The sequence below is a fragment of the Flavobacterium sp. 40-81 genome, assembly GCF_001898245.1.
GTDB classification, from domain to species: Bacteria; Bacteroidota; Bacteroidia; order Flavobacteriales; family Flavobacteriaceae; genus Flavobacterium; species Flavobacterium inviolabile.
The window spans coordinates 57,672-106,862 of record NZ_MKTM01000022.1 but is presented as its reverse complement, the minus strand read 5'-3'; the positions used below and the strand labels follow the sequence as shown (position 1 = coordinate 106,862).

Annotated in this window: 53 protein-coding genes and 1 pseudogene (1 of these 54 cut by a window edge); 17 read left to right on the top strand and 37 right to left on the bottom strand. The window is 41.1% G+C overall.

Features of this window, described 5'->3' with window-relative positions; genetic code table 11:
• The 3 genes and pseudogenes from BGO42_RS08675 to BGO42_RS08665 form a co-directional block, all read right to left on the bottom strand.
• A pseudogene (locus BGO42_RS08675) lies at positions 1-469 on the bottom strand (T9SS type A sorting domain-containing protein); the annotation flags it as partial.
• A 737-nt stretch (positions 470-1,206) separates the two neighbouring features.
• Positions 1,207-1,665 (bottom strand): GyrI-like domain-containing protein, encoded by a 459-nt coding sequence (locus BGO42_RS08670; RefSeq protein ID WP_177735064.1) that lies wholly within the window; start codon positions 1,663-1,665, stop codon positions 1,207-1,209.
• 56 nt (positions 1,666-1,721) lie between these two features.
• Positions 1,722-2,351 carry a hypothetical protein gene (locus BGO42_RS08665; RefSeq protein ID WP_273245314.1) on the bottom strand — a complete coding sequence of 210 codons (630 nt, stop codon included), beginning with the start codon at positions 2,349-2,351 and terminating at the stop codon, positions 1,722-1,724.
• A gap of 136 nt (positions 2,352-2,487) precedes the next feature.
• Here BGO42_RS08665 and BGO42_RS08660 point away from each other — a divergent pair, with 136 nt between their 5' ends.
• Positions 2,488-3,300: a helix-turn-helix domain-containing protein gene (locus BGO42_RS08660; RefSeq protein ID WP_273245316.1), complete on the top strand. Its 813-nt coding sequence runs from the start codon at positions 2,488-2,490 to the stop codon at positions 3,298-3,300.
• A gap of 64 nt (positions 3,301-3,364) precedes the next feature.
• The gene (locus tag BGO42_RS08655) at positions 3,365-4,285 is read left to right on the top strand and encodes a tetratricopeptide repeat protein (RefSeq protein WP_273245318.1); all 921 of its coding nucleotides are present in this window, start codon (positions 3,365-3,367) and stop codon (positions 4,283-4,285) included.
• Positions 4,286-4,448: 163 nt separating this feature from the next.
• Here BGO42_RS08655 and BGO42_RS08650 read toward each other — a convergent pair whose 3' ends face one another.
• The 3 genes from BGO42_RS08650 to BGO42_RS08640 form a co-directional block, all read right to left on the bottom strand.
• On the bottom strand, positions 4,449-5,321 hold the full coding sequence (locus BGO42_RS08650) for a cation diffusion facilitator family transporter (RefSeq protein WP_273245320.1): 873 nt from the start codon (positions 5,319-5,321) through the stop codon (positions 4,449-4,451).
• A 120-nt stretch (positions 5,322-5,441) separates the two neighbouring features.
• On the bottom strand, positions 5,442-6,254 hold the full coding sequence (locus BGO42_RS08645; protein WP_273245322.1) for an alpha/beta hydrolase: 813 nt from the start codon (positions 6,252-6,254) through the stop codon (positions 5,442-5,444).
• A 97-nt stretch (positions 6,255-6,351) separates the two neighbouring features.
• Positions 6,352-6,843, bottom strand: a complete 492-nt coding sequence (locus tag BGO42_RS08640; protein ID WP_273245324.1) for a DUF2867 domain-containing protein — start codon at positions 6,841-6,843, stop codon at positions 6,352-6,354.
• 74 nt (positions 6,844-6,917) lie between these two features.
• Here BGO42_RS08640 and BGO42_RS08635 point away from each other — a divergent pair, with 74 nt between their 5' ends.
• Positions 6,918-7,538: a TetR/AcrR family transcriptional regulator gene (locus BGO42_RS08635; RefSeq protein WP_177735052.1), complete on the top strand. Its 621-nt coding sequence runs from the start codon at positions 6,918-6,920 to the stop codon at positions 7,536-7,538.
• Between the two features lie 48 nt (positions 7,539-7,586).
• Here the strand turns inward: BGO42_RS08635 and BGO42_RS08630 are convergent, their stop codons facing one another.
• The 10 genes from BGO42_RS08630 to BGO42_RS08585 all read right to left on the bottom strand — a co-directional run bounded on the left by BGO42_RS08630 (position 7,587) and on the right by BGO42_RS08585 (position 14,265).
• A complete protein-coding gene (locus BGO42_RS08630; protein ID WP_273245326.1) occupies positions 7,587-7,958 on the bottom strand; it encodes a nuclear transport factor 2 family protein in 372 nt (123 codons plus the stop codon).
• A gap of 78 nt (positions 7,959-8,036) precedes the next feature.
• Positions 8,037-8,474, bottom strand: a complete 438-nt coding sequence (locus BGO42_RS08625; RefSeq protein WP_273245328.1) for an SRPBCC family protein — start codon at positions 8,472-8,474, stop codon at positions 8,037-8,039.
• Positions 8,475-8,615: 141 nt separating this feature from the next.
• Positions 8,616-8,744: a hypothetical protein gene (locus BGO42_RS08620; protein WP_262888425.1), complete on the bottom strand. Its 129-nt coding sequence runs from the start codon at positions 8,742-8,744 to the stop codon at positions 8,616-8,618.
• 116 nt (positions 8,745-8,860) lie between these two features.
• Positions 8,861-9,319: an SRPBCC family protein gene (locus tag BGO42_RS08615; protein ID WP_177735045.1), complete on the bottom strand. Its 459-nt coding sequence runs from the start codon at positions 9,317-9,319 to the stop codon at positions 8,861-8,863.
• Between the two features lie 18 nt (positions 9,320-9,337).
• Positions 9,338-10,201 (bottom strand): alpha/beta hydrolase, encoded by an 864-nt coding sequence (locus tag BGO42_RS08610; protein WP_273245332.1) that lies wholly within the window; start codon positions 10,199-10,201, stop codon positions 9,338-9,340.
• A 33-nt stretch (positions 10,202-10,234) separates the two neighbouring features.
• Entirely contained in the window at positions 10,235-10,717 is a 483-nt protein-coding gene (locus BGO42_RS08605) for a VOC family protein (RefSeq protein WP_218618730.1), read from the bottom strand.
• Between the two features lie 198 nt (positions 10,718-10,915).
• Positions 10,916-11,428, bottom strand: coding sequence for a VOC family protein (locus BGO42_RS08600; RefSeq protein WP_273245334.1), 513 nt, complete (start codon positions 11,426-11,428; stop codon positions 10,916-10,918).
• 76 nt (positions 11,429-11,504) lie between these two features.
• Positions 11,505-12,434 carry a helix-turn-helix domain-containing protein gene (locus BGO42_RS08595; protein WP_177735041.1) on the bottom strand — a complete coding sequence of 310 codons (930 nt, stop codon included), beginning with the start codon at positions 12,432-12,434 and terminating at the stop codon, positions 11,505-11,507.
• Positions 12,435-12,553: 119 nt separating this feature from the next.
• A complete protein-coding gene (locus BGO42_RS08590) occupies positions 12,554-13,147 on the bottom strand; it encodes a CHAP domain-containing protein (RefSeq protein ID WP_273245335.1) in 594 nt (197 codons plus the stop codon).
• A gap of 176 nt (positions 13,148-13,323) precedes the next feature.
• Entirely contained in the window at positions 13,324-14,265 is a 942-nt protein-coding gene (locus BGO42_RS08585) for an NADP-dependent oxidoreductase (RefSeq protein ID WP_273245337.1), read from the bottom strand.
• A gap of 89 nt (positions 14,266-14,354) precedes the next feature.
• Here BGO42_RS08585 and BGO42_RS08580 point away from each other — a divergent pair, with 89 nt between their 5' ends.
• Positions 14,355-15,194, top strand: a complete 840-nt coding sequence (locus tag BGO42_RS08580) for an AraC family transcriptional regulator (protein ID WP_273245339.1) — start codon at positions 14,355-14,357, stop codon at positions 15,192-15,194.
• Here BGO42_RS08580 and BGO42_RS08575 read toward each other — a convergent pair.
• From BGO42_RS08575 to BGO42_RS08560, 4 genes are all read right to left on the bottom strand, one after another.
• A complete protein-coding gene (locus BGO42_RS08575; RefSeq protein ID WP_273245341.1) occupies positions 15,183-15,764 on the bottom strand; it encodes an AAA family ATPase in 582 nt (193 codons plus the stop codon). The genes BGO42_RS08580 and BGO42_RS08575 overlap by 12 nt on opposite strands.
• A gap of 120 nt (positions 15,765-15,884) precedes the next feature.
• Positions 15,885-16,328 carry a hypothetical protein gene (locus tag BGO42_RS08570; protein ID WP_273245342.1) on the bottom strand — a complete coding sequence of 148 codons (444 nt, stop codon included), beginning with the start codon at positions 16,326-16,328 and terminating at the stop codon, positions 15,885-15,887.
• Positions 16,329-16,607: 279 nt separating this feature from the next.
• The gene (locus BGO42_RS08565) at positions 16,608-19,013 is read right to left on the bottom strand and encodes an alpha-ketoacid dehydrogenase subunit alpha/beta (protein ID WP_177735029.1); all 2,406 of its coding nucleotides are present in this window, start codon (positions 19,011-19,013) and stop codon (positions 16,608-16,610) included.
• A 199-nt stretch (positions 19,014-19,212) separates the two neighbouring features.
• A complete protein-coding gene (locus tag BGO42_RS08560; RefSeq protein WP_246296999.1) occupies positions 19,213-21,993 on the bottom strand; it encodes a gluzincin family metallopeptidase in 2,781 nt (926 codons plus the stop codon).
• A 307-nt stretch (positions 21,994-22,300) separates the two neighbouring features.
• Here BGO42_RS08560 and BGO42_RS08555 point away from each other — a divergent pair, with 307 nt between their 5' ends.
• The gene (locus tag BGO42_RS08555; RefSeq protein ID WP_273245345.1) at positions 22,301-24,265 is read left to right on the top strand and encodes an endonuclease; all 1,965 of its coding nucleotides are present in this window, start codon (positions 22,301-22,303) and stop codon (positions 24,263-24,265) included.
• A 77-nt stretch (positions 24,266-24,342) separates the two neighbouring features.
• Here the strand turns inward: BGO42_RS08555 and BGO42_RS08550 are convergent, their stop codons facing one another.
• Together BGO42_RS08550 and arsC are read right to left on the bottom strand one after the other, a co-directional pair.
• On the bottom strand, positions 24,343-26,820 hold the full coding sequence (locus BGO42_RS08550) for a TonB-dependent receptor (protein ID WP_273245347.1): 2,478 nt from the start codon (positions 26,818-26,820) through the stop codon (positions 24,343-24,345).
• A gap of 96 nt (positions 26,821-26,916) precedes the next feature.
• Positions 26,917-27,258 (bottom strand): arsenate reductase (glutaredoxin), encoded by a 342-nt coding sequence (gene arsC / locus BGO42_RS08545; protein ID WP_177735023.1) that lies wholly within the window; start codon positions 27,256-27,258, stop codon positions 26,917-26,919.
• Between the two features lie 117 nt (positions 27,259-27,375).
• On the opposite strand from arsC, the gene BGO42_RS08540 reads away from it, so the two are divergent.
• Together BGO42_RS08540 and BGO42_RS08535 are read left to right on the top strand one after the other, a co-directional pair.
• Positions 27,376-28,281, top strand: a complete 906-nt coding sequence (locus tag BGO42_RS08540; protein ID WP_273245349.1) for a CPBP family intramembrane glutamic endopeptidase — start codon at positions 27,376-27,378, stop codon at positions 28,279-28,281.
• Positions 28,282-28,292: 11 nt separating this feature from the next.
• Positions 28,293-29,333, top strand: a complete 1,041-nt coding sequence (locus tag BGO42_RS08535; protein ID WP_273245351.1) for an AMP-binding protein — start codon at positions 28,293-28,295, stop codon at positions 29,331-29,333.
• Between the two features lie 90 nt (positions 29,334-29,423).
• On the opposite strand, the gene BGO42_RS08530 is transcribed toward BGO42_RS08535, so the two are convergent.
• The 3 genes from BGO42_RS08530 to BGO42_RS08520 form a co-directional block, all read right to left on the bottom strand.
• Positions 29,424-29,849 carry a DoxX family protein gene (locus BGO42_RS08530; RefSeq protein WP_177735016.1) on the bottom strand — a complete coding sequence of 142 codons (426 nt, stop codon included), beginning with the start codon at positions 29,847-29,849 and terminating at the stop codon, positions 29,424-29,426.
• A gap of 117 nt (positions 29,850-29,966) precedes the next feature.
• Positions 29,967-31,598 carry a M1 family metallopeptidase gene (locus BGO42_RS08525; protein ID WP_273245353.1) on the bottom strand — a complete coding sequence of 544 codons (1,632 nt, stop codon included), beginning with the start codon at positions 31,596-31,598 and terminating at the stop codon, positions 29,967-29,969.
• A 134-nt stretch (positions 31,599-31,732) separates the two neighbouring features.
• The gene (locus BGO42_RS08520) at positions 31,733-33,361 is read right to left on the bottom strand and encodes an acyl-CoA carboxylase subunit beta (RefSeq protein WP_177735012.1); all 1,629 of its coding nucleotides are present in this window, start codon (positions 33,359-33,361) and stop codon (positions 31,733-31,735) included.
• Between the two features lie 181 nt (positions 33,362-33,542).
• On the opposite strand from BGO42_RS08520, the gene BGO42_RS08515 reads away from it, so the two are divergent.
• Both BGO42_RS08515 and BGO42_RS08510 read left to right on the top strand, forming a co-directional pair.
• A complete protein-coding gene (locus BGO42_RS08515) occupies positions 33,543-34,187 on the top strand; it encodes a DUF47 domain-containing protein (protein ID WP_177735010.1) in 645 nt (214 codons plus the stop codon).
• Positions 34,188-34,217: 30 nt separating this feature from the next.
• Entirely contained in the window at positions 34,218-35,285 is a 1,068-nt protein-coding gene (locus BGO42_RS08510) for an inorganic phosphate transporter (RefSeq protein WP_177735008.1), read from the top strand.
• Positions 35,286-35,356: 71 nt separating this feature from the next.
• On the opposite strand, the gene BGO42_RS08505 is transcribed toward BGO42_RS08510, so the two are convergent.
• The gene (locus BGO42_RS08505; RefSeq protein WP_273245357.1) at positions 35,357-35,773 is read right to left on the bottom strand and encodes a hypothetical protein; all 417 of its coding nucleotides are present in this window, start codon (positions 35,771-35,773) and stop codon (positions 35,357-35,359) included.
• 138 nt (positions 35,774-35,911) lie between these two features.
• On the opposite strand from BGO42_RS08505, the gene BGO42_RS08500 reads away from it, so the two are divergent.
• From BGO42_RS08500 to BGO42_RS08490, 3 genes are read left to right on the top strand one after another with little or no spacing between them, the layout of a single operon-like run.
• Positions 35,912-36,928: a DHH family phosphoesterase gene (locus BGO42_RS08500; protein WP_177735004.1), complete on the top strand. Its 1,017-nt coding sequence runs from the start codon at positions 35,912-35,914 to the stop codon at positions 36,926-36,928.
• A 4-nt stretch (positions 36,929-36,932) separates the two neighbouring features.
• Positions 36,933-37,511 (top strand): gliding motility-associated peptidyl-prolyl isomerase GldI, encoded by a 579-nt coding sequence (gene gldI / locus BGO42_RS08495; protein WP_273245360.1) that lies wholly within the window; start codon positions 36,933-36,935, stop codon positions 37,509-37,511.
• 30 nt (positions 37,512-37,541) lie between these two features.
• Positions 37,542-38,642, top strand: coding sequence for a peptidylprolyl isomerase (locus tag BGO42_RS08490; RefSeq protein WP_394353031.1), 1,101 nt, complete (start codon positions 37,542-37,544; stop codon positions 38,640-38,642).
• A 106-nt stretch (positions 38,643-38,748) separates the two neighbouring features.
• Here the strand turns inward: BGO42_RS08490 and creD are convergent, their stop codons facing one another.
• The 4 genes from creD to BGO42_RS08470 are packed head-to-tail and all read right to left on the bottom strand — an operon-like array spanning position 38,749 to position 41,518.
• On the bottom strand, positions 38,749-40,083 hold the full coding sequence (creD, locus tag BGO42_RS08485; RefSeq protein WP_273245363.1) for a cell envelope integrity protein CreD: 1,335 nt from the start codon (positions 40,081-40,083) through the stop codon (positions 38,749-38,751).
• Positions 40,084-40,098: 15 nt separating this feature from the next.
• Entirely contained in the window at positions 40,099-40,554 is a 456-nt protein-coding gene (locus BGO42_RS08480) for a hypothetical protein (protein WP_273245365.1), read from the bottom strand.
• Positions 40,555-40,607: 53 nt separating this feature from the next.
• Positions 40,608-40,904, bottom strand: coding sequence for a winged helix-turn-helix domain-containing protein (locus tag BGO42_RS08475; RefSeq protein ID WP_177734996.1), 297 nt, complete (start codon positions 40,902-40,904; stop codon positions 40,608-40,610).
• A 5-nt stretch (positions 40,905-40,909) separates the two neighbouring features.
• The gene (locus tag BGO42_RS08470; protein ID WP_273245367.1) at positions 40,910-41,518 is read right to left on the bottom strand and encodes a hypothetical protein; all 609 of its coding nucleotides are present in this window, start codon (positions 41,516-41,518) and stop codon (positions 40,910-40,912) included.
• Positions 41,519-41,658: 140 nt separating this feature from the next.
• Between BGO42_RS08470 and BGO42_RS08465 the strand changes: the two genes are divergently transcribed.
• Entirely contained in the window at positions 41,659-41,928 is a 270-nt protein-coding gene (locus BGO42_RS08465) for a hypothetical protein (RefSeq protein ID WP_273245369.1), read from the top strand.
• Entirely contained in the window at positions 41,925-42,278 is a 354-nt protein-coding gene (locus BGO42_RS08460; RefSeq protein ID WP_177734990.1) for a DUF1801 domain-containing protein, read from the top strand. The genes BGO42_RS08465 and BGO42_RS08460 overlap by 4 nt, the downstream gene beginning before the upstream one ends.
• A gap of 49 nt (positions 42,279-42,327) precedes the next feature.
• On the opposite strand, the gene BGO42_RS08455 is transcribed toward BGO42_RS08460, so the two are convergent.
• From BGO42_RS08455 to BGO42_RS08440, 4 genes are all read right to left on the bottom strand, one after another.
• Complete coding sequence (locus BGO42_RS08455; protein WP_177734988.1) at positions 42,328-43,173, bottom strand: hypothetical protein; 846 nt, start codon at positions 43,171-43,173, stop codon at positions 42,328-42,330.
• 15 nt (positions 43,174-43,188) lie between these two features.
• On the bottom strand, positions 43,189-44,007 hold the full coding sequence (gene kdsA / locus BGO42_RS08450; RefSeq protein WP_177734986.1) for a 3-deoxy-8-phosphooctulonate synthase: 819 nt from the start codon (positions 44,005-44,007) through the stop codon (positions 43,189-43,191).
• A gap of 94 nt (positions 44,008-44,101) precedes the next feature.
• Complete coding sequence (locus BGO42_RS08445; RefSeq protein WP_177734984.1) at positions 44,102-44,566, bottom strand: 2-dehydro-3-deoxyphosphooctonate aldolase; 465 nt, start codon at positions 44,564-44,566, stop codon at positions 44,102-44,104.
• 2 nt (positions 44,567-44,568) lie between these two features.
• A complete protein-coding gene (locus tag BGO42_RS08440; protein ID WP_273245372.1) occupies positions 44,569-45,054 on the bottom strand; it encodes a DUF4199 domain-containing protein in 486 nt (161 codons plus the stop codon).
• A 119-nt stretch (positions 45,055-45,173) separates the two neighbouring features.
• Here BGO42_RS08440 and BGO42_RS08435 point away from each other — a divergent pair, with 119 nt between their 5' ends.
• Both BGO42_RS08435 and BGO42_RS08430 read left to right on the top strand, forming a co-directional pair.
• Positions 45,174-45,731, top strand: coding sequence for a YeeE/YedE family protein (locus BGO42_RS08435; RefSeq protein ID WP_177734979.1), 558 nt, complete (start codon positions 45,174-45,176; stop codon positions 45,729-45,731).
• Between the two features lie 9 nt (positions 45,732-45,740).
• On the top strand, positions 45,741-46,154 hold the full coding sequence (locus tag BGO42_RS08430; RefSeq protein ID WP_177734977.1) for a DUF6691 family protein: 414 nt from the start codon (positions 45,741-45,743) through the stop codon (positions 46,152-46,154).
• Between the two features lie 45 nt (positions 46,155-46,199).
• Here BGO42_RS08430 and BGO42_RS08425 read toward each other — a convergent pair whose 3' ends face one another.
• Positions 46,200-46,475 (bottom strand): ATP-dependent Clp protease adaptor ClpS, encoded by a 276-nt coding sequence (locus BGO42_RS08425; RefSeq protein ID WP_177734975.1) that lies wholly within the window; start codon positions 46,473-46,475, stop codon positions 46,200-46,202.
• A 28-nt stretch (positions 46,476-46,503) separates the two neighbouring features.
• Positions 46,504-47,337, bottom strand: coding sequence for a 50S ribosomal protein L11 methyltransferase (gene prmA / locus BGO42_RS08420; protein WP_177734973.1), 834 nt, complete (start codon positions 47,335-47,337; stop codon positions 46,504-46,506).
• A gap of 89 nt (positions 47,338-47,426) precedes the next feature.
• On the opposite strand from prmA, the gene BGO42_RS08415 reads away from it, so the two are divergent.
• Positions 47,427-48,644 (top strand): porin, encoded by a 1,218-nt coding sequence (locus BGO42_RS08415; protein ID WP_273245376.1) that lies wholly within the window; start codon positions 47,427-47,429, stop codon positions 48,642-48,644.
• 42 nt (positions 48,645-48,686) lie between these two features.
• On the opposite strand, the gene BGO42_RS08410 is transcribed toward BGO42_RS08415, so the two are convergent.
• A protein-coding gene (locus BGO42_RS08410) for an NAD(P)H-dependent flavin oxidoreductase (protein WP_273245378.1) crosses the window boundary here: on the bottom strand, positions 48,687-49,191 show its end. The gene runs 557 nt beyond the window's last position; only the last 505 of its 1,062 coding nucleotides appear in the window; the start codon falls outside the window, past its right edge — the gene reads right to left on this strand; its stop codon occupies positions 48,687-48,689.

Here is a 49,191-nt window from a genome sequence, read left to right as displayed (position 1 = left end):
CGCCAATGGTGCGCTGCCATTGCTCATTGCCTTTGGCATCGAGCTTGATGATCCAGTAGTCGTCCTGACCGCGGGAATCTTCTTTTTTATCGCCGCCTTTCGGAGAGCCGGACACTCCGGCCAGGATAAAACCGCCATCGGCTGTGATCCGGGCACTTTGCAGGAAATCCAGTCCGCTGCCGCCAAAGCTTTTTTGCCAGTCGGGACTGCCGTATTCGTCCATTTTCCAGAGCCAGTAATCGAAATTGCCACCGGATGGTGTTTGCTTGTTTCCGTTCTTGTCGGAAAGAGAGCTTCCTGCCAGTAAGAAACCGTAGTCGGGTGTGGGTACGACATTGGTTAAAAACTCGGCATGTTTGCCGCCATACGATTTTTCCCAGATGAGGTCCTGGGACTGGGCCGTATAGGCACAAAGAAGTAAGGGCAACAGGGCATACAGCCTGCTACCGGTGCGGTAATTTTGTGTCATATACTGTCTAATTAATATTACAGGAAAAATTATACAGACAATTTGGTACTGTTTTTTTCAGAGAGACTTCCCTTTGGGTATTCATACTTTGTAATTTAGCCCACATAAGGGACTTATTTTTCAGTAATGCTAAAGGTAGTTTCTTAATAATCGGGCGTATCCCGAAAAAGACGGATACAAAACGCGGGGAGTAAAGCACTCCTGGCTTTTTGACTTTTTGTTGCATGGCGTTTAATTTTAAATTTATGATACAAACAAGTATTTAGAATACTGTTTTATTTCTTTATTCTTCTTGGGGGAGGTATTATATAGGAGGGATATTTTGTAAACCTAAATAAAAAATAATAAAAAAACAATTTTTTATGTGAAAAAAAAATGAAAAAATAATATTTTTATCTTTAAAAGTGCGATATATAAGGTTTTTTTTTGTAAAAATATTTTAGAAGACAATAAGTAATAGCTTGATTATTGCCCGGGATATTGCCTTTTTTATGCAGATAACAGAATAATGTGTAGAGGGATAATGCAAAAAAAGGAATAATCTTATTGGATTGGGAGGAAGGGAGGATATTTTTTGACCTACATACTTGAATGTACAAAGTAAAAAAACGCTACTTCATCCTAATAAACAATAAAACGCACTCAATACCAAACACCATACCTGCTTTATAGCAAAAATAATGCTTCCTGATCCCAAAAGACAACCCCAAACCGGGTTGCCTTTTTTGGATGAGGCCTTATTGTACCGCAATAAAAATGGCTACAATGGCATTTTCGGGATCCTGTGCTCTTTCGTCATAAACCTCAAAGTCGGCCGTATAGGCACGGTCAATATCGGTATTCCATATTTTGACCCAGGCATCGGCAACTGCTCCCTGGAAAATATTCCCTTCGGCAGTAAATTGCTGATAGTGCCCGGCAGGAATTGTTTTTCCGGTCATGCCTTCCGGAATATCGGTTAAACCGGATACGGCACAGCCTAAAATGGCTGTATACGGTTTGGTGTAATCCTTTTCATAATCGGTATAGATACAGTAAATACTGTCCGAAATTTTGTTCGGAATGTTGGCCGCAATTCCTTCCGACATAAATCGCTGCCAGAGTTTGCCGATATCGGTTGCGGCTTGCTGGTTCTCATTGGTCGTTCTGACGGCTATTCCGATAATGTGGAATGCGGCTGTTGGTTCGGTTTTCATCTTTATTGGAATTTAGTTGCGTAGTCTTATTTTCAAAAGTACTGTTTTTAGAAATATTAAGCGATTACGGTCCAGAAATCCAGCGTCATTTTCGTTTCATCGATCATTTCCATAAGCGGAGTACAGCTGTCGTGAATCAGGTAACCGCCGCAGATTTCCTGGGTTTTCTGAAGGTCTTTCCCAAAAGTTACTTCGGCGTAATGATCGTTCGGAAGGGAGCCTATAAAATGCAGCTGGGTGTTTTCAAAAGAATTAAGGTATTCGGTTTCTATAGTGTCGGATATTTTAAGCAAGGTTTCCCGGTCACCGCTTTTTAAGGCAAAAGTGCCAAATTCGATACAGGAAATCGTATCTGGCAGCCGGACTGCCGCTTTTTCGATATCCATATAGTTTACGGTCACCGTTTTTCGGTCAATAGCATTCAGGAAAGTCAAAAAAGGAGCTTCTGCCGCAAGCTGTTCGGCTATGTCTTTCAAGACTGCCGCGTTTTCTGCAAAAAGCACATTGGCATATTCGTCTTTGGAATTCTTAACAAGGCAATGCATGACAATTCCTTTTTGCAAATCCAAGAAACCGGCTTCAAAATCGGCTATGGCTTTTAAAAGTTCCTGTTCGGTTATATGTTCCGCTTTTTTAAAACTGGTAAATTCCATTACTTCCGGATTTACTTTTTTTCCTTTTATCATGTTTTGTAGATTAGAATGAATAACAGGACAAAAATAACAGCGGCAGGTGACAACAGTATGTCAGCTGTGCTTTCAAAATTTTAAAAAACAGGGAAGATTTTTGTACATTAGTTCTAAGAATTTTACGAAGGAAAGAATGGCAGTAATTTTTGAAACATTTAAGCCTAAAAACAAGGTCATCGCTACGTATGTGGATTATTATTATCTGGATATCAAACCCACAAACGATATTGCCGGATTTACCTGTTTCCCCCATTTCAATAATACCATTTCCTTATACCGTTCGCATAACAGAATGCCGGATGGTACTATCGTGTATGATAAAGCCGCAAAGGCATTTCAGATATTCACACCGGTCAGGGAAAAGGCACTGCAGGTAAAACAGGCAGGAGCAGTACACCGTGTTGCCATTGTTTTTAATCCGTTGGGAATACAGCAGTTTTTCCGTGACCGGGATTTTTCCGGTTATATAACCGATTTTGATTTTTTTACCGGCAGCGAACTGGATACACTCTTTGTAACGGACAACGTGAGTACACTGGCCGACCTGCTGGATCAGTTTTTACACAGCAGGTACCGGGAATATAAAAATGAGGCCCTGGAACAGGCCATTGCTTATATTTTCAGGCATTATGATGATTTTTCCATTGAAGATTTAGGGAAGGAACTGCAGTTGAGCCGCAGGCAGCTGGTTCGTATTTTTAAAACACATTTGGGCGTTTCCCCAAAGAAATTCCAGCAGATTGTGCTTTTCAGAAAAACAATGGAGCATAAACTTGCTGCAAACAGCAGCCAGAGTTTTACAACATTGGCATATGAATATAATTTCAGTGACCAGGCGCATCTCAACAAAACGTTTGAAAAGTTTACAGCGCATTCACCGAAGCAGTTTTTCAGCAAAGGAACCGTTTTGGGAAAGGAAGACACTTTCTGGCATTTACAGGAATAATTTTCCATGTCCCATTTTTACAAGTTTGTTATACTGAAAAAAAATACCTTGCCGAAAAAAAACAATGAAAAATCCGACTATTCCAAACAAACTACGCTGTATACAGCCGCAAGCCGGTTTTCTGGCAATCCTCTTATGCTTTTTTTCGTTTCAGACCTTTGCACAAATAAAGGACAACGAAGAACTTCAAAAAATGGCCGATGACGACCAGTCGGAAAGAATGGTCGCTAAAATAGACTGGGCGGTGCTTAATAAAAAAGACAGTCTGAGACGAAGCAGGGTGACCCGGCTTTATGCAGAAGACAAAGTCAAAACGGCTAAAGATTACCTGAATGCCGGAATCGTGTTCCAGCACGGTAACGATACTGTTGCTTCGGCCATGGCAGTAAAAAGTTTTGATAAGGCAATAAAACTGGATTCCACATTAAACAGATGGTGGTATGCGGCAGCGGTTGACAGGGATTTGATGCGAAGAGGAAAACCACAGCTTTACGGCACGCAGTTCATAAAGAACAAAGCTGCTGATGGTAAGTGGGTCAGGTATAAAATTGACACAACAAAAGTTACCGATGAAGAGCGAAAATACTACCGTGTGGAAACCCTGAAGGAACAGGAAGAAAAGGAGCGGACAATGAACCTGAAAACAATTTCGTCGTATTATGCCAATCACAATTCTGCCGGTAAAACGGTCGGCCATATCCGGCAGGAATTCAAAAAAGGAAAAAGCTCGGATTATAATATTAATGAAGAGGCGGTAAACAATTTTGCTTACGAACTGCTGAACAGGAACAAGGATGAAGAAGCGCTGCAGGTTTTTAAACTAAACACCAAACTTTATCCAAAAGCCTTTAACACCTTCGACAGTTATGGCGAAGCACTGATGAAAACCGGGCAAAAGAAAAAGGGGCTTAAAGCCTATAAAAAATCACTGGAACTGAATCCGGCTAACGATAATGCAAAGGAAATATTGAAAAATAACGGCTAATACAAAGGTTACCCCCGATAGTTTATAAAACAAGCGGCGAAATACGATAACATTATCGGGTTTCGTCGTTTTTTATTTCTGTTACCAACGGAGAACGATATTGTTTCCCGTTTTTATATTGAAACCGGCAGCCGGTTATAAGAAAGTATTCGGTTTCCTGACGTTATTCGTCATTGGGTTCTATATGAATCAGGATGTGTCCCAGTTCCGGGATTTTATACTTTAAAGTGTCCTGTAGCCGATGGGAAATCGCATGTCCTTCTTTTACCGAAATGGTAGCGTCTACAATAGCGTGTAAGTCCACATGGTACTTCATGCCGGATTTGCGGATATAACACTTTTCGGTATCGATAACGCCTTCTACGCCTACAGAAACGGTACGGATCTCTTCGATCAGGTCGTCATAAAAATGCTCGTCCATGATTTCGCCCAAAGCCGGTCTGAAAATCAGGTAACTGTTATAGATAATAAAGAAAGAAGCAAATAAAGCAGCCCAGTCGTCAGCCGATTCATAACCTTTACCGAAGATAAGGGCAATGGAAATTCCGATAAAAGCGGCCAATGAGGTAATGGCGTCGCTTCTGTGGTGCCAGGCATCGGCTTTTAAGGAAGAACTGTTGGTTTCGATTCCTTTTTTGTACACCATCCGGAATGAAATTTCTTTCCAGATAATAATGGCGCCTAAAACGATAAGGGTATAGGGTTTTGGAAGGTCGTGCGGTGTCCCGATATTGATGATGCTTTCATAAGCAATAACGGTAGCCGAAGTGATCAGAAAGCCAACCACCAGGAAAGTGATTAACGGTTCTGCGCGTCCGTGTCCGTAAGGATGGTTTTTATCGGCCGGCCGGTTGGCGTATTTTATGCCGAATAAAACCAAAAACGAGGCAAAGATATCGGTAGTCGATTCGATCGCATCGGCAATAAGGGCATAGGAATTACCAAAATAACCGGTAAGTCCTTTTATTAGTGCCAGGCATGTATTTCCAATGATACTGAAGTAAGTGGTTCTTATCGCGGTTTGTTCGTTCGTCATCTTAATACATCCAAATTTGCTTCAAAATTACACAAAATATTTAAGCACTATTGTCGCGTTTCGAAATTAGCAACACGATTTTTTGTCCGGTTCCGTTAACTTTTTGAATAGCAGGAGTCCTTAGTTCCCGTTCAGGAAAGCATCCATTTGCCGGATGTAAAGATCTCCGAATTGTTCTTTGGTCAGTTTGCTAAAACCTTCCAGATGGTTTCCGTCAAATTCAGATAATTTCCTTTTGGGTGCCATCTGAACAAATTTTTTGCTGTCTTCGGCAGTCGTCATTTTGTCCTGTATTCCGGCAAACAACAGGTATTGGCAATCAATTTTAGCCGATAGCTTCTGGATGTCAAACCGGTTGTCGGGCAGTATTATTGTTTTGTTTTTGAGTGCCTTTATTTTTTGAGCAATTACAGCCGGATCATAAACCAGTCCTTCTGCAATAACAAAATCAACTTTTTGGTGCTGCAATGCCATATTGGTCATGATGGTTCCCATTGATAACGCCCAGATCCCGGTTTTTGGGTTTTTGATAGCGGTTTTGGTCCATTGGATCACCGCTTCAAGATCGGTGGCAAACTCGTTATAATACAGATAATCGTTGTTGATGTCAAACGCATCACTATGCCCGAAACCGCGGTAATCGAACAGTACTACCGTATAGCCGCTATTGGACAATACCCATGCCTGGTTGAGCCAGTAGGACATATTGCCGGAATCGCCATAGGTTAAAATGACGGTTGTTTTTTTATCGGCGGTTTTGTCCGGTGCAATAGTCCAGGAAAGCAGGTTCAGTCCGTCTTTGGTGCTTATTTGCTGTTCTTTATAAGACAATTGCAGGTCTTCCGGTTTGGAAATATAATTCTTGTCCGGTTTTAATGCCCAGCAGTTCGTCATGCTGATTAAAAAGAGGAGTAGGACTGTCGTTTTCTTCATAAGAATGGATTGTAAAGCAATTGTACTCCTTAAAATTATCAATTATTCTGAGTTGTACGACATTCCGGTACTTTTTTGTTAAGGGTTAAAGTGCATATTACGGATTTGCCCTGTATGCCTGTCTGACCATGTTTTTTACCACTAAACGGTGAAATGGCTTTATCAGGGCCATATAATACCGGCCTTTATTGTTGTGGTATTGTACTAAGGTTGTCACCTTTATGTTGTATTGCGGTTCCCGCGTATCGGTAATAACAGCCCTGAAATTAAGATGGCTGTCATCGGCTCCCAAAATGATTTCCCGATTTTCGATGGTATAAACCGTAAAAAAGCCGATCGTGCTTCCAGCCCGGACTCCGGCTACCGGTTCTTGGCGGGGAAGCGGCTTTAATCCGATACATTTCACTAAAAACTGACGGATGACAAAAAGGAACTGTACCCATTTGGGTCTGGTTCCAAAAATTATTTTTGCAATTTCCGAAAGGGAGTCTTTATGATTAGTAGTGGAAAATGTATCTTTAAAATCGATTTGAGCCAGACTTTTTTGCGCCAGCTCACTGTTAACAATTTGTTCTTCTCTAACTTTCATTGCTTTAAATTTTAGCTAAGATAGCCATAAAATCTGAATTAGTACATGTGTACTAATTTTTCTATTTTTGTACTATGAATAAAACAAAACGAAAAATACTGGATGCCGGTTTATTGTTGTTCAACGAATATGGGCTTTCCAACGTAAGCCAGCGAAAAATATCCGATTACCTGGGAATCAGCCCCGGAAATCTGACCTATCATTTTAAGAAAAAAGAAGCAATAGAGGAAGCTTTATACTTCGAATTGGTTGTGATGATCAGGGACGAATATAAAAAAATGGAGCTGAACGCCGTGAGTTTATCCAACCTGACGGCTTTTGTACACCGGTTTTTTGCGTTGATTTATGAATACCGTTTTGTTTTCCTGGATATTGTTCATATCATGCGTACCAATGAAATCATTGCGGCACATTACCGGCAATTGATCATTTCCCGTAAAATGCAGTTTCTGGAAACAATAGAACATTTTATTGCTTCCGATTTATTCCGGGCAGCGGAACTGCCGGATGAATATGCATTCTTATATAAAAGAGTTCAGATCATTTTTGATTTTTACCTTTCTTCGATAGAAATTTCAGAAAAAGGCGTGAATAAAACGCATATTGACCGGCACACAACGATTTTCCTGTATGCTGTCTATCCGTATTTGTCGGCTAAAGGGAAGGAACAGTTTTTTGAGCTGCTGCCGAAATAGCAGTCCTAAAAGAGGCATGCTCCGTTTGTTGTCATTGGAGCATTGCTATCAGGAAACGGTAGTAATATGAGGGAAATTACCAATTACGGTCCATTCGTTGTTTTCATCCATTACTAAGGAAATAAAAGAGGTAAAAGACAATTTTGAGCTCTTTAAAAGGGCTTTTACCATAGCAATGGAACCCACATGGTCAAGCTGCACTATTTCCAATGTTCTGGGATTACCGCCAAAGGTTTTTGCTGCCACCAGGGCTATATATTCCTGTTTGTCAAAGATCACGACACCTTTATTTTCGAAAAAACCATGCTGCGTATTTTTAAAATTGGGATGTAATATTCCGGATAATTTTTCGGTATCGCTGTTGTCGCCGGCTTTGATGAATTCGGTTACGGCATTCCGGATTTTTTCATGTTGTTCCATGTCTTGCTTTATTTTGAATATGCTTTAATTGCTAAATGGTTCCTGCATACCGGATCTGCTAATGCAAACGATAGGTTATTATTGCTCTGCCAGTTCCTTTATGATGTTCAGGGCTTTTGGAAAAGTCCGGCTAAAATAATCGGAAAAATCTTCCGTAATATCCAGAGATGCCACTAATTCCGTTGTATTGCCGGTTTCGGTCAGCGTATAGTTTTCGGTATCGCCCGAACATTTTTTAGCTGCTTCGGCTATTGGCTGTTCGACACCGTTTTTAACGTTCCCGATATGGGTAAACGAAATAAACTGCTCCGGAATTAACCGGGTGATGGTGCTGTATATGCCGTTTTTTTCTTCATTCAGGAACAATATTTTACTACCTTCTTTCCAGTCGGAAACCGCATAAGAACCTTCACTAAAAGCAGCGGTCCACAGGCGGTAAGTACTGTCATCCCATAACACAGCCCATACTTTGCTTGCAGGAGCATTGATGCTGACTTTAAATTGTATCGTTTTCATTGGATAGTGTTTTACGGTTACTGATTAGTCTTTCCAGATCCGTTTTTTGCATGTACCGGTAGGGTTTATCATGCCGTTAAAACGGTAAAGGAAAGGTACGGAATATTTGCTAAAGTGTTGCTGTGTATCGCGTTAAGTGGATTATTCTATTTTGACCGATTTTGTACGGGTGACTATATCATCATCCGTTAGTTCGCTGTAACGGATCAGGACATGCCCTTTGTGTTTTTTGTCAATTTCAATCGGAACCACTTCCTCTTCCCATTGCATGCAATGGGTCGAAAACGGTTTTACAGCATAAATCCATTGTCCGGCTTTTTACAGGCAAAAAGCGAACAGCAGAGCAGTAATCCAAAGCAGGTGAGGAAAATATTTCTCATATAATGCTAATCGGGCTGTTGGTTGAAATCCGGGAAACGATCGGCAACCAGCTGTAAGGCAATGTTGTGTTCCAAAAGTGCCTTTAACGCAGCCAGAACCAAAGTAAAACCTTCGGTGGCGTTGCGCACATAGGCTATTTTTTCTTCGGCTGTACCGGCAATACCGGAATCGGTAATGCTCACAAAAGTAGTGTTGTCCTCACGGGCCGTAAATACCCATTCCACAGTGGTTGGCCATTCAATAACAATACGTTTGTCCGGTTCTACCGTCTTGACGGTTATCCTGGCAGCATGGTTATACATTTCCCAGTCCCATTGTATTTGTTTGCCGGCTTCCAGCGGACCACTGCTTTTGGTAAACCAGAATTTAGTGGTAATTTCCGGATTTATAAAGGCTTCAAAAACGTCTGAAACCGGTTTGCGGATCAGCATTTCCGCTTTGGCATGGTATATACTTGTTTCCATGATACCGTTTTTTAGTTGTTATTCCGGCTTAACAGGATTTAGTAACCGGAAGGCATTGTAAACCGCCTGGTGCGTTACCGTGGCGTGGTTTTCTTTCGGAAGAAAATCGAAAAAGACCGTCAGGTTTTTGTTTTTGCCTTTTTTCAGATTTTCCGCCAATTTTTTAGCAGTATCTTCCATCACTAATTTTTCTCTTCCGGGCATAGCGCCTTCTTTGCCGACACCAACATACACTTTTGTATTCGGATCAAAATTCAGGGATGCAATGCCGCCTGTAACAGCACTTTTGTGCAATAAAGAACCGTTATCCCACCATAAACTCGGACTCATAATGATATAGGTATTGAACAGTTTTGGCTTTGTCAGCAGTATTTCGGTTGCCAGTAAGCCGCCCAGTGATTGCCCGATAATGGTTTTAGAAGTGCTCACTTTGTAATTGTTTTCAATATACGGCTGTAATTCTTTTTCGATAAAAGCAATGAACTTGTCCGAACTTCCGGAAGTAGGGGATTCCTTTTTATCAAGCGGAACGGTACTCGGATAGGTAAAATCTCTTCGTCTGTCTACATTGGCAATGCCCACAACAATGGATTTTGGCAATTGGTTGATCCAGGGAAAACTGAAATTGTGTACCAATCCGGTGATGTGGATAAAATCTTCATCGGCCGAACCGTCCAAAAGATAGATTACCGGGTATTTTATAGTATCGTTTGCAGTATAGCCTTCCGGCAAATAAATGTTTAATGTTCTGCTTTCTGAAAGAATGGCGGATTGTACGGCATCGATAGTGCCCAGAATAAACGGTTTACGTTCCTTTTGCTGTGCCATCAGCATTCCGTTGAATCCAAGTATAATTGCCAGTAGTAAGCTTGCTTTTTTCATAAATTATGAGGTTGTTATTTGAATATTTGGCGCTTACGCATCGTAAGCATCCTGCAGGGTTTTAATATCGAGTTTGTCCATTTGAAGCAGCGCCATCATAACGCGATGGGATTTTTCGGCATCACCGGAACTCATTAAGGTTTCAAGCACTGTCGGAACAATCTGCCAGGAAAGCCCGAATTGATCCAGCAGCCAGCCGCATTTTTGTTTTTGGCCGCCTTCGGAAAGTTTATCCCACAGTTCATCAATTTCTTGCTGTGAATGACAGTTAACCACAAAAGAGACTGCCGGAGTAAAGGCAAATTGCGGTCCGCCGTTCAGGGCAATAAATTCCTGACCTTCCAGCTGGAAACTGGCGGTCATTAATGTTCCGGCAGGAGCGGGTCCGCCTTCACTGTAATAGCTGGTTTTCAGTATTTTTGCATTGTTGAAAATGCTGATATAAAAATTCATGGCTTCTTCTGCCTGATTGTCAAACCAAAGAAAAGGGGTGATTTTCCGGATTAGCTTGTCCATGGGGAAGTTTTTTGATTGTTTTCTCAAAATTAAAGAAATTTCCTAAGGAGTAAAAATATTTTTACGCGGTTTAAACGTTAAAAAGTAATCCGGGATAATAATAATAACAAAAAAAGGAGCGCTGCAAAGGCTCCTGATTTTTAGGTATAGTTGCCGGTTCCGGAATAATGATCGTAGAAACAACAACAATATCGGACGTTATTTACCGGATTTAAAAGTACCGTTGTAGAAGATAATGCGCCATTGGTCCGGATCTTCATAGGTCTGGCTTTTTCCTTCCCAATACGGATTTTCGGGCGCAACTGCGGGAACACCGGCCGCGGCCATTTTCTGTACCGCTTTTTCATATTTTTCCGGAGTGTCAAAATAGAAAACCAGCAGGTTCTCTTTGGTAGGTTCCGGTAAGGGTGCCTTATCCGCATGCTGCGTAAATTCAAGATGGTATTTTTCATCCGGAAGCCCCAGCATTACACCGTCATATCCCTGATGTCCGCTGAAAGCGCCCAATTCTTTTAATCCGATAACTTCTTTATAGAATTTTACAACCTTCTGTAAATTGTTGGTAGGTCTTGCTATCCGGAACTGTACGGCTCCGAGGCTTTCGATGGATGGTGTCATAGGTGATTCGGTTTTAGTGTTGCAGGAATGCGTCAGTATAGCCAGCCCGATAAGCAGGGTGGCTTTTGTTTGAAGAATGCTCCTTTTTTTCATAGTGAATATTTTAAAGCAAAATTCGCTTGAAAACAAAAGCCCGTCAATGGCAATATTCCCTATTAAAGAACCAATTTTACGGTAGCAGGCGGTATTCGGACGGGGTGCATTTTTTTTGCGCTTTAAAAAAGCGGCTAAAATGGGAAAGGGTATCAAAAGACAAAGCCGTGGCAATCTCCTTGATGCTTAATTCCGAATAGCGAAGCAGGAATTCCGCTTCCAGTGTTATTTTCTGGTGGATGATGTCGATAGCCGAAAACCCGGTTTGCTGCTTTACACATTCACTTAAATATTTGGGGGAAATGTGCAGTAAATCGGAATACTCCTTAACCGTCCGGAATAGCGCAAAATGCTTGTCGACCAGTTTCCGGAATTTATGCACGATCTGGAACTGCCGGTTCATGCTGGTTGTCGAATTGAGCAGGCAGATTTCGCAAACCCTGTTGTAGTCATATAAGATCTGGATCAGGTACAGGCGGATCATGTCCAGGTAAAACGGACTGGCCTTATAGTATTCGGCTTTGATTTTTTCAAACTTATAACGATTGGATTCAAAAAGAGCGGCATCCAATTCGAAAACAGGCGGGTATTCGGGGTTGATAAAGAGTAACTCTTCTAAAATGCTGCTGTTGACAAAGCCCTTCTTCAGGAAATCCGATTTAAAAACGACCATATAGGCTTTAAAATCGTCTGAAAAGGAGGAGAGTGAATTAATGGATTCTGCCGGAATAATGGAGATATCCTGTGCTTTCAGCGAGTAGTGGTGCTGACCGACAATCATGTCCAGCTGCCCGGAAATGCAAAGCAAAATGGTTGTAAAGCTAAACCGGGTAACGCCTACAGTTTTTGTAGTATTGTCGATTTCAAGCAGGATAAAATCCTCAAGACACAGGTTGTTAACTTCTGTAGCCGCAGTATTTATATAAAGGCTTATAAAAGTTTGAATATCTAAAAGCTGCGTGGTCAGGGATGAGGATGGCCTTATGATACTTCTGTTCGGTTCCAATTAGTTAAGATTAAGTTCGTACTTCATGACAATGAAGGGGGCGTAATGATAGCATAAAGATACGATTTTTTAAATACGGCCTGCCGGAAAATAACAACGATGCGGATTCGTTTTTCCGGTTATTCTTTTCGCAGCCAGCCGATTATTCGTTTGTTGTCAATTACCCACATGTCATTGCGCAACTGTAACGAGAATCTGGCTCTGGAAGCAGCAAACGGTCCGGGATTTTGCTGGATAATCTCAATCTCGTTATCATGAACTTCCGAAACGATGGCCACATGTCCGAAGCGGTTCAGCAATGAACCGGAATACACTAACAGGTCGTTGACCTTGGGTTTGGACTCACTCGGATTATGGTATTGCAGCAAAGCGCGTTTGGTGTTGAACCGGCCGTCCGGGATTTCCGGATCAAAAAAGTCTTTTGCATGGCCGTAACTGTCCGGCATCTTGTGGTCTAAATGTTCGCAATAGTAGCGTTTTACAAATTCCACACATTGGTATTTTAATCCTAAATTATAATTGTCGGCAGTCAGGTTACGCCCGGAAACATTATCCACTCCGCCATTATAATAGACATTGACCCCGTTGAACTGATCAACAACCTGGCCGGTAGTGTAGGAGCTGTTGAAGTTGTAGTTTTTAAGGCAGTATACAGTCCCTATGGTGAGTACTGCAATACATCCGGCGATGGCATAAAGGCGTTTCTTTTTCATGGTTACTGGCAGAGAAATTAAAGTATAAATATAACATAAATTTCAGTCTTTTGCAGCCACAGCCGGATTTATATTCAATACCGGTAATGGCTTCCGATGCGATTTTCCTGTACATAAAAAAATGGATCCTGAGAATACCCAGGATCCGTTTTGGATAGAGCCGGATTCCAAAAAGATTACAGGGTAATTACAATTTTACCCACGGTTCTTCCGGTTTCAATATCGTGATGGGCCTGTGCCATTTGTTCAAACGGATATGTTTTGGAAACATGGGCTTTTATGCTGCCGTTTTCCAATAAGGTAGCCAGGGATTTCATGTCGTCTCCGTTTGAAGCGACCAGCATAAAAGAGCCGTTAATGCTTTTTGAGCGTGCTTTTTCGGTTACCTGTTCGTTCAGACCGGACGGAATACTAATCAGGGTTCCCTGCTTTCTGATGACTTCAAGGGAACGGTCAATGTTATTTCCGCCGATAGTGTCCAAAACAAAGTCAACATCCGAAACGGTTTCTTCAAAACGTTCGGTGTTGTAGTCAAGGTGTCTGTCTGCACCGAGTCCTAACACAAAATCCCTGTTTTTAGCAGATGAGGTTCCAATCACATAAGCACCCAGGTGTTTAGCAATCTGAACAGCAAAATGCCCGACACCACCGGAAGCGGCGTGAATTAAAACAGTATCGTCTGGCTGTACTTTGGCATGGTGTACGATGGCCTGCCAGGCGGTCAATGCCGCTAAAGTTGCCGCAGCGGCTGCTTCAAAAGAAATGTTGGCAGGTTTTAAGGCCAGTTGGTCTTCGGGCGCACTTACATATTCGGCATAGGCTTTTCCGTGTCCCGGGAAATTAACCATACCGAAAACAGCATCCCCTTTTTTAAAAGCCGTTACTTTTTCTCCTACCGCAGTAACAATACCGGAAATATCCCAACCCAGAATTAAAGGCTGTATTTCTTTTAACCTGCCATACATGCCATTTCCGTTTCGGGTTTTGGCATCAACTGGATTAATGCTGATGGCTTTTACCTGTATGAGTACTTCGTTATCGTTATAATCGGGTAGCGGTAAGGTGGTGAGCTGTAGATTTTCCGGAGCTCCTGTATTTTCTAAAATAAATGCTTTCATACTATTATAATTAAAATGTAAAGAAAAATTATACAATATATGGGTTGTTTTTATGGTATAAATTTTCTTTTATTTGGTATTTTTGCGCCATGAAGCGAGAACATTTGTACGAACCGTTTTCAATTAGTTTTGAAACGCTGACGGAATATCCCAAACCGGCACACCAGCACAGCTATTTTGAACTGGTATATGTGCTGGATGGAAACGGGATGCAGTGCATCAATCAGAATAACTTTGCCTACCATCCGGGGTATCTGTTTTTAATTACGCCCCAGGATTGTCATTCTTTTACGATCGATACACCAACGCAGTTTTTCTTTTTGCGCTTTAATGATATCTATATCCGTTCGAATGCTTTACAAACGGATAATATCAAACGGCTGGAATTCATTTTGCAAAATGCCAACCATCAGCCGGGCTGTATTTTAAAAAATCAAACGGATAAAAGCCTGGTACGGCCGATGGTCGAAGCGATCATACGCGAATATGTCAACCGGGACCTGTACAACAAAGAAGTCATTCAACAGATCATCAATACGCTGATCGTGATTGTAGCACGCAATATTGCCAAATATTTACCGGAGCAGGTGACTGAAAAAAGCGATGAGAAATTTTTAGCAATCCTCAATTATATACAGCAGCATATTTATGAGCCGGAAAAGATCCGTACCGAGGTAATGAGTGCGCATTTTGGCATTTCGGAAGGGTATTTAGGGCGGTATTTTAAAAAGCACTGTAACGAAACGATGCAGTCGTATATCACGAATTATAAGATCAGTTTAATCGAGTACCGCCTGAAACACAGTGCAAAACGGATTAACGAAATTGCGGTTGAATTAGGGTTTACCGATGAAAGCCACCTGAATAAGTTTTTCAAAAAGCAGAAGGGAATTGGTCCCAGACAATATCGGAGCAGGCTATTTTCTTAGCAAGTCCGGGATGTGGGACAACAAAAAGGCAAGCCTTGTTTCAATATCCGCTTTCGGAATTTCAATGATCTGATAGTTGTATAACCGGTAAGTTGCCACCATTTTTTCATAAGTACGAACCGCTTCTTCCCAGGTTTGTTTCCGTTCCGTATCCGTTTGGTATATTTCCTGCCAGGGCGGCAACAGGAATACTTTTGAGTTGTAAGTAAACTGCCGGGCGTTAAGATCCATGGCTTCAGATATTCCCAGATTGATTAACTGCGCATAACACAGGGTGTCGGGAATACCCCTGTCGAAAAAAACAGGCTCATTGCCGGGATGTGAATTAAATGTTTCGATATAGCTGTTAACGGAGCGTTCCAGCATCAGCCGGGTGTACAGCGCGGTGTCTTTCCAGGGTAAAGCCGTTCCGCCGGACTGTAGCTGTTCCTGTATGATTTCCCGGGCTGCTTCCGGAATGCAACGATAGTGCTGCCGGGCTAAAGCATTCAGTAAAGTGGTTTTTCCGGCTCCGGGACCGCCAGTAATCACAAAGAAGGTATCGGAATGCCAAGGTTGTTGCAAGGTCATTTTGTTTTAAGGTATGATGTGTTTGGGATCAATAAGTCTGCCGTGAAGCCGGCAATACCGGTTCCTGATAATCGGACCGTATGTGAATCCCGTTTTTATGAAATGCGGGTGTTATCCTTTTTAAATGGATGTTAATTTAAGTAAAACAGGAAAAATAAAGGTAAGCATTAAATGGGTATAAAGCATTTTTTCGAGGCTTGTTTTTTGTAGTAACATCAGGATAAGAAAAAACAACGATTGCGTGATCGTAATACAATACCCGATCATAATGACCTTTTCGCCGGTATTAAACAGCAGAACTGCCATATAGCCGGTTATTATCGCAATCAGGGTTTTTGAGGTCATGTTGAAGATATGGTCAATTTTTGAGGTTCCCTTTTGATAAAAAGACTTCACAATGGAATAGGGATAATAATAAATAGTGATGCCGGTTAATATTGCCGATACGGGATATTGGATAACAGGAATGCCGTTATTGTTGTTGCTGATCAGTATTAAAACCGACAATAGTAATAGTAACAGATTCAGCCAGTATTTTTCTTTTAATTTTATGAAATGGAACATCAGGATAAGTATTATTGGTTAGGTATATTCCATGTGCATGATTGGCTAATGAAGTAAAAATAGCCCAAAAAAGAGTTGCCTGTACAAAAGGGAATTACTCATTTATACTCAAAATTAAATTTTTAAAGGAATAATAAGAAAGAACCTTTTTTACTGTTGAAAACGGAGAAAAAGTAACCCGATTATGGCTGCTGCTTAATAAGTTTTTGATGCTTTTTAGCGGGTGATACTAAAAAAGCCGGACATTGTCCGGCTTTTTTAATGTTATAGATGTGTTTATTAGTATAAACTTGGATATTTGGAAGGATTCGCCTCATTCATAATTTCGTACACTTTTTCGAAAATATCTTCGGCTGAAGGTTTGGAGAAATAATCCCCGTCTGTTCCGTAAGCAGGACGGTGTGCTTTGGAAGCCAGTGTTTGCGGCTGACTGTCTAAATGCATATATCCTTTTTGCTCATCAATGATTTGCTGCAGGATGTAGGCAGAAGCACCACCCGGAACGTCTTCATCAATTACCAGTAAGCGGTTTGTTTTGGCTACGCTTTTCACGATATCGTGATTAATATCGAAAGGCAATAACGACTGGACGTCGATGATTTCGGCATCAATACCCACTTCCAGTAATTCTTTGGCTGCCTGCTCAATTAAACGCAGGGTAGAGCCGTAAGAAACCAAAGTGATATCTGTACCTTCTTTGATGGTTTCCACCACACCGATTGGCGTTTTGAAAGCTCCGATATTGGACGGCATTTTTTCTTTTAAACGGTAACCGTTCAGACATTCCACTACTAAAGCCGGTTCGTCGGTTTCCAGTAACGTATTGTAGAATCCTGCCGCTTTAGTCATGTTTCTCGGTACCAAAACGTGTATTCCACGGATCGCATTCAGGATCATTCCCATTGGCGATCCGGAGTGCCAGATACCTTCCAGTCTGTGGCCGCGTGTTCTGATGATCAGCGGTGCTTTCTGACGTCCGGCAGTTCTATACTGTAAGGTCGCCAAATCGTCACTCATGATCTGGATTGCATATAAAAGATAATCCAGGTACTGGATTTCAGCGATCGGACGTAATCCTCTCATCGCCATTCCGATTCCCTGTCCTAAAATGGTTGCTTCACGAATACCGGCATCGGCAACACGGAAGGCACCATATTTTTCCTGCATACCTTCCAATCCCTGGTTCACATCGCCGATAGTACCGGAATCTTCACCAAAAATTAAGGTTTCAGGATATTTAGCGAAAATAGCATCAAAGTTATCGCGGATGATTAAACGGGCATCTACTTCTTCGGCTGCTGCATCATAAACAGGCAGTACTTCTGCACTGTTCAATACATTTTTATCCGATTGGGAGAACAAATGCGAGCTGAATTTAGGCTGTATTTTAGCTGTATAGCTGGTAATCCAGGTCGCTAACGAACCTTTTCCGTTTTCGTTTACAATCAGGCGCAATACTTTACGCGCAGTCACTAAAATGTCTTTGCGGATCGGTTCTTTAATTGCGGCTAAATCATTTGCATATTTTTCAATGAAAACTTTGTTAGGACTGGAAGCAGCAATACTGTTTAAGAAAGCAGCTAATTCCTGCTGTTCTTCTTTTATCGGGTTCAGGTAAGCGCTCCAGGCTGCTTTTTTGCCTTCCAGCACTTCTTTTTTAGCGGCAGCATCCATTGCTTCAATTTCTTCGGCTGTAGCAATGTTGTTTTCAATCAGCCATTTGCGGAATTGCGCCAGGCAGTCAAATTCTGCTTCCCATGCCAGACGATCGGCATTTTTGTAACGTTCGTGTGAACCGGAAGTAGAGTGTCCCTGCGGCTGGGTTAGTTCTTTAACGTGGATTAATACCGGCACGTGCTCTTCACGGGCAATAGCCGCTGCTTTCTGATAGGTTTCCACCAAAGTAGGGTAATCCCATCCTTTTACCGTGATGATCTCAAAACCATTGTTGTTTTCATCACGCTGGAATCCTTTTAATATTTCGGAGATATTCTCTTTTGTAGTCTGGTAGCGGGCGTGAACGGAAATTCCGTATTCATCATCCCAAACGCTCATCACCATTGGTACCTGAAGTACTCCGGCAGCGTTAATGGTTTCAAAGAACAAACCTTCCGAAGTGGAAGCATTACCGATTGTTCCCCATGCGATCTCGTTTCCGTCAATTGAGAAATTGGTGTTATTTTCAATTCCGGATACATTACGGTATATTTTTGAGGCCTGTGCCAAACCTAATAAACGAGGCATCTGCCCGGCTGTAGGAGAAATATCGGCACTTGAATTTTTCTGAGCAGTAAGGTTTTTCCAGTTTCCGTTTTCGTCAAGGCTGTGTGTGGCAAAATGCCCGCCCATCTGACGTCCGGCACTCATCGGGTCATGAGCCAGATCGGCATGACCGTATAAACCGGCAAAAAACTGTTGAATTGTCATTTGACCTATTGCCATCATGAAAGTCTGATCACGGTAATAACCCGAACGGAAATCGCCGTTTTTAAAAGCCTTTGCCATCGCAAGCTGTGGCACTTCTTTACCATCACCAAAAATCCCGAATTTCGCCTTACCGGTAAGTACTTCACGTCTTCCCAATAAGCTGCATTCTCTGCTGATGGTTGCAATTTTATAATCGTTAAGCACCTCTGTTTTGAAATCTTCAAAAGAAAGAGCTTCTTTAGCGGCCGTTTGATTCATAGTCAAATAATAATGAGATTGGGACAAATTTAATTATTTAGTCAATACAAAACAAAGGATTGTGAAAATAACAATTCAACATTTGGTAAAAAAACTATGGGTTTGTCTTGTTTTGTTGAGGATATTTTATTGAAAATAGTATTTTATCAAAGTTTTTTTAATAAAATAAAATAAAAATGCCTGTTTTTTTATCGTTTATTTAGAACCACTTTCTGGTAAATAGCGAAACCAGGGTTTTGGCACTCAGGGTTACGACAAACCGGATGCGCTGTCCGTAATTAGGATCGTTTACTTCCCAGCCGTTATTGGAATACACCGGGAAATAGAGCTCGAAATAGTCCTGAACCAGATTCAGCCGGATTCCGCTGTCGTAAACAAACTGCGGATTGGAGAAACGGTTTTTAATGATTCCGGCATCGGCATAGGCTTCCACCCAGTTCCAGATACTGAAACTGGCATTGGTGGTGGTCATCCACTGGTTTGCATAGCGGTTTTTTAATTTGGATTTAAAACCACCGTCGGCCATTACAAACTGCTGGCTGAAAAGTCCGGTCGATTCCGAACGGCCAATAAGGTTGTAACCGAAAAGATAATCGGAAGGACGGTCCAGTCCGAAGCTAAAGAAATCGGTTCCGGTTTCGTTATACATAAAGGTACCGGCAAAAAAACGAACGGTGACCTGCCGCCTGTCGTCAAATAATTTCCGGTACTGCATTTCGGCGGAAAGCCTGCTGAAATTGCTGGCAATCTGCAAATCGGTTAAAAAGCTGTACAGTCTTGCGGTTTCTGCTTCCCCTATGGAATAACGGGCATTAAAAACAGAATAGTTTTCTTCTTTTTTGTTTTTAAGCAGCGGTGAATCTTCTTTTTCTACAAAGACATGACGTATCAGGATGGTCTCTTTTCTGTTTTCGCGGTAATCCGGTTCCCGGAAACGGAACTGTACCGAAGGCATGATCTTCGTATAGGAAGCATTCGGCGCATAATGGAGCGTTGAACCGGAAATGGAATAACGGATGTTGTACAAACGTTCGTCCCGGATATTCTGGAAATAGGAGAGTGTCGCACTTCCTACCAGTTCTTTGGTATTCGTGGAATAATCAGGGATAATATCAAACTGAAACGGCTTGTCCAGCAGGGTTTCATTGTGAATGCGCATGCCGAGCATCAAACCGTCATACAGGTTGTAATTGAAATCCGGAACATAAAAAAACTGGTTGTATTGCGGATCTTCAAGGTCTTTAAAGAAGTTGAATTTTACCGGACGGTTCAGCGAAGGAAAGCCTTTTAGCGTTTTATAGTTGTTCCGACGGTTAAATTCGGGCACTTCATTGGTGTGATTAAGCGCCAGTTTGTCAATCCCTTCTTTCGGAACGGATACGATGGTGTCCTTAGCTATATTTTCCAGCCAGGTTTTCGAAACTATCTGACCGTTTTTCATACCGTATAACGGAACGGGAACGGTTGCCTGAGCATTGTTTTTGACTTCAACCTGTATGTTGCTGCCGTCGTCCCGTACTTTTCCGAATTTATAATCGATCAGGTCCCTGGAATTGATAACAGATTTGAAAAACCAGTCGATATTTTTGGGTGTTTTTGATTTTAGTATGGTTTCGATATCGTTTCGTGAGGTCTGCTGACTTTTGTTTAGGGTCACGAAATCATAAAGCGCACTGTCTACGCTGTCGTGCTGCAGGTAGGAATCCAGGTAATTCAGGGCTAAGCCGGCTTTGTATTTTCCGGATATTTGTTCGTTGAATTTTACAAAGGTGTTTTTCGGATTCCCGATGGGCTGATCGAGGTTCATACGGGCCATCATCAGGTACAGATAGCTGTATTGTTCGTTAAACCCGGTGGTAAAAAGGCTAAAGCCTCTCAGGAATTTATAGCGTGCCAATGTTCCGGTCATTTTCACATTGGGGTAATTGTCTTCAATATACTTCATCATCGTGTAGACCTGAATACCATCGTATATCCAGTTGTCTTCCCGGTGATTGACCTGTAAGGTGTTTTTTAGGTAGTTGTTTACGTATGTTTTCAGGAACTTGAGCTCATAGACAAATTCATCCGGAAAGGGTCTGAGGAATTTGGGCAGCTGGTTTAAGCCGTAAAACGGGTTGCGGTCATAGTCGGTCTGGCTGATAACCATTTTGTCCTGTGCCGGATTGCCCAGGTGTTCGGCTACATAGTTAACGACACGGTCAATGATAATGGCTTTTTGAACTTCACTGAGCTTGTTTTCTTTAATGTTGCTCGTAATTTCTGTTTTGTCGTTTTTGTAATTGCCGTATGTTAGCGTGTTTTCCAGTGCGAGGATAATGTCCTGCCTGTTTTTTCCGGTCAGGGTATAGTTTTTAAAACCGTCTTCTTCGGTAGTGGCGGTAATGTCCAGGTCGGTGGTTAGCGATAGTGCCGCCGGTACTTTTAGCTGAATATCAAAATCGGAAATTGCATTTGAAATATCGTCCAGGTTTTCATTGCTGTATTTTACAAAAGTGTTTTTTTCGTATCGGGCAGGTGTCAGAAACCAGTTTTTAATATAGAAATCACCCGCATTATTAAAGCCGTAACGGGTAAAACGGTCGTTGGGTATTTTTACGGAATAGACGATGTTAATCCGGAATTTCTGCTTCGGATATACCGGATTCAGCAAATGAATGTCGACTAAATCGGGTTGGTTGGGAAGCCGGGACCATTCCAGTCTTCGCTGGTTCTGATCGATAACGGAAACAATATTGGTGTGTCCTCTGTCGCTCTCGCCGGCAAGATGGAAAATCCGGGTAAATTCGTCCGAAAAACGTTTGGCCAGCGGTGTGCTTCTATCGGAATAGGCATTATTCCAGTCGTTTAGGATATAGTCTTTCAGCGTGTCTTTGGTGTTGTTATAATAGGTTATTTCCTGCTGTATTTTAAGCATTTTCGACTCCGGATCAACGGTAATACTCATTGCGCTGTGGTGCTGGGCACTCACAGAGTACATTCCAAATAATAAAAAGGGGAGAAGGTATTTAATGGCTTTCAAAGGGTTCTGGCAAGTCTTATGGATTAAACCTGGTTTTTTAATTATAACAGTATGTATTCACAATGTTACAATTTTAATTCAAATTATTAGCGAAAATTTTCAGTAGTAATGAAAAATAATATTCCATGAGTTGGCATACGCTTTTTTAGCTGTGGTGTTGTGAATGTTAAAACAGTGTAATTTTTTGATATACAGTGAAGTATTAACAATTATGCTGCCTTTAGTTTTTTGTTTATAATTAACTTTGTCGCTAAACTTAATAGGAATGACAAAAAAATTACTAATTATTTTACTCTTTTTAGCGTCAAATGTTATCTTTTCTCAGGTAGTAATCAACGAGTTGGATTCCGATACGCCTTCAACAGATGATAAAGAGTTTATTGAACTGAAATCCACTGTTCCGAATTTTTCTTTGAACGGTTATGTACTGGTTTTGTTTAACGGCGGTAGTACGGGAACCTCTAACCTGAGCTATTATGCCATTGACCTGGACGGATTAACGACCGATGCGAACGGTATTATTGTATTGGGGAATACGCTGGTATCTCCTGTGCCGACGTATATTTTTTCCAATAATGTCGTGCAGAACGGACCGGATGCGGTTGCGATTTATCAGGCGAACGGTTCCGATTTTCCAATGAACACACCGGCATCAACAACCAACCTGATCGATGCGCTGGTATACGGAAACAACAATACGCAGGCAACGGCTTTGCTGTCGGCATTGGGAGTGAGCACGCAGATTAATGAAAACATGAACAGTCAGGGAACGGTACAGTCCATTCAGCGAAAGGCGGATGGAACCTATGAGGTTAAAGCGCCTACACCCGGAGCGAATAATGATGGCAGCGGTATTGTTTTTAACGGGATTACGATAACGGCACCCACTACGCACCTGAATGAAGGGGAAAGTTTTGTTATTACGTTTACGACACAAACCAATGTAGCGAGTAACCTGACGTTTAATTTTTCTTTGCATAACGATAGTTTTACAACAGCCGATTATACCGGTAATACCACGGTTTTGATTCCTGCAGGATCCAATTCTTTTTCGACCACGATCCAGATCATTGATGATGCAATTGATGAAGGGGATGAGGTGCTGAAAATAAAATTCGGAACCCTTCCTGCCGGTTATGTGCGCATGAACGACAATATTGAAATCCGTGTAATCGACAACGATTTTACGGTTTCGGCATGGGGAACGCCTTTAAATCCTACGCATGGGGTAGTTACGAGTACGGCACCAGCCGGTTATTACAGTTCACTGGAAGGATTGAGCGGAGCGGCGTTAAAACAGGCTGTTCAGAATATTATTGCCAATCCGGCGGTAGTGAGAGCTCACAATTATGGTGACATTGTTGAAATACTTAAAAAAGCAGATCAGAATCCGCTGAACAGTAATCAGGTCTGGATGATGTATGTTGAGTCCCCGCGGGCGAAACTGGATTATCAAACCGGCAGCAGTAACGTAGGAACCTGGAACCGGGAGCATATTTATCCGCAGTCAAGAGGCGGATTTTCAAACGGTACTTCGTCTACTCCGGACGGGATCAATGTCTGGCTGCCAACCAATGCCGATGATATCAATGCGGCACATGCCGATGCGCATCATTTAAGAGCAGAGGACGGTCCGGAAAACAGTTCCCGAAACAACCGTGATTACGGCGGTACGGACTATAACGGTCCTGTTGGTACTCAGGGTTCGTGGAAAGGCGATGTGGCGCGTGCGGTATTCTATATGGCAGTTCGTTACAATGCTTTGGATGTGGTAAACGGTAATCCGCCGGACACTACCGTAGGGCAGCTGGGTGATTTAGCGTCTTTACTGGCCTGGAACCACAGCGATCCGTCGGATGATTTTGAAATGAACCGCAACAATTATATTTATACCTGGCAGGTGAACCGCAATCCGTTTATCGATCATCCGGGTCTTGCCGATTATATCTGGGGAACGCATGTGGGGGAACCCTGGTCGGCTACTTTGAGTACACCGGATGTGAACGCATTGCAGGTATTGTTATATCCGAATCCTGCGAACGATTATCTGTATATTGACGGTGTTCAGGATCGCGGACAGCTGGAAGTGTACACAATTACCGGGCAAAAAGTGAAAACACTGGATTTTGAAGGTACAACAAAAGTATTCCTGGATTTGTCTTCCGGAATGTACATTACAAAAATTACATCCGATAATAAAACGGTAGTGAAAAAGCTGCTGATACGATAAGTAAAAAAGTCATAAACATAAAAAAACCTTCAAAGCTAACTTTGAAGGTTTTTTTATTGGGTATTCCGGTTATGGGATTATCCACCCATATATTCGTCACCACCGTTATTGTCGTCTCTTTTTTGTTGTTTTTCTCTTTCGTTTTTGCTTTTGTTAAAACGGTAAGTGAAAGACAGGTTGATCTGACGCTCTCTCCATTGCATTTCACTGTGTGAGTTTAATTGTAACGGGATGTTGGTATCGCTAATTCTTTTACGGGAATTGAATACGTCGTTTACGTTTAAGGCAATGGTAGCTTTGTCTTTCAGGATGTCTTTGCTGAATGCCAGGTTAGCTGATAGAATTCCTTCACTTCGTCCCTGCGACGTGTTTTGCGGCGCATTGTAAGTAGCGTTGGTCTGCCAGTCAATTCCATACGGTAAAGTAACTTTAGAGCTCACTCTGGTAAACCAGCTGTAGGCAGTATTGCTTAAATCCTGTAATACTTCAACATTATTGGCATCGGTATAGGTATAGCTTCCGTCCAGTTCGTTTCTGAAGAAGTTGAAGTTACCGTTCAATTTCCACCATTTGTACGGATTGTAGTTTAACGTAAATTCAAAACCAAAACGGTATTCTGTCGCTAAGTTTACCGGTGTACTCACATAAACAGGTGTTCCTTCAATGGAATTACCGGTTGCTTTTTTGATAAACTGGAAGCTGTCATCCGTTTTGTTGAAATAAGCAGAAGTGCTTAATGTAAGTTTGTCCCAACGTTTTAAATAACCTAAATCGAAGGAATTGGTATAGGAAGGATTTAAATCCGGATTTCCTTCAAAAACGTTGATGTTACTCGAAAGTCCGCTAAACGGGTTTAAGAAACGGCCTCTCGGACGGTTGATTCTTTTACTGTAGCTCAAACTCACGCTGTTGCTTTGAGAAAACTCATACGTCAGGAAAACACTTGGGAAAAAGTTATCGTATTTTTTAGTGTTGAAATCGCTGTTTTTCAAAAAGTTGATGTCGATATTGGAGTTTTCATAACGCAATCCGAACATATAGCTGAATTTCTTGATTTTTGAACCAAACTGTGCATAAAGGGCATTGATTTGCTCTTTATATTCGAAAACGTTTGTTAAATCACTGTTGTTCTGCCAAACGTTACTGGTAAAGTTGTCCACTCTGTAATCGGTTGTCAGGTCGGTAAAATCACCACGGTAACCGGCTTCAAACTGGCTGTTTTTTCCAATTGGCAATACATAGTCGGATTGAATAAGGCTACGGTTTTGTTTTTGTTTGTTGAAGGTTCTGTCGGCACTATAGATGTTATCATTCAATTGAATGTCGCTAATGGTAGCATCGTCATTGTCTCTGTTTGAAGAAACGGAAGCATCAACGGTTAATTTATGACCGTCTTTTTTAAATTTCTTTGTAAAGTTGGTTGAATATTCCACGTTCTGGGAATCATTCGTCTGATCGTTAAAACGATTTCGGGTAAAAAGATAGTTGTGATTTGCATCGAAATTATCGAAATACACATTGTCCGGATTACCTCCGGTATTTTTTCGGATACCAACAGAGTTAGTCCAGGTTAATGATTTGGTCAGGTACCATTCCATGCCGAAATTCGTATTGTATCCTTTACGCTCTCTTCTGTTGGCTCTGCTTTCGTTGATATATCCGGTAACAGCTCCGGTGTTTTTATCTAAATATTCCGAATTGGTAAACGAGTTTCCGGGACTATCGCTATAGTTATAGCCGGAAGTAGTGAACAGGTTAAAGTTTTTACTTCTGTAATTCACACTGGCATTCACACCAAAGTTATCCGGATTACCGGCAACAGCCGTAACACTTCCGTTAATGCCCTGTGCTTTTCCTTTTTTAAGAATGATATTAACAATGCCGGCTCCACCTTCGGCATCATATCTTGCAGACGGATTGGTAATAACTTCCACTTTATCAACAGAATCTGCCGGAAGCGTACGCAACGCATCGGCAACATTGATTCCGGCAAGACCGGATGGTTTTCCGTCAATAAGGATACGAACATTGTCGTTTCCTCTAAGGCTTACATTACCGTCTGAATCTACAGAAACGGAAGGAACATTATCCAGAACATCACTCACACTTCCGCCTTTAACGGTCATGTCTTTGCCAACATTGTATACTTTTTTGTCCAGTTTGATATCAACAGTAGATTTTTCTGCTACTACGGTAACCTCCTGAAGCAATTTGGCATCAAGCGACAGGGTAATCATGCCCAGACTGGTGTCTTTTGTCAGCTCTTTTTGCTTGATTTCCACGGTTTTAAAAGACAGGAATTCTACTTTTATATAGTAATTGCCGGCAGGAACTTCAAAGCTGAATTCTCCTTTGTCGTTTGTCATCGCACCGGAAACGGTAGAAGGGTTTTTTAGATTTTGTGCATAAACATTGGCATACTCCAAAGGCTGTTTGGTTTCACCGTCTACAACTCTACCGGTAACGGTAACTTTATTACCATCAGGTTTTTGGGCAAAAGAGACGAATGATGTCAAAAACAATAGCATTACTATTGCAAGATGAACTCTTTTCATGAATAATTAGTTTGGTTTTCTTCTTAAGACTGCAAAAGTAACCGTAGGTTTAAGCGCGAAATCACAAATGTTTGTTAAAACGAAGCTATAATTATTCTAAATAATGTCCAGTATTTTCGCTGTCGGACGGCCAATCACGGCTTTATCGCCATTAATAACGATCGGACGTTCAATCAGTTTCGGATGTTCTGACAGGATTTCAATTACCGCTTCATCACTTAACGTTTTGCCTTTGTAATTGTCAATCCATAAACTTTCTTTCTGACGTACCAATTCAATAGGTTTGATGTTGAGCTTGCCGATAATAGACCGTAATTCTTCTTTGCTTAAAGGCTGATCCAGGTATTTAACCGTTTCAAATGTGATGCCTTTGTCTTCCAGCAGGCAAAGTCCTTCTCTGGATTTACTACAGCGGGGATTGTGATAAATAGTGATCATAGCAGAATATTTTTTACAAAGGAAATGATATTATTTGAAAATTGAAGTAACTTAGTGGTAACAAATTATTAACCCGTGAACCGGTGTCACGGACCTAACCCATAACACTCCCTCAATATGTTTATTGAACAAGTAAAGACCGAAAAGTTTAATTTTTTATTGTACCTGCCCATTCCTGTTTTGTTTTTAGTGTTAATGCTGGCTAATTATTTTGCTTCTATGGATGTGAATACCGAAGAGGTGATGCATCAGACCATTGCGGCAATAGGCGTGAACGCTACTTTTGTAGCCCTGATTATTCCACTGTCGTTAGCCTGTATCTTTTTACTGATCTGGGTAAAAGTGGTCCACCGCCAGAGCATTACCAGCCTGACCACATCCCGCGCAAAAATTGACTGGAAACGGGTGTTTTTCTCTTTCGGATTGTGGGGTTTTGTTAGTGTTGGGTTGACGTTACTGGTTTACTTTTCACATCCTGAAAATTTTAAAATCAATTTTCAGCCGGTTCCCTTTTTTACCTTTCTGATCCTGGCGGTGATTTTAGTACCGCTGCAAACCAGTTTTGAAGAATACCTTTTCCGGGGCTATTTAATGCAGGGTCTGGGTGTGGTGACGAATAGTAAATTAATACCGCTGCTGGTTACGTCCATTATGTTCGGACTGATGCATATTGCCAATCCGGAAGTAGGCAAAATGGGTTATATCATACTGATCTATTATATTGGTACCGGTTTCTTTTTGGGAATCATTACCTTAATGGATGAAGGCATGGAACTGGCTTTAGGCTTCCATGCGGCAAATAATCTGGTCGGAGCGCTTCTAATCACGTCGGACTGGACTGCATTCCAGACCCATTCGATTCTTAAAGACTTGTCGGAACCTTCTGCCGGATTTGATGTGATTTTGCCGGTATTTGTGGTTTTTCCTTTGCTTATTTATGTATTTGCAAAAAAATACCAATGGAATAACTGGTCGGATAAGCTAACCGGAAAATTACAATTTAATACTACCGAAACATTATAAACTTGCAGTATATGGAAAAGCTGACTTATAAAAAAGTGCACAACAGGTTCAAATTGAATGGTACCCATTTTAACGGTAAAGAACTTTACCAGCGTGCTTTTGTTTTTATCAAGGAAGGGGAGGAGCATGAAAAGGCTTTGGGAAACTTTATACTGGAATGGTTTGATGAAAAAGATTTTATCGAAATAACCACTTCCGGTACTACCGGAACGCCCAAAGTGATCCGGTTGCAAAAGGATGCGATGGTGAACTCGGCATTGGCAACCGGCGATTTTTTTAAGTTAGAGCCGGGTAATAAAGCGTTGCACTGCCTGCCTATTCAATATATCGCCGGAAAAATGATGCTGGTGCGGGCTTTTATTTTAGGGCTGGAACTCGATTATGTGGCGCCCAGTTCGAATCCGCTGGCAGGAAATGAAACGGTGTATCAGTTTGGTGCCATGGTACCGTTGCAGGTTCAGCATGCTTTAGGGCAGTTGCAGCAAATTAAAACAATCATTATTGGCGGTGCTAAGATCAATACGGTTCTGGCGGCTGCCCTGAAAGAAATTCCGGTTGCGGTTTATGAAACCTACGGAATGACCGAAACCATCACGCACATTGCCGCAAAATTAGTGCAGGAAACCGCGTTTACGGTTTTGCCGGGAATTACCATCAGTACGGACAACAGAGGCTGCTTGCTGATTGATGCGCCGAGGGTTTGCGGGGAACAGCTGGTTACAAACGATATGGTCGAGCTTGTTAATGAAAAGCAATTTATATGGCTGGGACGTTTTGACAACGTTATCAACAGCGGCGGCGTAAAGCTGTTTCCGGAACAGCTGGAGGAAAAATTAGCGGCCGTTGTTCCGCATCGTTTTTATGTGATCGGGAAAGAAGATGAAACACTGGGGGAAAAACTGGTTCTGGTAATTGAAAGTGAACCGTATCCCATTGATAATACGATTTTCGATTTTTTAGGGAAATTTGAGAAACCTAAAGAGATCATTTTTGTTCCGGCATTTAAGGTAACAGACACCGGTAAAGTAAAAAGGCGGGATACGATTCAATAAAAAAACCACAAAGTCACCTGTTTTGATGTTCACAACACGTTTCTGAATACACGTTGGTTCAAGTGGTCTTTGTGGTAGGGATTTTCTAGGCTACTTATTCATCTTAAAATAGTAGTCAGCCGAATGTTTTCCGCTTCCGTAAAAAAGGAAAAAGATACAGACTAACAGGGTTATTGTTGCCATGATAAAGTTCTGGACATTCATCTGTCCTAAAAAGTTAATCATTACCGCACCGATTAAAATAGGCAATTGCACCCAGATGGACCAGCGGGTAAGTAAACCAAAAACAATCATGATACCGCCAACCATATGTGCAGAAGCAACATAGTGGATGAGTAGCATTTCACTGCCGAAATTTCGATTCATGTGGCCTAAAATTTCATGCAGATATTGTCTGTTTGCAACAAAAAAGGCACCTCTCAAAAACAAAAAGACACCAAGAGCAATTCTAACTAGGTCTAGCGGATAGCTGGTATGCGCATTGGCCCATTTGTTTAAACTTTTAACTCTATCCATAACAAATGACTATTTGATTTAGGATGAAAGTTACTAAATAAAAATTAAAATGTATAATTTTTTAGTTAAAAATAAGCGCTTTAACGATGTTAAATGTTAAAATAAATAATTTAATATTTATTTTACTACAGTATAATACATTTTCTGGGTATTGAACTTCAATTTATTCAGGTCTGTTTTTTTGTCAAACTGCTGCCATTCATTGGTGACATTCACCCTGCTTGTTTTTCCGTTGTAGGAATATTCAATAGGCATCTGAAAATCGGTTACATTGGTTTTCCAGCGGTATTCCACTTTTTGGTTCTCAGTGCGCAATTCTAAAGCCGGAATATCTTTATAGCGAAGGTACTGGTCAAAAAGCGGTGTCAGGTTCATACCGGTTTCTTTGTTGAAAAAGGCAATAACCGTTTCGGTATCGATAATTTGTTTTTTATAGGTTTCGGAATAATCCAGTAACAGCTTCCACCATTTCGCATCATTGTTGATGATGTGGCGGATGGTATTCAGCAACAGAGAACCTTTGTAATACATATCGCCGGAACCTTCTTTATTAACTCCGTAGAAACCGATAATCGGACGGTCGTTCCGAACGTTTCTTGACTGACCGTTCACGTAAGCCAGTGCTTTGTCATAGCCCAGCGTGCATTCCACAAAAACAGCTTCTGTATAGGTAGTGAAGGCTTCGTGTATCCACATGTCTGCGATGTCTTTTGAGGTGATGCTGTTCCCGAACCATTCGTGCCCGGATTCGTGTATGGTGATAAAGTCAAACGTCATCCCGATTCCGGTACCGCTGTTGTCATGCCCCAAATAGCCTTTTCGGTATTTGTTACCATAGGCAACGGCACTTTGATGCTCCATTCCCAGATAGGGTGTTTCGACTAATTTATAGCTGTCTTCCCAGAACGGGTATTTCCCGAATTTCGACTGGAAGCAGTCCATCATGGGTTTTACTTCTTCAAAGTGTTTGCGGGCTTTGCTTTCGTTTTCACGCAATACGTAGTAATCCAGGTCCAGACCTTTATAATTGTCGTGAATATGGGCATAATCGGCAATATTTACCGTGATGTCGTAGTTGTTAATCGGGTTGATCACTTCCCAGTCCCATCGGGTATAACCGTTTTTCAGGTCTTCACTTCCCAGGAACCTGCCGTTGGAAACATTCATCAAACCGTTTGGAACGGCCACTTTAATGGTAGCGCCTTTATCCGGTTCGTCTGTCTGGGAATCTTTTACCGGATACCACAAACTGGCTCCGGTTCCCTGTACCGCAACAGCGATCCAGTCTTTTCCCTGGACATCTTTGCTGAAAACAAAACCGCCATCCCACGGTGCATTTTTGGCAACCGTTGGTTTACCGGAATAATAAAAACGTATTTTATGGGTGCTGTCTCTCGTTAACCGGTTTGGAAAGGCGATAAAAACAGCGTCATTATCGCGGATATAGTCCAGTTTTTTCTTTTCGAATACGATACTGTCCACTTTCATGTTTTCAAATAGATCCACCTGGATTTTATTGGTGTTGTATATCAGTTTGAAAGTAATATCATTATAACCCGTGATGGAACGCTCTCCGGGATTGATGGTAATGTTCAGGTCGTAACGCTGCACATCATAATCGGTTCGCTCCGGACGAAGTCCGCCATGCAGCGAATCGCGTCTGGTAAAAGTTTCTTTTTCTGTGATAAGCTGTGCAGAAACCTGCTGCATTCCTAATACTACCATTGCGGAGAGAATAATGTTTTTCATAGCTTATAAATTGGGTTATAATAATAGTGCTAAATTAATAGTAAAACGGGTATCTATTGTGTTTTTAGGGCATAAAAAAAAATCTACTGCCTGGGAATAAGTAGTAGATTTTTGAATTTGTTACATTTTAACGGTTATACCTGGATCACGCCAAGGTTAAATGGTTTTTCGATAGGGGCGTGGTTGGCAGCCTCAATTCCCATGGAGATCCATTTACGGGTATCCAGCGGATCGATAATAGCATCTGTCCAAAGTCGGGAAGCGGCATAATACGGAGAAACCTGAGCGTCATAACGCGCTTTGATTTTGTCGAACATTTCGGCTTCTTTTTCCGGTGTTAATTCTTCACCTTTGGCTTTTAAGGAAGACGCTTCAATCTGCAATAATACTTTAGCAGCCTGCGCACCGCCCATTACTGCCAGTTCGGCACTTGGCCATGCGAATATTAATCTCGGGTCGTAGGCTTTACCGCACATGGCATAGTTTCCTGCTCCGTAAGAGTTTCCTACTACAACGGTAAATTTAGGTACTACAGAGTTGGAAACGGCATTAACCATTTTGGCTCCGTCTTTAATAATACCGCCGTGTTCGGATTTGGAACCTACCATAAATCCGGTAACGTCCTGTAAAAACACCAATGGAATTTTCTTCTGGTTACAATTGGCAATAAAACGGGTGGCTTTATCGGCACTGTCGGAATAAATTACCCCGCCAAACTGCATTTCTCCTTTTTTGGTTTTTACCACTTTACGCTGGTTGGCCACAATGCCCACAGCCCAGCCGTCAATACGGGCATAACCGGTAATGATCGTTTGTCCGTAACCGGCTTTGTATTCGTCAAATTCCGAATTGTCCACCATACGTTTGATGATTTCCATCATGTCATATTGTTCCGAACGTGCTTTTGGAAGTATTCCGTAGATCTCGTTTTCGTCTAAAGCCGGTTTTGCCGGTTTTTCACGATTGTATCCTGCTTTTTCAAAATCGCCTATTTTACCCACAATGTTTTTGATGGTGTCCAGAGCATCTTTATCATCTTTTGCTTTATAATCGGTAACGCCTGAGATTTCACAGTGTGTAGTTGCACCGCCCAGTGTTTCATTGTCGATTGTTTCGCCAATAGCCGCTTTTACCAGATAGCTTCCGGCCAGGAAAATACTGCCAGTTTTGTCCACAATAAGCGCTTCGTCGCTCATGATCGGTAAATAAGCTCCACCGGCAACACAGCTTCCCATTACAGCGGCAATCTGGGTAATACCCATGCTGCTCATGATGGCGTTGTTACGGAAAATACGCCCGAAGTGTTCTTTGTCCGGGAAGATTTCATCCTGCAACGGTAAATAAACCCCGGCACTATCCACAAGGTAGATAATAGGAAGTTTGTTTTCCATGGCGATTTCCTGGGCTCTCAGGTTTTTCTTTGCGGTAATCGGAAACCAGGCTCCGGCTTTTACCGTGGCATCATTGGCTACAACGATACATTGTTTGCCTTTTATATATCCTATTTTAACAACGACACCTCCCGAAGGGCATCCGCCGTGTTCTTTATACATACCATCGCCTACAAATGCGCCGATTTCCACGCTCTTTGCTTTTTCGTCCAGTAAATAATCAATACGCTCACGGGCAGTCATTTTTCCTTCCGAATGTAATTTTGCGATGCGTTTTTCTCCACCTCCAAGTTTAACTTTCGCTAAATTTTGTTTTAATTCTGAGACTAATAGTTTGTTATGATCTTCGTTTTTGTTGAAGTTTAAGTCCATTATGTGTTGTGTTTATGCTTTTTATTTCCTTTGTTGGCGCGCTAATTTACGATTTAATTGCCAATAAAAAGTAGTGTCTGTGCCGAAGTTTTTGAAAGGGATTTATTAAACATGAATTGTTGTTTAGTTAACGTTAACTTAACACTACGAGGGTAATTTCGCGTCATTAAATTAACATACGATGTCATTAAACAACATTTTCCAGTTTTTAGTACCGAAAGATAAGAAATTTTTCCCTCTTTTTGAGCAGGCTTCGTTGAACCTGATTCAATTGGCTGAAACACTTCATGAAGCAGTGAACGCTTCTAAAAATGAACGTGAGGAGTACTATAAAAAGATCGAAGAATTAGAAGCAAATATTGAAGAAATTACGCATAAAACGAACTTAGAGTTAAGCCGAAACTTCATTACTCCTTTTGACAGAGAGGATATTCACGCTTTGATCACGGCAATTGATGATGTGGCAGATTATATGCACGGTGCAGCAAGCAGAATGCGTTTGTACCAGGTTGAAAAAATTACAAAATCGATCCGTAAATTAACAGAGATCAATCTGGAAGCATGTCAGCATATTGGTGTTGCCATTAAAGAGCTTAAAGATTTGAAAAACCTGAAAGCGATTGCTGATGCGTGTAAAAAAATCAACAAATTAGAAAGTAAAGCAGATAATGTATTTGATAAAGCGGTAGCCGATATTTTCGAAAACGAAACGGATGCTAAAAACATCATTAAATATAAAGAGGTTTTATCGGCATTAGAAACTGCATCAGACAAATGTAAGAGTGTTGCCAATGTATTGGAATCGGTAACGGTTAAATATTCTTAACAGCATTCATTACTTTAGAAACGAAATTCTATGGATTTTACATTACTTATCATAATCATTGTACTGGCACTGATTTTTGATTATATCAACGGTTTTCACGATGCGGCAAATTCCATTGCAACTATCGTGGCAACAAAAGTTCTGACACCTTTCCAGGCAGTATTATGGGCCGCAGCATTTAACTTTGCAGCCTATTTTATTTCCCGTTACTGGATAGGGGAGTTTAAGATCGGTAATACGATTGCAAAATCGGTTAACGAAAACTTTATTACACTTGAAGTTATTCTTGCCGGGCTTATTGCAGCGATTATCTGGAATTTACTAACCTGGAAGCTGGGTATTCCCTCTTCTTCATCCCACACGTTATTAGGTGGTTTTATGGGAGCAGCTTTGGCACATGCCGGAGCCTTATCAGAAAACGGAGTAGACGTTATTAACTATGTGAAAGTTATCCCGACGTTCCTTTTTATCTTCTGTGCCCCTTTGATCGGTATGTTAATTGCCTATCTCATCACCATACTCATTATGAATATCTGCCGGAAGGCAAACCCGCATAAGGCTGATAAATGGTTTAAGAAATTACAGTTGGTTTCTTCGGCATTATTCAGTTTAGGACATGGTGGTAATGATGCTCAGAAAGTTATGGGTATTATCGGAGCAGCGGTAATCTGCTACCACATGAATATGGGCGATGTAGCCTATACTTCTTTAGAGTCTGCCGATCGTTTTGCGCATTTCGTAGACGACTGGGCCTGGGTTCCTTTTGTCAGCTTCCTGGCTATCGGTTTAGGAACATTGAGCGGCGGTTGGAAAATTGTGAAAACAATGGGTTCTAAAATTACCAAAGTAACGCCGTTAGAAGGTGTTGCCGCAGAAACTGCCGGAGCGGTTACGTTATATTTAACGGAGCACATGGGCGTTCCTGTATCGACAACACATACCATTACCGGTTCGATTATCGGGGTTGGGATTACCAAACGTATCTCGGCGGTAAGATGGGGTGTAACGATTAACCTTTTATGGGCATGGATCTTAACCATTCCGGTATCGGCTTTAATCGCAGCTATCATTTATTATATCCTGAAAATGATCTTTTAAGCTCTGCTTAAAGTAATTATATAAAAAAGCGCTATTCCCGGAATAGCGCTTTTTTTATGCTGGTTATTTTTTTAGTTCTTAAGATATTTCATGTTGTACACGATAATTCTGTCCTTATAATAGATGTACAGTTGTTTCCGGTTACCCTGGTTTTTCCGGGTATAGATGCTGACAACACAGTTTTCACCGTCATTTGTGACACACTGAAACGAAGCGATATCATCTGTAGGAGTTGATTTTTTGTCATAATACTCAACGATCCTGAATAACTGCTCCACATTGGAATAAATCATGATCCTGTTTTTGTCGGTGTTCAGGTTGACAATAATTTCCGCCTTTTTAAAATCGGTATAATCGCTCCATTTTCCTTTTTTATCTTTTTCAGATACGCTCACGCCGGTTGTTATAAAGCGGTAATCCTGACTGTATAGCTCGTTTCCGCCGGCAATCAGCAATAAAAGAATAAAAGCTTTTTTAATAGTTTTCATTGGGTTGAATTCATTTAGCAGTGACAATAATACAAAAAAACGTATCGAAGCACATTATATTTTAAGAGTTTTTTTAAAACCGTATTTTTTAAGAAGTAGGAATTATTTTTGTGAACCAAAAAACTGTAAATTCGCAGCATGATGAATAAAAATGAAATTGAAGCTGTAAAAACGCTGCTTGCTTCACCTAAAAAGATTGTGATTATTCCGCATAGAAATCCTGATGGTGATGCAATGGGGTCTACTTTAGCCCTGTATCACACGTTTCAGAAGTTAAACCATGAGGCGGTTGTGATTTCTCCGAATGATTTTCCCGATTTTTTAAACTGGCTTCCGGCTTCGGAAACCGTAATGATTTATGAAACGGATAAAAAAGCAGCCGAAGAACGGCTAAAACAGGCAGATATCGTCTTTACACTGGATTTTAATGCGCTGCACCGCGTTGGGGAGCAAATGGAAGTTTTCTTAAAAACGCTGGAAGACAAAACCTTTGTAATGATCGACCACCACCAGCTGCCGGATACTTATGCACAATATACTTTTTCCGATACCGGTTACGGTTCTACCTGCGAAATGGTGTTTACCTTTTTACAGGAACTGGGGTATGGGGATTTAATAGACAAAACCATTGCGACCTGTATTTATACCGGTATTGTAACCGATTCGGGTTCTTTCCGCTTTCCTTTAACAACCAGTACCACCCATCGTGTAGTGGCCGATTTGATTGATAAAGGTGTGGAAAACAGTAAAATTCACAATTTATTGTTCGATACCAGCTCTTATAACCGTTTGCAGCTGCTGGGAAGAGGACTTCAAAACCTGAAACTGCTGCCGGAATATAAAACGTCCTATATTACCTTAACGCAGGAAGAACTGGATATGTTTGATTATGCCAAAGGCGATACGGAAGGCATTGTAAATTATGGGCTTTCGATTAAAGGGATTGATTTTACCGCTATATTTATTGAAAATAAAGAAGAAGGAATCGTTAAGATCTCCTTTCGATCGCAGGGCGGTTTTGATGTGAATCAATTTGCAAGAAAGCATTTTAACGGCGGCGGACACATAAATGCAGCCGGCGGAAAATCCTTTTTGCCATTAGAAGAAACGATACAACAATTTATTGCTATTTTAGCAACTGAAAAGACATCATAAGTTTATGAAAAAAGTATATTTTTTAAGTCTTGCCGTTTTCGGTTTCGTATTTGCCGGTTGTTCCCAGCAACAGGCAAGACAGCCCATTTCGCACAGTTCGGGGACTTTTATTAAAGAATCGATCAAGCGGAACAAAAAGCTGATTGCCAATGAGGAATCGCTTATAGATGCCATTATCGATAAGGATACGGCCAAAACCTATATTGCTTCGGCTAAGGGGTACTGGTACCGTTATGACATTAAAAATGAGACGGAAACAGTAACACCTAAAAAAGGTGATATCGCTTATTTTGATTACCATATCAGTGATTTGCAGGGCAAAATCATTTATACGGAAGCCGATCTGAAAGCTCAGGTGTATCTTGTTGACAAACAAAACATCATGATGGGACTTCGCGACGGTATTAAGTTAATGAAAAAAGGAGAGAAGGTAACGTTCTTATTTCCTTCCCACATGGCTTACGGTTATCACGGTGATAATGATAAAATTGGTACTAACGAACCGTTAATGTGTACGGTAACGTTAACCGATATTAAAGCAGATCCGAAAAGCGCTGTAAAAACAGAACCAAAAACCAATTAAGAAACCAGTAAATAATTATCAATTTAAAAAATGAAATCAATGACAAGTTTATTTTTAGGCCTTATTGCTTTATTTTCATCTTGTACTTCGTCTTACGATAAATTAGGCGACGGACTATATGCAGATATCGAGACGAATAAAGGTAACATAATCGTTAAATTAGAATACCAGAAAACGCCGATTACGGTAGCCAATTTTGTTTCTTTGGCAGAAGGAAAAAATCCTTTTGTAACGGCACAATATAAAGGAAAACCTTTTTATAATGAAGTGAAATTCCACAGAGTAATCAAAGATTTTATGATTCAGGGTGGTGATCCGGAAGGAAGCGGAAACGGCGGACCGGGTTATAAATTTAAAGACGAGATCGTTCCGGAATTAAAACATGCGAAAGCCGGTATTTTGTCTATGGCAAATGCTGGAGCCGGAACTAACGGAAGCCAGTTTTTTATTACACACAAAGCAACACCTTGGTTAGACGGGAAACACACTGTTTTCGGAGAAGTTGTGGAAGGAATGGATGTTGTGAACAAAATCGAACAAAACGATGTGATTAAAAAAGTTACGATTGTTCGTGTTGGTAAAGATGCCAAAAAATTTGACGCGCCTAAAGTATTTAAAAGTTACTACGATACAGAATCGGTAACCCAAAAGAAATTAGCAGAGAGCATGTCGAAAGTAAAAACGGATAAAGTAGCTGAATTTGCAGCAGCAAAAACAGGAGCTACAAAAACACAATCCGGATTGGAATATAAAATTGTTACTAAAGGAAACGGTAAAAAACCGGCTGCAGGAACTCAGGTATATGTAAACTATGCGGGATATTTCGAAAGCGGAGAATTATTCGATACCAGCTATGAAGAAATTGCAAAACAATTCGGAAAGCACGATGCTAACAGAGCTGCAGCGAACCAGTATATCCCGTTCCCATTCCCTTATGGTCAGAAAGAAGGTTTGATCCCTGGATTTATTGAAGGATTGGAAAATATGTCTTTTGGAGATAAAGCGATCCTTTTTATCCCATCGCATCTGGCTTACGGAGAACGTGGTTATGCAATCATCCCGCCAAATACTAATTTGATTTTCGAGATCGAAATGTTGGAAACACAACCGGCTCCGAAAGCGAAAAAATGATACTAAAGTCTGTCATAAACAGAACTTTTAAAAATACAAAACCAGGACACAAGTCCTGGTTTTTTTATGGATACGGATGCCGTATAGGGCATATTGTTTAATACCGTTAATTGTTGTTCCAGTCGATTCTTCGGGAGAAATACATCACTAATCCCAGGATGATGAACAAACCGATACTGCCTACTAACAGGGCATAATTTTCCAGTTGTATGATCACAAAGATAAAAGCATACAGGGCAGTGAGGGATAACCCGATAAACGCCGGAAACTTATAGTTTTTCAGTATGGAAACGGAATAGATGGTTATCATCGCGACTACGGCAGCTCCGGAAATAATATAGGCTTTCAGGAAACTGCTGTGTTCGGTAATGGCTATTAGCAGGGTATAGAACATAATAAGAGCAATACCGATCATGCTGTATTGGAAAATATGGATTCTGATTTTACTGATGGACTGGATTAAAAAGAAGATCAGAAAGGTCAGCCCGATTACAAGGAAGCCGTATTTGGACACTCTTTCATTTTTTTGATACTCGTCTACTGGGATGACAAAATTAACGCCGAAAGCGTAGGCTTTTAAATCGGGTAACAGGTCAAAGTACTGTTGTGAAAAAGCCCTGTTGATGTGCAGGATTTTCCATTTTGCCTGAAAACCGTTTTGGGTAACCGTTTTGGTCTTGTCATTTGGCAGGAAATTCCCGGTAAATCCCGGACTGTGCCAGTTTGATTTCATGCTCACGTCTGTTGTTTTTCCGATAGGTACGAATTTAATCTGTTGGCTGCCGTCGTATTTTACCTTAAAGTCAAAATTAAGCGGGTAGGCCCCGTCCGGAGAAAGATGGATAAAAGCAGTTTCCAATGCCTGTATTCCGGTATTGGAATTGGTGTAAATCGGTTCAAAAATAAAATGCTGATTTCCGATCGCAATTTTCACTTCGTCCTTAATGCTTTTTAAATTACTGGTCTGTATCAGTATCGTGGCTTTGTCCCAGAGAATATCGCTTTGCGGAATGCCCTTTAGACTAAAATCCGGTTTTGAATAAGTTCCTTTAAAATACATATCGGCCGTAAAAACGGAAGCATTGTAGTTGCTCCTGTTTAGCGGTTTGGTTTCCACATCGGTGGTGTTTTCCAGTTTTTCCGGAAAGATATAAGCATATTTATAACTGTTCGTAGCCGGAACTTTATAGGGAACTTTTAGCACCGGACCGTAGAAATAAACATCGGTACCCCATTTGTCGTTAATTTCCGTGATGACTTCCTTTTCTCTTTGAGAGCGCTCCGCAATCAGGTCTTTTACAAATTGCAGCGGAATTAAAAGCACTAATGTGAGGAAGCCCACAACCAGCATTTTGACTGTTGTAGTCTGAAAAAAAGGAGTTACGTCCGGAATGCCGGGAGTCTTCGGTTGGGAAGGCTGCTGTTCGAATTGATTTTCCATAAAATAGAGGTTTGATTAATGAATTTTAAAAATGTTGCGTATGGTGCTCACGGGGAATAAGAGCAATCTGGAATAGTCCAGGTAATGGAAGGACAAGGCTTCTTTCCCGCGTTTGTAATAGTGTCTGTATGTTTTTAACCGGTGCGGATAACACAGTACTCCGGATAATATGACCATCAGTAAATAAGCACTTCTTTTACCGTTACCCAGCAGGTAAAACTGCATGGCAATTTCGTCGCTAACCGTAGTGCCGGTGCCGGTTAGTACATGAATGACGTCGTGATCTTCAAATTTCGGTTCCATTTCAAACTGATTTTCCTGTAAAAATGTTCCCAGATGAAACCCTAAGGAGTCTTCCGGATAGGTTAGTAATTCCTCTTTTGTAATATCCCATGGTTTATTCTTTTTAAAATAGCGCTGATAGGGGATCTTTGTGATTTTGTAGAACCGCTCGAATAGAAAATCTCTCATTTTTAGTTTTTAAAAGTACTTTGAATTTCAAAGTAAATGGATAAAAAAATAGCTTAGTTTTTTTGAATCAATTTTTCAAGTGCGTCAATATGGTCCTGAAAAGCTTTTCGGCCTTCTTTGGTAGCGATGTACCGGGTGTTGGGTTTCTTTCCGATAAACTGTTTTTCAATCGTAATATACTGTTCTGCTTCGAGCGCTTTAGCATGGCTCGCCAGGTTACCGTCGGTTACCCCTAAAAGTTCTTTCAGAGTCGTAAAATCAGCATTTTCATTGACCATCAGTATCGACATGATGCCCAGCCGGATGCGATGGTCAAAAGCTTTATTTATATTTTCGAGTATACTTTTCAAAACAATTATTTTCTATCGTATTTATAATACATTACGGTACCATACAGGATATGGCACACGCCAAATCCGAGCACCCAAAAATACAAACCATATCCGGAAAATTCAACGGCAAACAGTCCTAAAATAATTTCCGTTAAACCCAGGTAACGAACATCTCTCAAAGTGTATTTACTGGCGTTAAGACAGGCCATGCCGTAAAAAAGCAGCATGATGGGCGCTACCAGACCGTAATAGCCGTTTTTTAATAATAATAAGGCAAAGATTCCTCCGGTAACTAACGGAATGGCAAAGTTGATCAACAGTCTTTTGGAAGAAGCATTCCATACTTTTTCGCCCATTTTTTTTGCTTTATTCACCGTCAGTAGATAGGCGGTTATTAGAGATGCCGCTAAAACGCAGCCGGCTATCAGTAATATCTGTTTAAAAAGTACGCTTTCCAGCGTGATATAAAGCCGGGTATTGTTTTCAATCAGCGCATTAGCAATCCAGGCTCCGATTAATGCGTAAACTCCCGCCAATATCCCGGAAAGACCACTTAATGAAATAAACTGTGACGATTTATTCATTAAATCTTTAATGTCTTTCAAATCCTGTAAATAATTATTTGCCTCCATTTTTAAAGTACTTTGAAATACAAAGTAAAATATAAATTTTGTATTGTACAATACTTTTTTAAAATTATTTTGAGATTAAAAAGATTGGGAATGGGAAATCCGGGAAACAAATAATAAGTTTGTAGTTAAATACAGGAGCTATGAAAACAGGAGGTAGGTTGTTACTGCTAACGGGAATACTATTTGGGATCTTAATTTTATTAGCCATTGCAGGCGTTTTACTGGATACCAAAACCATCGGGAAGCAGGGGTCGGAGTATGCTTTAGGGTATTATTCCGGTATACTGGTAGGGATGATTTTGTTAATCGGGCTGGATTATGTCTTGATCCGCTACGGACTTCATTATATCCGGAAAGCAAAGCGTAAAAAGCTGGAAGAGCAACCGCTGACGAAAACAGGAAAGCAGTGAAACCGGCCGATAATTATATTCTGAACCAGCCGGAACCGTACCGGTCAATGTTGCTGCACATCGTTGCGGTTCTGGAAAGCAGTGTAACGGAATTTGAAATGCAGTACCGGTGGAAAATACCGTATGTATATCATAAAGGAAAACCGTTCTGTTATTTGAATGCCAGCCACAAAAAACAATTTGTAGATGTTGGTTTTTCCAAAGGTTTTAAACTGGAAAAGAACCAGGATGTTTTGGTGGCAGACGGCGGCAGGAATACCATAAAATCATTGCGGTACACCACGCTGGAAGCAATTGATAACGCTGTATTGCTCGATGTTGTAAAAGAAGCCATGACGTTATATCCATAAAAAAAACCGCACTTAAACAAGTGCGGTTTTTTATGTAAAAGTAATTTTTTTAGATTCTGAAAATACCTCCAAAAGCGATAACTCGCTGTAAAAAGAAGAAATCCTGCGACGCTTTATCATCAGCACTGTAGGTTGTCCGGATATCGTTCATGTTGATATAACCGCCTTTCAATTCTGCCTGTACAAAGAAATATTTAAAGAACGTTAAGTTGATACCTGCTTTGGCAGAAACCCCGAATCCGGAAATGTGGAAATCGTCATGACGCTCTTTGTTGAACAGTTTTGCATTGGTTTTTGGGAATAAAACACCGCCACCAACACCTTCTGTGATGTTGATCTGGAATTTATCGGTATCGTTAATCCCAAACCATTTTGAAATATCATCAACTCTTGAAAATTCCGTGTTGATGTAGTTCAGTCCGTCTGTGTGCTCAAAAGTAAGGAAGCTCTCATCAGATAGATCCACCATACCGTTGTTCACTACTGTCTGGTCGTAATTGGAAGGATACGTTCCGGAAATTCTCGCCAGCTGATCCTGCTGCATTACATATTTCATGTGGTCAACCCCAATGGAAATATTGTATTTGTCGGTAATAAAATACCCGATACGGAAGTTGGTTTGTGGTATCGTCATCCTTCCCGGATTAATATAGTCCACATGCCATCCTTTCGGTTTGTCCTGAGCGGCAACATCATAAAGGGTGAAGTCATAATCTGCTCCTTTAAAATGAATGTCGGAGTCAGTGAAATTAGCCCGGTTACCTCCCCAATAGAAATAAAATTTTCCTTTATTGTGAGCCGTGTATTTTTCAGGTGTAATTGCTTCTTCCTGAGCAAAGGCGTACTGTGAAAAAACACAAAAAGTTAGCACAGCCATTAAAAATGGATGTTTCATTATTGTAGTAAAAAATTAAAATGAGTTTACTGTTTTACGAATCGCAACCAGCTTGGTCATTAATCCTTCAAAGTAATCCAGATGCAGCATGTTTGCTCCATCGCTTTTTGCATTTGCAGGATCAAAATGGGTTTCGATGAAAATACCATCAACGCCAACGGCAATTCCGGCCTTTGCAACGGTTTCGATCATGTCCGGTCTTCCTCCGGTTACTCCTACAGTTTGATTGGGCTGCTGTAGCGAGTGGGTTACATCCAGAACCGTAGTGGCATATTGCTGCATGGTAGGTATTCCTCTGTAGTCCACAATCATGTCCTGGTAACCAAACATCGTACCTCTGTCGGTAACCATTACGTTTTCATTATGGCAGTCCAATACTTTCTGAACAGCATGTTTCATGCTTTCCGGACTCATGAATTGTCCTTTTTTTAAGTTTACCGTTTTTCCGGTATTGGCTGCAGCGACAACCAAATCCGTCTGGCGTACTAAAAAGGCAGGAATCTGAAGGATATCTACATATTCTGCTGCCATAGTCGCATCGTGGATTTCGTGAATATCGGTTACTGTTGGTACACCGAATTCCTGAGATACCTTTTGCAGTATTTTTAACGCTTTTTCATCACCAATACCCGTAAAACTGTCAATTCTGGAACGGTTTGCTTTTTTGAAAGAACCTTTAAACACATAAGGAATTTCCAGTCTGTCGGTAATGGTTACTAATTTTTCGGCAATGCGCATTGCCATTTCTTCTCCTTCAATAGCACAAGGCCCGGCAAGTAAAAAGAAGTTTCCGCTGTTGGTATGTTTGATTTGCGGTATATTTTGTAAGTTCATAGTTGTTGTTTTCTTAAAAGTGTAGCAAATATACAACAAAAAAACCTTCTAATGAACGCATTAGAAGGCTGTAAATCTTATAAAATTCTTAAAATTATTGTGTTCTGGATGGGGATTTTTTAATAGATAGTCCTTTGGGGCACATTATTTTACCTTTTTCGAAAGTGTTAAAATAAAGCAGCAACGGCGTTTTCAATCCTTCCCAGCTTACGGAGTAGATGTTCAGCATTCCGGCACCCACACGATTGTGCTTGGTTGGAAACGGGCAGCAGGTGCCTTTTTTCTCAAATACCAGTTTTTGGCCATCAGGACCTTCCAGTCCGTTAAAGAAGAAGGCAACATTGGTTTTTTCCTGTGCTTCGGGTATAAAACCTATATTCACAGGATAATCCTCGTCATAACCGTATTTGGCATTATCGCTGTATTCGGTCAGCAGGAAATAATTGTCACGGACAACAGGGCGCTGTGCCGTATCGTCAATATTTTTAATAGTGGATTTTGTACTGATGCAGGAAGTAAGAAGCGTGCATCCCACGATGGCAAACCATATTTTTTTCATACTTATTTCGTGTTTTTGGTTTGGGTAAAATAGGCAACAATGGCAGCGGTTAAAACACCAATGGACAGTATGTTGAATATTCCCTGTGTTATAAAACTCTGCAGGTTAAAATAGCCGGTGGCAAAAGCACTGTTTTCAGGTTTTGATTTGGCCGCATTGGCAATAGCATTTTTAAAGAAATCAGGAGAAATAGATTCGTGGAAAATAAGCTGAACCAACGGACTGAAAGCCCCGATCAGCAGGGTTAGGATCGCTCCGGAAATAAACGCCTGTTTGTAGGTAATCGTACCGTTATAGAAACGGGTCTTTTTTTCTTTTAAAGCCAGGGTGTACAGGATAGCATAAACCAGTCCGAACGGAAGACAGATAAAAAAATAGCTGCTGATTTTTTCATCGTGAAAACCGGCCATTTTTTCAAAAACAATCCATAAAACGGCGATTACAGAAAAGATAATACTCCATTTTATTTCTACAGAAAACTTTTTCATCAAAAAGATAATTTAACGAATTCAAAGGTAGCAGAATATTTTGTTTGTAAAAAATTATGTAATCATTGTTACACAAAATACTGATTGAATAAGTACTTTTGCTGCAAATCAGTTTATTTATGGAAGTTATTTATGGAACATGGCCTTGGTATATTTCAGGTTTTTTGATCGGAATGATTATGCTGACGCTTATTTATTTTGGAAAAGCATTTGGAATGTCGTCCAATTTACGAACCCTTTGCAGTATTGCCGGAGCCGGAAGATTTGCTGAATTTTTCCGTTTTGACTGGAAATCGCAGCGATGGAACCTGGCCGTAGTTTTTGGCGCAATACTGGGCGGATTCGTTGCCGTACATTTTTTGAGTGACGGCAGCGGGGTAAACATCAATCCGCAAACAATCGAACAGCTGGCAGCTTTAAATATAGAAGCACCAAACGGGAAACTGGCTCCGGATTCGCTAATGGGATTTGAAGCAATGAAAAACCCTAAAACCTTTATTATCCTTTTGGCCGGCGGATTGTTGATCGGGTTTGGAACGCGTTATGCTGGCGGATGTACTTCCGGACATGCCATTTCCGGATTGAGTAATTTACAGCTTCCTTCGCTTATTGCCGTTATCGGATTTTTTATTGGCGGTTTAATTATGTCCCATTTTCTTTTACCCCTAATTTTTTAAGACAGCAGCATGAAATATTTAAAATTTATACTTGTAGGCTTTATTTTCGGAATTGTATTGACAAAATCGGAAGCCGTGTCGTGGTACCGTATCTATGAAATGTTCCAGTTTCAGTCTTTCCACATGTTTGGGATCATTATGGTTGCTATCGTAACCGGAGTGATCGGTATCCAGATCATCAAAAGAAAAGAAGTGAAAGATTTTAGCGGTGCGCCGATAAAAATTGAAGATAAAGAAAAAGGATTTACCCGGTATGTTATCGGTGGGGTTCTATTCGGATTAGGATGGGCGATGGTAGGATCTTGTCCGGGACCGATCTTTATCCTTATCGGAGCCGGATTCTGGGGTGCGGGAGTGATCCTTTTAGGAGCGCTTCTGGGAACGTATATCTATGGTTTGTTAAAAGATATACTGCCGCATTAAGAAGTAATAGTCATATAAAAAAGTCCCGGATTATCCGGGACTTTTTTATTGTATTTCAGCGCTCAAACCAGCGTCGAGTAATTGCAGACATTGTGGCTTTAAATCGGAATAAGCACCGGTTTTAACGGTACACTTTCCTGTGTAATGCACTAAAATAGCACATTGTTCCGCTTGTTCAGAAGTGTGGTCGCAAACCTGAATCAACGTGTCGATTACATGATCAAAAGTATTGACATCGTCATTAAACAAGATAATTTCATTGTTTAAGGATATCAATTCTTCAACGGCTACTTCTTCTAAAACTTTTTCTTTAACACTCATAATCAGAAGCTTACTTTAATTTTTTTAGCTAATTTACATATTTTAAAGATACCCAATTATTCTTTTGCAACTTTTTAACATACGTCAGTCCTTTTTCGGTACAGCTGGCATCGATAAACGGAATGTCCTCTTCATAGAATCCGCTTAACAGCAATATTCCGCCTTTGTTTAAACAGTTCACATACGCCTGCATGTCGTTTAAAAGGATGTTGCGGTTAATGTTGGCAATGATCAGATCATATTTCTGATCGGTTAACAAGGACGCATCCCCTTCATAAACGGTAATGTGTTTGCAGTTGTTACGTTCGGCATTTTCAATGGAATTCAGGTAACACCAGTTGTCAATATCGATGGCATCAATTGGCTGTGCGCCTTTCATTTCTGCCAGGATGGCAAGAATTGCCGTTCCGCAGCCCATATCGAGTGTTTTTAAGCCGGTAACATCCATTTCTAACAAATGCTGTGTCATCATAAAAGTAGTTTCGTGATGACCGGTTCCGAAACTCATTTTAGGTTCGATCACAATATCGTACTGCGCATCCGTTTTTTCGTGAAAAGGAGCACGGATATGGCAGATGCCGTCTACATCGATCGCTTCAAAGTTTTTCTCCCATTCTTCATTCCAGTTTACCTGTTCGATCTCTTCCATCGTGTATTCGATTTTGAATTCTTCCGAATGTAAAATCTGGATATCTTCCAGGATATTTTCGTGCCAAAGCTCTTTTTGAACGTAAGCAGAAAGCCCGTTTTCGGTTTCGATAAAACTTTCAAAAGCCGTTTCTCCCAATTCTGCAATCAGAATTTCGGAGCCTAACTCTTTGGGTTCCACAGTAAAATGGTATCCTATATAGTTGTTTTGCATAACATTAATTTTTCGCAAAGGTAACATTATCTTAATATCACAACGCAATAAATAACATTAGTTTTGCTCTCAAATAACACAACACTAACATGAGAAAATTACTAATAATTGTTTTGCTGCTCTTTGCTGTAGGTTTACAGGCACAGGACATCAAGATTTCTACCAAAGATAACGATTTAAAATTAGCGGCGCTTCCGTACTATAGCTACGGAAAAGGACTTGGAATTACTTCTGCCGACAGTTTATTTCAGTTAAACATCCGTTTCCGTATGCAAAACCGCATCGGGTACATCCAGAATGAAGGCGAAGATGCAGCCTATGACGGACAGATCCGCCGTTTGCGTCTGCGTTTTGACGGTTATGTAGGGAATCCTCACTTTTTATATGTGTTGCAATTATCGTTTGCACCGGGTGATGTAGGAGAAATTCATGAAGGCGAAAACATCAACATTATCCGTGATGCGGCCGTGATTTACCGTCCCAACAGAAACTGGAGTTTTACGTTCGGGCAAACGAAGATACCGGGGAACCGCCAGCGGGTGAACTCTTCGGGAGCTTTGCAGTTAACGGATCGTTCCATTAACAATGCGAAATTCAATATCGACAGGGATTTCGGTATTCAGGCATATTTCCTGAACGAGAAAAAAGATGCATTTTCGTATAATATTAAAACAGCCGTTACTACCGGAGAAGGGCGTAACTGGACGAAAAGCCCGGATAACGGAGTGGCTTTGACCGGTAAGATCGAATTGTTCCCGTTAGGATCGTTTACAAAAGACGGATCTAACTTTGAAGGGGATTTAGCGCGTGAAAAAACACCAAAACTATTGCTTTCCGGAGCTTTTCACCAAAATAACAATGCCCGCAGAACACAAGGACAGCTGGGTGACGATTTGTACCAGCAAAAAACAATGAAATCCTTTTTTGCAGATGCGATGCTAAAATACAACGGCTGGGCTGCTATGGCGACCTATATGTCCCGCACGGCTAACAATCCGATTGCCATTGATCCGCTTGATCCAACGCTAAGCAACTATGTTTATACCGGTAAAGGAATGGATTATCAGCTGAGTTATACGTTCCCGACAAATTATGAAATCATCGGGCGTTTTTCTACACAAACGGCTAATAAGGATATTAAGGCATTAACGCCGGATACGAATGAATATACTATCGGGGTGACGAAATACCTGTGGGAACATGCTTTTAAGCTGCAAACGGAGCTAACGTATGACCAGTTGGATTTTGCGAACGGAACAACTAAAAATAACTGGTATGTCCGTTTCCAGATAGAAATAGGAATTTAAAAAAGAACCTCAGTGCAAGCTGAGGTTTTTTTATGTTTTATCTTAACCGATAGCTTCGGTTTGCCGGATCAGTTCCCGGAATACCGCGGCAGATTTAGCCAGATGGATCTTCGGAGCCGATTGTCCGCTCCACAGGTTGGTAAAGTCTTTGTTGTTTTGCTGCTGCGCAATTTGCCGGAAGGCGGTCGTCAGACTGTTCTGAACAGGATAGGGCGGTATGCTTATCCCGGCCTTATCCAATGCGTCCATAAAACGGTTTTTAAGTCCGCGGGCCCATCGTCCTGAAAAAGTCCGGGTCAGTTCGCTGTCGGTGTCCTGAGCGGCTAAAACAGCCTCTTTATAAGCGGGAATCGCGATACTCTCATCGGTTGCGATAAAAGCCGTTCCGATCTGTACGCCGGATGCGCCCATGGCAAAAGCGGCTTTGATGGTTTTCCCGTTATTGATCGCTCCGGAAGCGAGAACCGGTTTGGCAATGTGATGCGTGATTTCCGACAGCAAAGCAGTCAGTCCGATTTGCGGAAGCGGTTTGTGCTCTAAAAAGGAG

Bases quoted from the DNA above. Each gene is read 5' to 3' on its own strand.
- BGO42_RS08455 (WP_177734988.1), bottom strand. From the start codon at position 43,173: ATGAAACATCCATTTTTAATGGCTGTGCTAACTTTTTGTGTTTTTTCA.
- BGO42_RS08480 (WP_273245365.1), bottom strand. From the start codon at position 40,554: ATGAGAGATTTTCTATTCGAGCGGTTCTACAAAATCACAAAGATCCCC.
- BGO42_RS08505 (WP_273245357.1), bottom strand. From the start codon at position 35,773: ATGAAAACTATTAAAAAAGCTTTTATTCTTTTATTGCTGATTGCCGGC.
- BGO42_RS08590 (WP_273245335.1), bottom strand. From the start codon at position 13,147: ATGAAAAAGAAACGCCTTTATGCCATCGCCGGATGTATTGCAGTACTC.
- prmA (WP_177734973.1), bottom strand. From the start codon at position 47,337: ATGCAAAACAACTATATAGGATACCATTTTACTGTGGAACCCAAAGAG.
- BGO42_RS08525 (WP_273245353.1), bottom strand. From the start codon at position 31,598: ATGAAAAACATTATTCTCTCCGCAATGGTAGTATTAGGAATGCAGCAG.
- BGO42_RS08610 (WP_273245332.1), bottom strand. From the start codon at position 10,201: ATGAAAAAAGCAAGCTTACTACTGGCAATTATACTTGGATTCAACGGA.
- BGO42_RS08565 (WP_177735029.1), bottom strand. From the start codon at position 19,013: ATGAATCAAACGGCCGCTAAAGAAGCTCTTTCTTTTGAAGATTTCAAA.
- BGO42_RS08430 (WP_177734977.1), top strand. From the start codon at position 45,741: ATGAAATATTTAAAATTTATACTTGTAGGCTTTATTTTCGGAATTGTA.
- BGO42_RS08650 (WP_273245320.1), bottom strand. From the start codon at position 5,321: ATGACGAACGAACAAACCGCGATAAGAACCACTTACTTCAGTATCATT.
- BGO42_RS08515 (WP_177735010.1), top strand. From the start codon at position 33,543: ATGTCATTAAACAACATTTTCCAGTTTTTAGTACCGAAAGATAAGAAA.
- BGO42_RS08625 (WP_273245328.1), bottom strand. From the start codon at position 8,474: ATGAAAACGATACAATTTAAAGTCAGCATCAATGCTCCTGCAAGCAAA.
- BGO42_RS08500 (WP_177735004.1), top strand. From the start codon at position 35,912: ATGATGAATAAAAATGAAATTGAAGCTGTAAAAACGCTGCTTGCTTCA.
- BGO42_RS08645 (WP_273245322.1), bottom strand. From the start codon at position 6,254: ATGAAGAAAACGACAGTCCTACTCCTCTTTTTAATCAGCATGACGAAC.
- BGO42_RS08635 (WP_177735052.1), top strand. From the start codon at position 6,918: ATGAATAAAACAAAACGAAAAATACTGGATGCCGGTTTATTGTTGTTC.
- BGO42_RS08425 (WP_177734975.1), bottom strand. From the start codon at position 46,475: ATGAGTGTTAAAGAAAAAGTTTTAGAAGAAGTAGCCGTTGAAGAATTG.
- BGO42_RS08550 (WP_273245347.1), bottom strand. From the start codon at position 26,820: ATGAAAAGAGTTCATCTTGCAATAGTAATGCTATTGTTTTTGACATCA.
- BGO42_RS08510 (WP_177735008.1), top strand. From the start codon at position 34,218: ATGGATTTTACATTACTTATCATAATCATTGTACTGGCACTGATTTTT.
- BGO42_RS08630 (WP_273245326.1), bottom strand. From the start codon at position 7,958: ATGGAACAACATGAAAAAATCCGGAATGCCGTAACCGAATTCATCAAA.
- BGO42_RS08670 (WP_177735064.1), bottom strand. From the start codon at position 1,665: ATGAAAACCGAACCAACAGCCGCATTCCACATTATCGGAATAGCCGTC.
- BGO42_RS08620 (WP_262888425.1), bottom strand. From the start codon at position 8,744: ATGCAATGGGAAGAGGAAGTGGTTCCGATTGAAATTGACAAAAAACAC.
- BGO42_RS08655 (WP_273245318.1), top strand. From the start codon at position 3,365: ATGAAAAATCCGACTATTCCAAACAAACTACGCTGTATACAGCCGCAA.
- BGO42_RS08540 (WP_273245349.1), top strand. From the start codon at position 27,376: ATGTTTATTGAACAAGTAAAGACCGAAAAGTTTAATTTTTTATTGTAC.
- BGO42_RS08570 (WP_273245342.1), bottom strand. From the start codon at position 16,328: ATGTTCCATTTCATAAAATTAAAAGAAAAATACTGGCTGAATCTGTTA.
- BGO42_RS08665 (WP_273245314.1), bottom strand. From the start codon at position 2,351: ATGATAAAAGGAAAAAAAGTAAATCCGGAAGTAATGGAATTTACCAGT.
- BGO42_RS08580 (WP_273245339.1), top strand. From the start codon at position 14,355: ATGAAGCGAGAACATTTGTACGAACCGTTTTCAATTAGTTTTGAAACG.
- BGO42_RS08415 (WP_273245376.1), top strand. From the start codon at position 47,427: ATGAGAAAATTACTAATAATTGTTTTGCTGCTCTTTGCTGTAGGTTTA.
- BGO42_RS08615 (WP_177735045.1), bottom strand. From the start codon at position 9,319: ATGGAAACAAGTATATACCATGCCAAAGCGGAAATGCTGATCCGCAAA.
- gldI (WP_273245360.1), top strand. From the start codon at position 36,933: ATGAAAAAAGTATATTTTTTAAGTCTTGCCGTTTTCGGTTTCGTATTT.
- BGO42_RS08435 (WP_177734979.1), top strand. From the start codon at position 45,174: ATGGAAGTTATTTATGGAACATGGCCTTGGTATATTTCAGGTTTTTTG.
- BGO42_RS08660 (WP_273245316.1), top strand. From the start codon at position 2,488: ATGGCAGTAATTTTTGAAACATTTAAGCCTAAAAACAAGGTCATCGCT.
- BGO42_RS08585 (WP_273245337.1), bottom strand. From the start codon at position 14,265: ATGAAAGCATTTATTTTAGAAAATACAGGAGCTCCGGAAAATCTACAG.
- BGO42_RS08640 (WP_273245324.1), bottom strand. From the start codon at position 6,843: ATGAAAGTTAGAGAAGAACAAATTGTTAACAGTGAGCTGGCGCAAAAA.
- kdsA (WP_177734986.1), bottom strand. From the start codon at position 44,007: ATGAACTTACAAAATATACCGCAAATCAAACATACCAACAGCGGAAAC.
- BGO42_RS08465 (WP_273245369.1), top strand. From the start codon at position 41,659: ATGAAAACAGGAGGTAGGTTGTTACTGCTAACGGGAATACTATTTGGG.
- BGO42_RS08520 (WP_177735012.1), bottom strand. From the start codon at position 33,361: ATGGACTTAAACTTCAACAAAAACGAAGATCATAACAAACTATTAGTC.
- BGO42_RS08535 (WP_273245351.1), top strand. From the start codon at position 28,293: ATGGAAAAGCTGACTTATAAAAAAGTGCACAACAGGTTCAAATTGAAT.
- creD (WP_273245363.1), bottom strand. From the start codon at position 40,083: ATGGAAAATCAATTCGAACAGCAGCCTTCCCAACCGAAGACTCCCGGC.
- BGO42_RS08490 (WP_394353031.1), top strand. From the start codon at position 37,542: ATGAAATCAATGACAAGTTTATTTTTAGGCCTTATTGCTTTATTTTCA.
- BGO42_RS08440 (WP_273245372.1), bottom strand. From the start codon at position 45,054: ATGAAAAAGTTTTCTGTAGAAATAAAATGGAGTATTATCTTTTCTGTA.
- BGO42_RS08560 (WP_246296999.1), bottom strand. From the start codon at position 21,993: ATGTACTCTGTGAGTGCCCAGCACCACAGCGCAATGAGTATTACCGTT.
- BGO42_RS08470 (WP_273245367.1), bottom strand. From the start codon at position 41,518: ATGGAGGCAAATAATTATTTACAGGATTTGAAAGACATTAAAGATTTA.
- BGO42_RS08530 (WP_177735016.1), bottom strand. From the start codon at position 29,849: ATGGATAGAGTTAAAAGTTTAAACAAATGGGCCAATGCGCATACCAGC.
- BGO42_RS08600 (WP_273245334.1), bottom strand. From the start codon at position 11,428: ATGAAAAAAAGGAGCATTCTTCAAACAAAAGCCACCCTGCTTATCGGG.
- BGO42_RS08555 (WP_273245345.1), top strand. From the start codon at position 22,301: ATGACAAAAAAATTACTAATTATTTTACTCTTTTTAGCGTCAAATGTT.
- BGO42_RS08445 (WP_177734984.1), bottom strand. From the start codon at position 44,566: ATGAAAAAAATATGGTTTGCCATCGTGGGATGCACGCTTCTTACTTCC.
- BGO42_RS08575 (WP_273245341.1), bottom strand. From the start codon at position 15,764: ATGACCTTGCAACAACCTTGGCATTCCGATACCTTCTTTGTGATTACT.
- arsC (WP_177735023.1), bottom strand. From the start codon at position 27,258: ATGATCACTATTTATCACAATCCCCGCTGTAGTAAATCCAGAGAAGGA.
- BGO42_RS08605 (WP_218618730.1), bottom strand. From the start codon at position 10,717: ATGGACAAGCTAATCCGGAAAATCACCCCTTTTCTTTGGTTTGACAAT.